Source organism: Streptococcus mitis subsp. hohhotensis, from assembly GCF_000722775.1.
Classification (GTDB): domain Bacteria; phylum Bacillota; class Bacilli; order Lactobacillales; family Streptococcaceae; genus Streptococcus; species Streptococcus carlssonii.
On sequence record NZ_JPFZ01000007.1, the window covers coordinates 2,501 to 55,792 of the forward strand.

Sequence of the window (53,292 nt, forward strand, 5' to 3'; positions counted from 1 at the left end):
TTAAAGAAAATCCTAAATTGTTTATTGGAGTTGAGCTGGAATATCCTGTTGCAAATTTAGAAGGGGATGCTACAAATGTTGAAGTTATTAAGAACTTATTCAGATACTTAGTTTCCACTTTGGATTTCACTGTAGAAAAGGTAGATTATTTTGGATGTCCTATCCAGTTAGTGGATCAGATAAGTCAGGATGCTATTTTATTTGAAGTTTCCTATACAACGATTGAGTTTGCATTTGGTAAGGCCGAAACAATTCAGGAGGTCGAAAATCGTTTTAATAATTATATGGATGTAATTCAGAGAAAATTAGGCGAATCCAATCATGCTATCGTTGGCTGCGGTATTCATCCTGACTGGGATAAAAATGAGAATTGTCCAGTGGCTTATCCACGCTATCAGATGTTGATGGATTATTTGAATTTGAGTAGAAATGTTACTAAATCAGATTTACATCATTTCCCTGAATACGGAGCGTTTATTTGTGGGAGTCAGGTTCAGTTGGATGTTTCAAAGTCTAACTACTTACGAGTGATTAATGCTTTTACCCAAATTGAAGGGGCTAAGGCTTATTTATTTGCAAACTCTGAGTTTACAGGTGCGGATTGGGATACAAAAATCTCAAGAGATATTTTCTGGGAAGAATCGATGCATGGTATCTATCCAGAGAATGTTGGTGTCAATGCTAGCCTCTTTAAAGATGAGGATGATTTTTTTGATTATCTAGATCATTCTGCAATTTTTACTGCGGGACGTGATGGACAAACCTATTATTTTTATCCGATTCAGGCTAGGGACTATTTGGCTACACCTGAAATCCAAGCATTTTCTCTTAATGGGGATGATATTCTTATTTCCCCTCAAGAGAAAGATTTTGAAACTCATCGTAGTTATCAGTACCAAGACTTAACGACTCGCGGAACAGTTGAGTTTCGTAGTGTGTGTACTCAATCTCTAGATAGAACCTTCGCTTCAGCAGCTTTTCACTTAGGATTGTTGGTTAATTTAGATAAGTTAGAAGATTACTTAGAAACAGCACCTTTCTTTGAAGCATTTGGGAGAAATTATAAGTCTTTAAGACGACAATTTTCTAAGAAAAAGCTTACAGATCAGGAAGAAACTGCGATTATAGAGTTTTCAAAAAACTTACTTCTGTTAGCTGAGGAAGGATTGAAGATGAGAAATAAGCAAGAAATGACCTATTTACAGCCTTTGAAAGAAGAATTGGGACTATAATTTCTATTATAAAAGGAGAATTTTCTGAAAAATCATGATATAATGGATGAGACTATAGATAAAGGATAGAGAGTAATGACATTAGTTTATCAATCAACGCGTGATGCCAACAATACAGTAACTGCTAGTCAAGCAATTTTGCAAGGTTTGGCAACGGATGGTGGTTTGTTTACCCCGCTTACTTACCCAAAGGTAGATTTGGACTTTGACAAATTGAAAGATGCTTCTTACCAAGAAGTGGCTAAGTTAGTTTTGTCAGCATTTTTAGATGACTTTACAGCCGAGGAGTTGGACTACTGTATCAACAATGCCTATGATAGCAAATTTGATACTTCAGCTATCGCGCCATTAGTGAAATTAGACGGTCAATACAACCTGGAACTTTTCCATGGTTCAACGATTGCTTTTAAAGATATGGCCTTGTCTATCTTGCCATACTTTATGATAACAGCTGCTAAGAAACATGGTTTGGAAAATAAGATTGTCATCTTGACAGCGACATCTGGTGATACAGGGAAAGCTGCTATGGCAGGATTTGCGGATGTGCCTGGTACTGAGATTATCGTCTTTTATCCAAAGGATGGTGTCAGCAAGGTACAAGAGTTGCAAATGACTACTCAGACTGGCGACAATACTCATGTTATCGCCATTGATGGTAACTTTGATGATGCCCAAACAAATGTGAAGCACATGTTTAACGATGTGGCTCTTCGTGAAAAATTGGCGGCAAACAAGTTACAATTTTCATCTGCTAACTCTATGAATATTGGTCGTTTGGTGCCACAAATTGTCTACTATGTTTATGCTTACGCTCAGTTGGTTAAGACTGGTGAGATTGTGGCTGGCGATAAGGTCAACTTCACAGTGCCGACTGGAAACTTTGGAAATATCTTGGCTGCCTTTTATGCTAAGCAAATTGGCCTACCAGTTGGTAAATTGATCTGTGCTTCAAATGATAACAATGTTTTGACAGACTTCTTCAAGACACGTGTTTATGACAAGAAACGTGAGTTTAAGGTAACAACTAGTCCATCTATGGATATTTTGGTATCTTCAAACTTGGAGCGTTTGATTTTCCATCTTTTGGGAAATAATGCTGAAAAGACAGCTGAACTTATGAATGCCTTGAACAGGCAAGGACAATATGAGTTGACAGACTTTGATGCAGAGATTTTGGACCTCTTTGCAGCTGAATATGCGACTGAGGAAGAAACGGCAGCAGAAATCAAGCGTGTTTATGAGTCAGATTCTTATATCGAGGATCCACATACGGCGGTTGCCTCAGCAGTTTATAAAAAATACCAAGCTGCTACTGGTGATGCGACTAAGACAGTGATTGCTTCAACAGCTAGTCCATACAAGTTCCCAGTAGTTGCTGTAGAAGCGGTAACAGGGGAATCAGGCTTGACAGACTTTGAAGCCTTGGCTCAATTACATGAAATCTCAGGAGTGGCTGTGCCACCTGCAGTTGATGGGCTTGAGACAGCTCCTGTTCGTCACAAGACAACAGTAGCAGCTGCTGACATGCAAGCAGCGGTTGAGGCTTATCTAGGACTTTAAGACAGAGGGAGTAAACTCGGTTGGGAAACCAACTGAGTTTCTTTTCATCAGGAGGAAGGATTGTTTAAGAAAAATAAAGACATTCTTAATATTGCCTTGCCAGCTATGGGCGAAAACTTTTTGCAGATGCTCATGGGGATGGTGGACAGTTATTTGGTTGCTCATTTAGGATTGATAGCCATTTCAGGCGTATCAGTAGCAAGTAATATTATCACGATTTATCAGGCGATTTTTATTGCTCTGGGAGCTGCTATTTCCAGTGTTATTTCAAAAAGTTTAGGGCAGAAGGATCAGTCTAAGTTAGCCTATCATGTGACTGAAGCGTTGAAGATTACATTATTATTAAGTTTCCTTTTAGGAGCTTTGTCCATCTTCGCTGGGCAAGAGATGATTGGACTTTTGGGGACGGAGAGAGATGTAGCTGAGAGTGGAGGACTGTATCTATCTTTGGTAGGCGGATCGATTGTTCTTTTGGGCTTGATGACCAGTCTTGGTTCCTTGATTCGTGCAACGCATAATCCACGTTTGCCTCTCTATGTGAGTCTTTTATCCAATGCCTTGAATATTCTTTTTTCCAGTCTAGCTATTTTTATTCTGGACATGGGGATAGCTGGTGTTGCTTGGGGGACTATTCTGTCTCGTTTGGTTGGTCTTGTGATTTTATGGTCGCAATTAAAGTTGCCTTTTGAGAAACCGACTTTTGCCTTAGATAAGGAACTATTGACCTTAGCTTTGCCAGCAGCTGGAGAGCGGCTTATGATGCGAGCTGGTGATGTCGTTATTATTGCCTTGGTCGTCTCTTTTGGAACGGAGGCAGTGGCTGGAAATGCAATCGGAGAAGTCTTGACCCAGTTTAACTATATGCCTGCCTTTGGTGTCGCTACGGCAACGGTCATGCTGGTGGCCCGAGCAGTTGGAGAGGATAATTGGAAAAGAGTAGCTAGTTTGAGCAAGCAAACTTTTTGGCTTTCTCTGCTTCTCATGTTGCCCTTGACGCTTAGTGTCTATGCCTTGGGCATACCACTGACTCATCTCTATACGAATGATTCTCTAGCGGTGGAGGCTAGTGTGCTAGTGACACTTTTTTCACTACTTGGTACTCCTATGACGATAGGAACAGTTATCTATACAGCAGTCTGGCAGGGTTTGGGCAATGCCCGGCTTCCCTTTTATGCGACAAGTATAGGAATGTGGTGTATTCGCATTGGAACAGGATATCTGATGGGGATTGTGCTTGGTTGGGGCTTGCCCGGTATTTGGGCCGGAACCCTTTTGGATAATGGTTTTCGTTGGTTATTTCTACGTTACCGTTACCAGCATTATATGAGCTTGAAAGGATAGGAAATGCAAAAAACAGCTTTTATTTGGGATTTAGACGGGACTTTATTGGACTCTTACGAAGCGATTTTGTCAGGGATTGAGGAAACTTTTACTCAGTTTTCTATTCCTTATGATAAGGAGCAGGTGAGAGAGTTTATACTCAAGTATTCTGTGCAGGATTTGCTTGTGCAGGTGGCGGAAGAGAGAAAGCTGGATGTGGAAATGCTAAATCAGGTGCGTGCACAGAGTCTGGCTGAGAAGAATGCTCAGGTAGTTTTGATGCCAGGTGCGCGTGAGGTGTTGAATTGGGCGGACGAATCAAGAATTCAGCAGTTTGTTTACACTCATAAGGGAGACAATGCTCGTACCATTCTCAGAGACTTGGGTTTGGAATCTTATTTTACAGAGACTTTAACCAGTCAGAGTGGCTTTGCGCGTAAACCTAGTTCAGAAGCGGCTACCTATCTGTTAGACAAGTATCAGTTGGATTCTGAGGAGACCTACTATATAGGGGATCGGACTCTGGATGTGGAATTTGCCCAGAATAGTGGGATTCAAAGTATCAACTTTTTAGAGTCGACTTATGAAGGAAATCACAGGATTCAAGCGTTAGCAGATATTCCCCGTTTTTTTAAGGCTGAGCGATAAAAAGATTGTGTCAGTTTTGTGACAGAGATCTAACAAACTATTTCAAGTAACCGAGTTTGTTACAAGGAATAGACAGTTCTGTTAAATAGGCCCGAGAGGGCTTTTTTTCTACATTTTTTGTGTTATGATAGACAGGTACTCATTTGAAAGGAATTTGAAAGAATGAAGAAAAGAATATTATTAGCCTCAACAGTAGCCTTGTCATTTGCCCCAGTATTGGCAACCCAAGCAGAAGAAGTTCTTTGGACTGCACGTAGTGTTGAGCAAATCCAAAACGATTTGACTAAAACGGATAACAAAACAAGTTATACCGTTCAGTATGGTGATACCTTGAGCACAATTGCAGAAGCCTTGGGTGTAGATGTCACAGTTCTTGCGAATTTGAATAAAATCACTAATATGGACCTGATTTTTCCTGAAACTGTTTTGACAACGACCGTCAATGAAGCAGAAGAGGTAACGGAAGTTGAAATCCAAACTCCTCAAGCAGACTCTAGTGAAGAAGTGACAACTGCGACAGCAGATTTGACAACCAATCAAGTGACGGTTGATGATCAAACTGTTCAGGTTGCAGACCTCTCTCAACCGATTGCAGAAGCTCCAAAAGCGGTAGAAACTACAAGTACAAAAGAAGTAGCAACAAGTTCAGAAGTTACAGAGACAGTGACTGCTGCAGAAGAAGTCGCGCCTTCTACAGGAACTTCTGTCCCAGCGGAACAAACAGCCGAAACAAGTAGTGCAGTTGAAGAAGCATCTCCTCAGGCAATGACTCTAGCTGAGAAGCAGGAAACACAAGCAAGCCCTCAAGCTGAATCAGCAGTGGAAGCAACTACAACGCCAGTAGAAGAAACAGCAATCGAAACAACTGCAACAAGTGCAGAAGAAGAAAAAGAAGCTACACCAACAGTTTCTACTTATCAACTAGAAGAGAAGAAAACAGTTTCAACAACTTACGCAGCTCCAGCTGCGCCTGATTATGCTGGACTTGCAGTAGTGAAATCTGAAAATGCAGGCCTTCAACCACAAACAGCTGCCTTTAAAGAAGAAATTGCTAACTTGTTTGGCATCACATCCTTTAGTGGTTACCGTCCAGGAGACAGTGGAGATCACGGAAAAGGTTTGGCTATCGACTTCATGGTACCAGAAAGCTCAGAACTAGGGGATAAGATTGCGGAATACGCTATTCAAAACATGGCCAGCCGTGGAATTAGTTACATTATCTGGAAACAACGTTTCTATGCTCCATTCGATAGTAAATATGGACCAGCTAATATTTGGAACCCAATACCAGACCGTGGTAGCGTGACAGAAAATCACTATGACCACGTTCACGTTTCAATGAATGGATAAACCAGGATTGGTAATATCATTTTGACGAATGAGATCTAGCTTTCGTTATAGGAAGCGAGTCTCGTTCGTTTTTTTATCAATTTGAATGGAAAATTTTTGCAATGTTTGAAGCATAATTATTGCAATTTATTTTACTTTGCACTATAATTGATTGGTCAACTATTGATAAATCAATGAAAAAGAGGAAGAAATGATAGAGATTCAAGATTTACTGTATCAACTCCGCTTGTCTGAGCAAGCGAGTACGCAATTGTTTGAAAAAAGGCTTGGGATTAGTTTGACACGGTATCAGATTTTACTGTTTTTGCTGGAGAATTCTCCTTGTAATCAAATGGGAGTTCAGGAGCGTTTGAAGATTGATCAGGCTGCTTTGACCCGACATTTCAAGATTTTGGAAAAGGAAGGTTTGGTGGAGCGTCATCGTAATCCTGAAAATCAGCGAGAAGTGTTGGTAGAGGCTACGAAGTATGCCAAGGAGCAGTTAGTGATGAATCCACCTCTGCAGCATATCAAGGTTAAGCAAGAGATGGAAAGTATCTTAACAGAGTCTGAAAGAACAGAACTCAGCCGTTTATTAAATAAATTGGTTTTGGGTATTGAGAATATAGAGATCTAAGGAGAAAAATATGTCAATTATGACAATCATTTTAGCAACAATCGTTGCTTTCGAACATTTTTACATTTTTTATTTGGAAAGTATTGCAACGCAATCAGAAGCGACTAGCCGTGTCTTTAACATGGACAAGGAAGAACTGGCTCGTCCGTCAGTAAGTTCATTGTTTAAAAATCAAGGGATATATAATGCTCTGCTAGGAGTCTTTCTCTTGTATGGGATTTATTTCTCACAGAATTTAGAAATTGTGACTATTTTTGTTTTATTTGTGATTGGAGCTGCGGCTTATGGCTCTCTCACAGCAGATAAGAAAATTATTTTGAAGCAAGGTGGACCAGCTATTCTAGCCTTGATTAGTATTTTCCTCTTTAAATAAATTTGAAGGTCGATTCTAATCTCGCTAATCCTTTTCACTCCAGAATAAGAGAAATATGTTATACTTGTTTTTAAGAAAAAAGTCTCACTGAATTAGTTTTGAGGAGTTAGAGATGAAAGTATTAGTGACAGGTTTTGAGCCCTTTGGAGGGGAAAAGGTCAATCCAGCTTTGGAGGCCATTAAAGGTTTGCCCTCTGAAATCCATGGCGCTGAGGTCAGCTGGCTAGAAGTACCAACAGTCTTTCACAAATCGGCCCAAGTATTGGAAGAAGAGATGAGTCGTTATCAACCTGACTTTGTCCTTTGTATCGGCCAAGCTGGTGGAAGATCTAGCTTGACGCCTGAACGAGTGGCCATTAACCAAGACGATGCACGCATTCCTGATAATGATGGTAACCAACCGATTGACCTTCCTATTCGCCCGGATGGTGCTTCGGCCTACTTTAGTAATTTGCCGATTAAAGCGATGGTTCAAGCTATAAAAAAAGAGGGATTGCCGGCCTCTGTTTCCAATACGGCAGGGACTTTTGTCTGCAATCATTTGATGTATCAGGCCCTCTATTTGGTAGAAAAGAAATTTCCACATGTTAAGGCAGGTTTTATGCATATTCCTTATATGATGGAACAGGTGGTGAATCGACCGACTACCCCAGCTATGAGTTTAGTGGATATTAGGCGAGGGATAGAAGCGGCAATCGGCGCCATTATCGAACATGGAGATCAGGACCTCAAGTTGGTAGGCGGAGAAACTCATTGATAGAAAAAAGCTTGAGGGAACAACCTTCAAGCTTTTGGACGTTTTCGAGCCAGTACTGCTCGGTAGAAAATTATTTTATTGATTTGAATGTAGGGTAGGAGTGAAAAACTAGCAATTCCAAAGGTAATCCAATTGAGGAAATACCAAGGAAGGAGTTGTAGGTCTAGAATAAAGCGCTGAATTTTGTAACCTTTCATTAAGAAACGGCTGGTTTTAAGGATTTGTCCTGGTTTGGCTTGTCCTAAGTCTAGGGTGTCACAGAGGAGAAATTCTACCTGCGAATAGGCATAGTATTGTGGAATATAGAGACTATTTCCGACAATCATCAAGAGGATACTTGCTAGAAAATAGAGACCAAAGGTCATGAGGAAACGCTCCGTTTCAACTGACGAGAGATCCAGATTGGGAAATTCAGGATGGATTGCAACGAATTTCTTTGCTAGAAAGCTACTGTAAAAAAGGAGGTAAATCCCAAGCAAACTAGGAATGCTCCATAAGAAGAGATAGAAACGTTTGAGAAGTAGAGTCAAAAAGGTTTGTGAAAAGTGTACTTCGTTAAAGAGAGTAAGACTATTTTTGACGGATAGTTCTGTATCTGGATTCTTGATGAGTTTTAGGGTTGTATAGACTGAACTGGTTAGAAGAATAGCTCCGATAAAGGAGACTAATAGTGGAAAAAGGTAGGCTTGGAATACATGGCCAAACACGCTTACAAAGGGTTGTTCTAAAACACTCTCGTTGATGCGCTCTAAGGGATTGAGGAAGCCAGACAAGATGACCAGTATACTAGGTAAGAGATAGACGAGAAAGAGGCGGGGATTTTCAGATTGAAATTGTCTAGCCTGCAGACGAACGGTTTTTAAATCAATTTTTGGGTATTTCATTCTCTCATTATACCATAAATAGTACATAGCTTGCTAATCGTTTGAAATCAGTGGGTTTCTAGCGTGTTAAGTAAAAGTGAATACGAAATTGAATACGACACTACTTTTAGCTGGAGCGGATGAAATCCATGAGCTGATTAACGACTTCAACACGTTGATTATCGTTGATGTGGGTATACATATCAAGGGTAGTTTGAACATTATTATGACCTAATCTGTCCGAAATAATTTTGGCTGTAATACCAGCTTCAAATAGGAGAGAAGCGTGCGTATGTCTAAACCCGTGAGGCGAAATTTTTTTAAGATTATTGTGTTTACGAAAGAATCTTAAAAGTTTCACTTTCATAGTTGCAGCTAAAAGCCATCCCCCGCCATTGTTCGTAAAAATATAATTCGAATCATGTTTATAAGGCACACCAGCCTGGAAATATTCTTTTATTTGCTGTCGTTTCCAGAGTTTTAATACATTCAGAGTTTCATCATCTAAGGTGATAACCCTCTTACTCCTTTTGGTTTTAGGATCCTGAACAGTTTGTTTTTTACCAATCACGACAGCCGTGCGAGAAATGCTTAACAACTTATTTTCAAAGTCAACATCTGACCACATGAGGCCAATTGCTTCTCCAGTTCTCAATCCAGAAAAAGCGAGTAAGTGGAAAAAAGTGTAGTCTACTGGTTTACAATTTGCTTTGTAAACTTTAAGAAACTCGGTTAGTTCCTGTTTTGTATAGTAGTTTTCTTTGCCCTTTAATGGCCTATTTTTAGGCTTGATAATCTTGTCTAAAGGATTTGACTTAATGATGTCAATAGAAGTGGCATACTTGAAAATACGGCTGATTACAGAGTAGTAATTGGCATATAGGATATAGCGATTACTTAATTTGATAGCAACCTTCTGACAATAAGCTACACTGATCTGCTGAATCTTCATATCTGTAAAATATGAGTCAATCATAACATCAAGTTTCTTCTTAGTATTCTGATAAGTTGTTGGTTTTACAGTGCTCTTATAGCTATCAAGCCATAACTCAGCGACTTCAGCAAAAGTAGGGTTCTGGAAATCTTCATTGTTTGAAAAACCATTTTCTTCAACATCTAAGAGAAGGTCACGTTCGGCTGCTTTAGCTTCTTTAATGGTTTTAAACCCACGGCGTGTTGTACGCTTTTCTTTTCCAGTAGCAGGGTCTATGCCCAGGTATGTTTGAAAGAGATATCTAGTCTCTCCTTTTTTTGTAATATATTTTTTTATCATAAAAAAGTCCTTTCTTTTCGATTGCTTGCCCGCATAGTTGAAAAGGTGTAGAACTTATGATAAACTATAGTTGTATTTTTTTATCATCCTTTCCATTGCTTGCTTGATGGAAAGTTTAATCCTCACACTCAGAGTCGCCAAACTTTGCGAGTGTGGGGATTTTTTGTTGTCTTTTTTACTCTAGACCTGAGCTGACTTTAGAAGTCAACAAGAAAGAACCGTCGTCTTGTTTTGAAAACGAAAGAATAACGCTCTTGTATTTGCTACCAGTAGAAGTATATGATACTGTCTTGCTGTCGTGGTCATTTACTGAACTAGTTGTTACATTGTTAGGTTCTCCGTGAACGCTAGCAACGTCATCGTAGTTAGTTCCACCAGCTCCATAGTTGATAATATCGCCAACTTGAAGCGCATCAAACTGTTCTTTTGTCCAGTTAAATTTAGCATCTTCCTCTTTTTGAGATGATTCGATAGAAGAACTTACAGAGCTAACAGTCTCTTCAACGTTTTTACCTAGTTCTTTCAATGATTTAGCGTACATTGCTTGAGTTACTAATACAATAGCAATAGACACGACTGCTAGAACCGTCCCAATAATAGCTAGTGTTTTTGGTCTTTTTCGATTTACTGCAAAACCAATTAAACCGAAGATAAGAGCTAAAATAGCCAAAATGAATGAAAAATTATTGATGATAGGCATCCATGAGCCAAGTAGAGCCAGCGCTCCAAAAATAATAGCTAAAATACCTAAAACCTTGCGTTCTTGTTTCATAATGAAACCTCTCTATCAGCTTTTAGTGTGGATCAGTTGTTGCACATATTTATTTCCGTTTTACGCAACTATTTCCAAAATGGAAACAGTTGATTTTTACTATTGTTCGTTGGAAATTAGTATAAATCTAACCCAAGAACTTCTTTTATCTTGTCTAATAGTTTTTTATGGTCGTTTGTATCTAGCTTGTAAGCTGGTCTGTAAACTTTATCATATAACTCTTTTCCTGCTGCATCTAGCATTACTTGTCCATCACTATCAGTCTTTTTCTTTGTTTTATAGACGATTTTCCGTTTGTCTATTTCTTGGATTTTTCGGACATAAGCATAGGCTTTGGGCTTGGACGGAGTGTTTTGATATTTACTATTTTCAATCGTGATACCACCACGATATTTCTTTCCTGATTTTTTACCAGTTAAAGGTGCTACTAGTAGTGTTCCATCGGCTTTGTCAGGAGTTGTTAAGATGATAGCGTAGTGTTTTCCGTAAAATTCATTCCCACCTTTTTGTGGGAAGTTGATTAGATAAACTTCGCCTTGTTGAAATTTCATATAATGCTCCAGATAATAAAATAAGGTGTACCTCTTAGAAGTACACCAGACCGTTTTGTCCTTGACGAACAAGGCTTTATAAGTAAATATCGTATCCTTGACGAACAAGGCTTTTGACATTATTAGTGTACTTCTTTTTTTATTTTTTGTCAAGTAATTGTTTCCAAAATGGAAACAGTTGGTTTTATTCCCCTCTATACACCCCGACAACTGCATAGATTTTGATGTGTGTGTCTTCGGCTGGTGGGAAGTCAAGGATGATATCTTCATACTTGTCATTGAGTGACACTAGGCGTAAGCGTCCGTTTTCGGTATATATCTTCTTGAAGTAAGAACGGTCTCCGTATGCGATAACTGCTAGGTTTCCGTTGTAGGTAGTCAGTCCTTTGTCTACTAAATAGAGAATATCTCCGTCTTGGTAGTCAGGTTGCATGGAGTCTCCGCTTACCCTGGTCGCAATATCGTGGCGTGGTGGTTGCTCGTCAACCTCTATAGTCTCTCTGTCTGTATCGTCGTAACCGAATCCATAGTTGAATCCGCTAGCTGCAGCCGTCTCAGATACAACCTCAACTTGGTACAAGTCGATAACTTTCTCCGATACTTCGTTTATCTTCGCTTTTCTTCGTTTCTCTTGTTCGTCACGTAATTTTTCAGCGTATGTGATAACTTTTCTTTGTCCAGGTGGTTCTAGTTTGTCGTAGATGGATTGGATGGGGGAAGTGGTAGGAGTGGTTTCAATAGATGAAGGTTTGGCTAGGTCAAATAGATATTGAGGAGAAACTTCTAAAGCCTGAGCGTATATTCTAATATCCTTTTCATCTAACTGTCTATTTCCGTTTTCATGGTTAGAAATTGTATTTTGCTTAAAACCTGTCAGCTCGGCAAGTTTTTTTTGAGTTAATTTCTTGGATTTTCTTACTTCTTTAATTGAGCTACCTAGTATATTCATATTAAACAACTCCTTTCATTTCTTATTATATACTAACGTGACAAAAAAATAAATAAAAAAATCTCAAAAAGTGATAAAAAATTATTGACAAATATCTCAAGATGAGATATAATTAAATCAAGCTTAAGGAAATAACAAAAACAAAGCGGAGGGAAACACAATGAATAAAGGACTTACAACACAAGAACAAATCGCACTAGCAAAAGAAATCTTACAAGTTAAGAACCGCAGAGAACGCTCACTTAAATTAGGAGAAATCCTAGATCGTGAAAAACTATCGTCAGATGATATGTACGAATTGTATAACACACTATTGACAACAATTAGAGTTTACGGCGATGTTATCGGATTTGATGATAAAGATTTTCAAGAAATGGCTCTTACAATCTTAGTTCTTGAAAAGGTTGAAGAAGCCAAACAAGCTAGGGTAGCGTAGAGAGGTGCGATTCCTCTCCTAGCTATTGCTCCAAGAGCAAAATAAAAAAAGGAGGTAAGGCAAATGATGGAACACATCATAAAAAGCCTAGCAACCAAGGACACTGCAACCGTCATCTTGGTACTAGGCTTAATCAGAGAAGCACGTTTGTGGCACAAACAAATCTTAGAACACAAACGTAAGCTTCAAAACAAAAAGTAGAGAAAGGGGCAGAAGCTCCAACCTCTACTTGATAGTGTACCATCATTTGCCGTGAAAAGCAATGGATGAAAATGTTGGATTGATAATCCTAGCAGGATTTGTGATTGTGTCTTTTACTATCCGTCAGATAGTGAAGTACCGATGTTATAAAAAAGATAAGGAGTAGGAAGGAGATATCATGGAATCATTGATAATTTCAATTTTAACATCTTTGATTGTGACATCTACTATGATGCATTACCACATTTATAAAGTAAATGAACTATACAAAAAATATATGGATTTTGAAAAATCAAGTGTAGAAGAATTTGCTAAATCAATTACAAGCAGACTTCCAAAAAATTCTTCCCAAGAGGAGTAGAAAATATGAACGAACTACGAACCTTTGCCAGAAATGGCGGAATTTATACGAGTTAGGAGGGGAAATAAAATGATTCACCATTATATTACAAAGTATGAAGAAAAAGGGCGATATTATGCTGAAGCATGGCTTCAAATTGATATTTTAGGAAAAAGTTTTTGTTTATCAAAAAAACGCATCCGTTTAGATGCGTAGAGTGATCAGATTATTGTTTAACCCAACCATTACCTGGTTTTTGAGTTGGTGGTAATCTGTCACCTTTATCGATATGAACGACACGGCCACCAGGTACATTACCGCCACGAGGACCTTTTTCGATATAAGTTCCTGCAGGTTGATTATCTGTTCCAGGTTTTATTGGAGTATTTGCCATACTATCTTCTCCTTTCTATTGGAATTTTGACTAAAACGGGGAGAGGTCTTAGTCAAGAATGATTATAGCACAATCTAAATTAAATAACAATATGTAGTGTTTTTATATGTTTAAAACACAATATATTGGGAAAGGAGCAATGTGTGTGGAAGAAGTTTAAGCATTTATTGATTGAAAAAGGGATGACACAGAAGGCATTAGCTGAAAAAGCTGGTATCAGTCCAAATACAATCAGAAATATCAAAACCGAGCGTATTTCTTTTAAGAATATGTGCAAAATCGCTGATGCACTGGAAGTCAGCTTAGACGAATTAAGATAAGGGGGTGAGGGCGTGCAGGAACTTACAAAAAAGCAAAAGTTAAAAAAGCAAGAATTGAAGCCGAAAATAAAGCTTAGAAAAGAGAGAAAAAAACATGAACTTACGACAGTTTTTATGGCAGATTTAATTGGTTTGAAAAATCGCAGACAATATGAATTAAAAGAAAATGGCAAAGCTCCATTTCATGATTATGAGATATCTATTATTTCTAATTATTTTCACAAATCAGAGAGTGAATTATTTTTTTAAAATAAAATATCTCAATTTGAGATTAAAAAGAAAGGAGAACTTATGACAGATTTTAAAAACTTGAATCTTCAATTAATCTTTCAGAAATGCGACGGATGATTACACTGCAGTCAAAAATGATTTTCTGAGAGATCCAAAGCTTGAGCCGGCAACAATTGGGATATTGATGGTTGTTCTCAGTAATAAAGAGAATTGGCTTGTCTATCCAGAGGAAATAGCTAGACGGTTGAATATTAGCCGCGAAATGGTTTTAAGGCATTTCAAAAAGATTGAAAAAGCTGGATATTTACGGACTGTCAAAAAAAGCCTCGGCAGAGGGAGAGGAGTTCAGACTTTCAGATTCTTCTCAGATACAAAAATAACTGATTTTCAATTTGAAATTATGTTGCAACGCCTTGATGAAGCGATAGCTATGAAGAAGTCTGAGTTATCCACAATTACTTAATACAAAGTTGCGTTTTACAACATTGTATTTTGCAACATTGCATTTTACAACGTTGTAAAATAAGGCACTAATAAATATTAACTAACAACAAGTATTAAATAACAATAAATATTAAAAGACAACAAGTCCTACTTATCTAAATAAATAAAAGAGAGGGTAGAAAAATAAATACAAAGGAGAAAGAAATGAGACCAAGACGATATCCGTATAGTGGGGAAATAAAAAAGCCTATCAATTTTCAGATAGACTTAGAAAAATTCAAGCGTCTTAGCTATGAAGCCATTCATGATACTTCTCAAGTAACTCAATAGTAGTTATTGCAGAAGTTAAACTACTGACCATCCCAAGTTGCAATCCGTCTGTATGGTCAATCTGTTTAGTAGCTTCATTAGCTTTAGCAGCAATATCTTGCATATCTTCAGCTGTTAAAGATTCTCGAAATTCTTTAAAGGATTTCATAACATTACCTCCTTTCTGACTATATTATAGCAGAAATGGAGATTAGAGACAGAAAGGAGCAGGATGAAAGAAAAACTAAACGAATTTTTAAAATTCAGAAGTCAATTTACAAAACGAGAATGGATTGAAATTAACCAAGTTGTTGAAGCTCGTTTAAATGAAAAAGCCGACCAGTTGAAACTGGACGACTCAGATGTAGAAATCATTTCTAAAAGACTAGAAAGAGTTATCTAGAAACGATTTGAATAAAGATTGGATGGATACGATAGTCAGCACCACGATAGTGAATGTAGATATAATCCTGATGGTACATCGAGTTTGCTTCAGGTTTAGAAATTGGTGAGTAGAGTTCTGCATTTTCTTCCCACCAAATGTAAGGACTAGCCATATTTGGTCCCATTACACAATCGTCGTCGGCTGATAGGTTCACCCAATTTCCGCAAAGACATGCGTGAATTTCAGTCATAATATTACCTCCTTTCTGCTTACATTATAGCAGAAAAAGAGGGAAGGATAAGAAGATTGAGTAGAATAAAAAAGCACCTAACAGGAGTCAGGCGCTTACTAAAACAATTTAGACCATTATATCACAAAAATGCTTGCCCGCATAGTTGAGAGGATGTAAAAAAATGGAAGGTATAACCCTACAATTACGATTGGATGGCGAAAGTGCTGAATTGTTCACAAACCAATTACTGGCCTTTGCTGAAAAGCAAGTCAAGGAGCAGTTAGAGAATGATCGCATGCCAATCAATCAACAAGCCTTGATGAAGAAGTTCGGCTTTACTCATGGCTATGTAAAGAAGTTAGAACGCAAAGGATTAAGATTTCGTAAGCAAGGGAAAGATATTATGTACGATGTCAATGATGTTTATGAGATTTTGGAATTAGAGAAAGAAGTACGAAAATTAAGAGGGTAAGGAGAGAGAAGAAATGTTTGAACCACCGATTTTAGACCAGCTGATGGGTGTTGGAGCATTGCTGCTTGGATTTGCAGGGCTTTGCTGTCATATCAAACTACAAGAGGAGCGCAAGGAAGAAGAGAGACAAAAAGAGCAAGAATTTGCGTCTATGTTTATCAAAGGCTACAATCACGCATTCGAACGTGGTAGAGAGGACAAATGGCAAGAGGTTCGCAAGAATATTCGCCGTGAGTTCAAAGGCTTCACATTTGACAACGAACCGCCTGTAGGCTTGCGTCCTGAACCATTAGCATTACCAGAACCACGAAGAACACGCTATACAAAGCGTTTGGGATAGAGCAAAGGAGACGCAAATGACTAGAATTGAACTTGAAAACCGTGTGTGGCTTTTGGCCAATCATGAAGAAAAAACGAATTGCTGGAACTTGGAAAGGTGTATGCTCATGTTTGATTATGACAGAGATATAATGCAACCGCCTGAGCCACGAGAAGAACTCGACCCAAGCCAGTACATCTATGTTGGATGTGGGCAGTATCGATATGTGGGTGATGAAATATGATTGAGGAACTACTTGCAGAAATCGACAACTGGCGAGCTGAGTATATGCATCTTGGCCGAGAACTCGGAGAAATCATCAATGACCAACAGGATATTATTTTGAAATTACAAAACGAAAATAGACGTATAAAACGTGAAAATTGGAATTTGAAGAAGACGAAAGGAAGAAAGAAATGAAAAAACGATTATATTACAAAAAATGGAAACAAGAACTTAGAGAGGCAATGAGAGAAGAAATTGATGGCGATTATCTAACCGAGAAAATGGTTAGAAAAATGAGTATTAGCGATATGTCACACTATTTGAACCGATTAGCATTAGAAGAAGCTGGATACTGTGGGACAATGTTTAATTAATAAAAGAAAGATGGGAATAAAATGAGTTACGAGCAAATATCAGAATCAACATACTTTCAAAACATGAGCTACTGGAACCAAGTTGCACAAAATTATAGAGCGTTAGGCGGTCTAGGAATTTGTGATGATGAAACAGGCGAAGAGCTTTACACAATTTAAGGAGAAGAACAAAATGACAAACGAACTAACACAGAAGCAAGTTACATCAAATGTTGCAACACGAATCGAAGCAATGAAGGGCGAAGGACTCTTAATCGCACCGAATTATAGCGTTAGCAATGCACTGAGTTCAGCATATTATGCTCTAAAAAACTCCAACAGTGGGAATTTGCTCCAGCAATGCACTCAAGACAGCGTTTATAACGCGTTATTAGAAATGGTAACCCAAGGACTAAGCCCGGCTAAAAAGCAATGTTACTTTATCAAATATGGCTCTGACGTCCAATTGAGAATGTCTTATTTTGGGACCATTAAAGTTACTAAAGATTTGCAAGAGGTGAAAGACGTTACTGCTAATGTTGTCTACGAAGGGGATACGCTAGAGGTATCAGTTGAGAACGGGCGTAAGAAGTTAGTCAAACATGAGACAGATTGGCAGAACGCAGATAATCCAATAATCGCTGCTTATTGCATCATCACTCGAACTGACGGAGAAGAGTTCTTTGAAGTCATGACTAAAAAACAAATTGACAAGTCATGGTCTAAGGCGAAAACGAAAAATGTCCAAATCGACTTCCCTGACCAGATGGCTATGAGAACGGTTATCAATCGTGCGGCTAAAATGTTTATCAACACAAGCAATGACAGCGACTTGTTCGCTGGAGCAATCAATAACACAATTGCTGACGAGTATGACAATGGTCGTCAAATGAAAGAAGCTGAGCCAGTGAGAGAAGAGGCTGAAACATTAGATAGTATCCTTGGAGCTTCTGAAGAAGTGACTGAAAAATCAAAAAAAGAGGTTATCAACCAGGAATTGACGACCACAGATACAAGCTACCCAGCAGATGAAGTTCCAGATTTTGATAAAGAAACGGGCGAAGTAATTGATAAGGAGCCAGAAAATGGTCAAATAGACATGCTAGAAGGGGAGGATTTCTAAAATGGTTGAAGAATTAAAAGATGTGACAGATAGCTTAGAACTTGTTCCAGTAACAGATTTAGAGATTGGTTTTACTCTAAAAGCCGCTGAAATCGAAATCCAAGGTAAAGAAGTTCTGGAGCAAGCTTTAGAGTCTTACAAAAAGAAATACGCTGGCTATATTGTTACAGAAGAAACTTTATCAGATGACATTAAAGTCAAAGACGAGTTGGGACGAGTACAGCGTCAAATTGAACAAGAACTTAAAAACCAGCTTTCAGAATACTCTAAACCTCTTGACGAAGCAAAGGCGTGGGTTGAAAGCATATTAGACCCTATCAAAACTTTGCAGACAGACATTAAAAATCAAATCAGGGAGTTTGAGGAGAGAGAAACAGAAGCCCGAAAGGAAACGGTCAGAGAAGCTTTTGAATCTGCAATCGCAGAAAGTGGTACAGAACTTGACATCAAATTATTTGCTATTTACTTTGACGATTTCAGCAAGAAGAAGTGTTTTATGGCCGACAATGTGCGAATCAATCAAGCTACCTCTAAGATGATCGTCGGATTGGTTGCAGAAGAAGCTACTAAGAAGCAACAACGTGAAGCTGGACTTATCCAGATTACAGAAGCGGCAGCTAAAGCTGGTCTCGGACCTACTGTCTACATTCGTAGTTATGACAAGGGAGCGAAACTTGCTGATGTTTTGCAAGCAATTCTTGATGATAAGGCATTAGCTGAAAAAACTAAAGCGGAAACCGAACTAAAAAAGCGTATTGATGAAATGACTGCTATCGCGGTAGCTAAAGGTTTGAACCCTGAAAAGTACGTTGATTTGCTAAGAGAGGGTCGCTCTGCTTTGGATACTATCGATATCTTACATGCAGACGCAGATGAGCTTAGACGGACCAAAGCAGAAGCAGAACAAGAAGCTCAGAGTCGATTCTGCGCCCAAAATCAGCCTGAATTTAGGTCAGAAAGCAGTTCAGGGGGTAATCATACCCTAGAGCAAGAAACAGGCCGAAAATCGCAAAATATGGCTTCTGAGGATGGCGTTAAAAAATATGGTTACAAATTTACTGTAGATTTAATTTTTCCGGCAGAAAATGCAAAGGAAATAAAGGAGCAATTCAAAGAATGGCTTAACGCTAACGGTGTTCAATTTGAGCCACGAACAAAATCAGTAAAGGTGGAAATGGAATGACAATGGATTTACTTGGAGAAGATTACTACTCAGCAGCTTCCGCACGTCAATACTGGTCTATCTCGCAATACAAGCGATTTAGAGAGTGCGAAGCACGGGCATTGGCAGAGCTAGAGGGAGAGTGGGAAGACCAACGAGATAACACAGCTCTTTTGGTTGGTAACATGGTTCACAGCTATTTTGAAAGCCCAGAAGCACACAAGAAGTTTATGGATGAAAATGCGGATGCCATGATTTCGAAAGCTGGGAAAACCAAAGGTCAGTTAAAAGCTGACTTCTTAGTCGGCCAGCGAATGATTGAGCGACTGGAAGCTGACAAACAGTTCATGGACTATTATGTTGGCCAAAAAGAGGTTGCTGTCACAGGCAAAATCGAAGGGGTGGAATTTAAAGGCAAGATTGACTGCCTCAATGTCGAAAAGGGCTATTTTGTAGACATTAAGACTACAAAATCAGACATTGACAGCATGGTATGGGTTCAGGATGAAGCAAGCGGACGAAATATTCAAGTCCGCTGGTTCGAAGCTTGGGGATATATATTGCAGATGGCAGTGTATAAGAAAATGCTAGAAGAGAAGTATGGCAAGAAGTTTACCCCTGTTATCTATGCCGTGACTAAAGAATCTACTCCTGATACCCGAGCGATTGTTTTTCAATCTCAGGAAAAACTTGATTACGAGTTATCTGAGTTATCTATGCTTATTAAGCGTCTTGACGATGTTAAAAAAGGTAAAGAATGGGTAACACCATGTGGTCATTGTGAATACTGCAAAACAAAAGCTTTGAGTCAACGTGTGGAGGTAATCTGATGATCTATCTCTACGAAAATCATCTCGGTGGCTGGTACACGCTAGATCAATATGAAGAGCCAGATTACTGCGAAACACGCAGGGAATGTGATGAGTACATCGGCTCATTTCGTAGCATGGAAGGTGTTGCTCTGAAGCTATTGAAAGAGGATGCTTCAGACGAGGAAATTCATCGAGTCACTGGATTGAAAGTGATTATTAAGTTTGAAAAAGTGAGGAAATAAAATGATTAAAACAGTATTTCTATCATCCGACTACCCATCTGACGAGGCGATTGATAATCAAATAAATAGCTGGTTTGAAGAGAATCCAGACATTAAGTTGATTGACATCAAATTTCAATCAAACGTATCTGCTGTTGCTGACAGTGGATTCAGCGCTGAATATTGGCATACGTCAGCATTGATTATTTACAAAGTTCCCTCAGAGAACAATATAAAAAGTATCAAATCAAAAGAAAAGATAAAAAAATAACCAAAACCAACTATTTCCATTTTGGAAACAACTCAAAAACCAACAAGCCGTGCATTCTTGTAAAACTGCGAACTAGAAAACGTCAGTAAAGGTCATGTGACCTTGGACGAGCGACTGCCCGTATTTAGCCAATTCTCACAAAGGCAGTCGCATTTTTTAGATAAACAGATGAAATTTTTGGATTTATTCGCTGGCATCGGCGGTTTTCGTCTTGGTATGGAGTCCGCCGGGCATGAATGCGTTGGATTTTGTGAAATAGACAAATACGCTAGAGCCAGTTATAAAGCGATACACAATACAGAGGGAGAAATTGAATTACATGACATTACAAGAGTCACAGATGAGTCTATTCGAAGATTCGGAAGTGTGGACGTTATCTGTGGGGGCTTTCCGTGCCAGGCTTTCAGCATTGCGGGACACAGACGAGGTTTTGAAGATACACGAGGAACTTTGTTCTTTGAAATCTGTAGGTTCGCATCTGTTCTCAGACCTAAATATTTATTCCTTGAGAACGTCAGAGGACTCCTCAACCATGACGGAGGGGCTACATTTGAAACCATCATCCGAACCTTGGACGAATTGGGGTATGATGTGGAATGGCAAGTGCTTAATAGCAAGAATTTTGGTGTCCCCCAAAATCGGGAGCGTGTGTTCATTATCGGACATCTTAGAGGAGAACGTACCAGAAACGTTTTTCCTATCAGCGGAGAAAGTGAACAATCTGATCATCAACCACCAAAAATAGAAATTATAGGCAATACTAGAAATCCGAATGGCACAAGTAAAGGAACTAAAAGCGTGGTCTACGGTTCAGGTGGTGTAGTGGGAACTTTAACCGCAACAGATTACAAAGAGCCTAAGCAGGTCGCTATAAAACAGTTCGGAATCCTGCAACCCAATTTTAATCAATGTGGAGTGGTTTACGAAACAGACGGCATCGCACCAACAATCCGAGCCTATCAAGGTGGAGGTCTTGAACCTAAAATCATCCAACGTGGTCATGGGTATAATAAAGGCGGAGAATATGACATCGCTCCTACTTTAACTAGCAATGGCTATCACGAAAACAATCATTTATCAGATGGATTTAGAATTAGAAAACTAACGCCACGAGAGTGCTGGAGATTGCAAGGATTCCCAGACTGGGCTTTTGATAAAGCGCAAGAGGTCAACTCAAACAGTCAATTATACAAGCAAGCAGGAAACAGTGTGACAGTCAATGTCATTGCTGAAATAGCAAAGGAGTTACAATGAAAAATCTGACCTTATCGTTAGACATTTCAACTACTGCGACAGGCTGGGCCGTATTTCACGGCTCTGACCTTGTCCAGAGTGGTGTCTTAAAACATAAAAGCAAATCGTTCTTTGAACGTGGGCGGTTCATGGCTAGTGAATTGCGAGCGATTCAATCGAGAGCGCTCCAGAAGTACGACTGCCATTTTGAATCGATTGTGGTCGAGAAGAATTCAGTCATGGGACCAAATCAGCAGTCTATGATCAGCATCGGAATTGTGACAGGTATCATCCTTGGCCGACTGATTGCTGACAATGTGTACTTCGTGAACGTGTCGACCTGGCGCAAGTACTGGAAGTTTAGTTACAAGGACCGAAGTAAAAAGTCGATGAAGCTGCAGGCCGTTGCTAAGGTTGCGGATGAATTCGACCTGAACGTCAAAGACGATGAAGCTGACGCTATCCTGATTGGTTCATATTTTGTAAACCATGGCCAAGAATTTGGAAATTTGGAAAGCCACAAGGTGAGTTGAGGAGTTAGAAGATGAATAAAGATAAAATTTATATCGAAGGGTATGAAGTTGGATTTTCAGTAGACACAACGGGGGCTAGGGAAAAGAAAATTCAAGTCGCCAGTGGAGAAATCGTGAGCATAGACGAGAGATTCATTTACAAATCAATTGAACCAGAAAAAGTCAAAGTTCCGCAGTGTGTGGCGGATTGGTATGAGAAGAAAAAACATGATTTAAACCATTATATTTGGGATTACATCTATAATTGGAATCATCAAGAGGAATCGGAATTTAAAAGATGGATGAACTGTTCAATAATCTCATTTCAAACCCTCGTCAACATGCACCAGTTCGGCTACGAGGTCGAGAAAGAGAAACGGTATTTTGTGAAGATTAGAGCGACAAAACACTACATTGCTAAAGATGGAACTGGGAAAATATTTTTTCTTTAGCATACAAAGAAAGTTTTACAAAAAAAGAACTAGAAGAAGCTGGCTTCGGCTGGGTATTCGATTGCCCAGGAATTGAGATTGAGGAGGTGGAGTGATGATACAACTATTCTGCCCAAATTGTAATTCAACGTCTTCAGTACATCACCATACTGATTGGCGACATTTCGATAATTCGACCGGTCGATTGAAACCGGTCAGCGTTGTGCTATGCTTAGACTGTAAAACGCTATTTATAGACGATAGATCTTGGTAAAATAAATATCTAAAAAGGGAGGTCACAGAATGAAACGATTCATTACAGTATGTATCCTCGTCTCTGCTGGACTAAACATCTGGCAGATGGACAGGATTCGAGATTTGGAAGAGAAGAAGCCTATGATTATCTACAAGACGGATAATCAAGGCGCTGAGATATTTGGCAAGGTTGTCGAGAAAGGACGACATGGGAAGCTATACACACTTACGATTCGTGACTATGGTGTGTTTGTGGTTACGAAGGACGTGTATGACAAGGTGAAGATAGGAGATGAGGTTTTATTATAATGGACGATGTTTTACAAGCTTTAGCAAAAATGCTGAATATGACAGTTGACGAAGTAAGTTCTTTGCTTACAACATTTAAAGGAAATGCACCACAGATTTACGAACAGCTTATGAGAGAATGGACTTTGTACAATGTACTTGATAACACCTCTATAGCTATGATTTTGCTTAGTGCTATCCTAACAGGAGTTCTTGTGTATGTAGTAGTTCGAATCAAGGTAGATTCCGATAGTTTGAGTTATAGGTATATTCCAGAAGGTTTTACTAAGCTTGAATATGCAGAGAAACTTACAAAGGAGAACCTTAAAAACTCTAAAGGAACTATAAAAAAGCTAATTGTTGGTATTACACTAGCATTGATATTGGCTTTTGCTTCCAATATTGGTCGGTATCTTGTAGCACCAAACTACTTATTTATCGTAAATGAAATTGTACCAAAACTGACAAATAGATAGGAGTTATCATGAACACAATAGACAAAGTGAAACAATGGTTTATAGACCGTGACCTTGAAAACGGTGGACGACTAGACAAGCAATCTTTGAAACTCAGCGAAGAGTTCGGTGAGTTATGCGCCGGCTATCTCAAGAAGAATGAGCAACTGACCAAGGATAGCATAGGAGATTGTGCAGTCGTGATTGTCGGATTAGCCTTGCTGATAAAAGAGGATGTGCATAAGATTTTTGAGGAAGTAAGTTTCATTGAACATGAAGATGTGATGGATTCCTTTAAATGGTTAAGTGCTAACATTAGTAGTTTTCAATTGAATCAGGATATAGTCGGCAAGAAAATGTGTCGATATAATCTAGCGCATTCAATCGGTTATCTAAAATCAATCAGCAAGTCGCTAGGTTATGATTTTGAAGAATGTTTCGAACTGGCTTACCAAGAAATCAAAGACCGCAAGGGTCGTTGGATTGACGGTACGTTTGTCAAAGAGGAGGATTTGCCGAATGAAACTAAAATTTAGAGCGTGGCTAAAGAAAAAGCAAAAAATGGACAATTATATTGACCACATCAGTTGGCTTGAAGATGAGCTATATTGTATTGGAGATGGAATTACTTATATGGTTTCAGCGGAAGATTTAGTCCTCATGCAATCAACAGGACTCAAAGACAAGAACGGGGTGGAGATTTTCGAGGGGGATGTTGTCAGAATGCGAAATCCTAGAGATAGGAGACAGATTGGGATGTTCCAAGTGGTGAGGGTTGCAAACTCACCTATGCTAGGTTTACTTGATAAGAAGCTTACCACAGAAATCTTTAATCTTTATGAGCACATGAGCAATTACTATGAGGTCAAAGGCAACATCTACGAGAACCCAGAGCTTTTGGAGGATAAGGAATGAGACCAAAAAGATACCCTTTCAGTTGGAGGTAATAGATGAAAAACGAAAATAAATACTCCTTACCACAAGTGTTAGGCGGTTGCCTAGGTATGATACTAACCTTATTTATCACTCTATGGCTCGCAGGAGTAGTCATTCAGTATGGTTGGAACAACATCATTGCAGCAACATTTGAAATCCAGAGAATAACATTCTGGCAGGCTGTCGGAATCGACTTGCTCATTACTGCGATTACTGGAAATCCGAAAGGTGATACAGAAAAATCTTGGTTTGAGATTCTGGGGAAAGTTATTTACTGGTATCTTGTTCTTTGGGCTCTAATGTGGATTGTAGTGATCGTTTTGTAAAATAAAAAAAGCCAAGACACGCTCTGCCTCAGCTATAATCTCAATAATATTATTATATCACAAAGGAGACAGAGAGTGAACAAGGCTAAAGAGCTATTGAAAGAATTACAAGACCTTGACATGGACATCCAAAGCCGTATAGATGAAATCAATGAGCTTGAGGCAGGTTTGCTCTCAAGTCCTAAGTGGTCAGGTGTCAAAGTCCAAGGTGGACAGACTAGAAAAGTTGATGATGTCTATACTCAGCTTGTCGTGATGAAAGAGGCTATAGAGCAGGATACTAAAGAGGTTATCAACAGAAAACTTGAATTAGGTAGAATGATCAACAGGCTTAAAAATCCAAAAAGTAGGTCTGTCCTTAGAATGACTTACATTACTAAGACTTACATTGAGGATATTTGCGACAATTTGAGAATTAGCAAGGCAACTTATTACAGATTGCGCAAACAGGCTGAATCCGAACTAGAGGAGATAATCATAGACAAAGTGAGCTAAAGTGAATGCGCATGAAGTCTAAAATCTGTTAGAATGGTAGTGTCAAGAATTGAAAAGAGAGGTCTCAGAATTGGTAGATGGTTACCTGTAATCAGGGTGTCGTAAAGGCGTTGAGGGTTCGAGTCCCTCCCTCTATTTCGTTCATTGACGTCTCCTTTATCTTTATTATATTTTTTCGAGGCTTCGGTCTCGTTTTGGCGGTGACAGGTAAGTGGTTTCTATCCTATGTTTCCTTCGGTTCGATTCCGGGCATCGCCGTTAATGACTACAAAAAATAAATCAGAAAATTTATTTCTAATTAACACGCAAGGTAGTAGTCGCCTTGCAGTTGGAACGTAGCTCAGTTGGTGGAGCGATATGACTATAAAGGGTCTGAAACGTAGGCAGGTTCGAGTCCTGTCGTTCCAATTGTATCTCTGTGAGTAGCTATCACAATAGGGGTACAGGGCGGTAATTAGATTTAGGCTGATTAACCTGTAGGACAGAGATAAAGTAGCGCTATATAAGGCTCTGGTGGGGGAGGCACCCACTTACCGCATACAGTCACTCTTTGAGTGGCTTTTTTGATTTACAAAACGGACAAATAGGAGGTAATAGGTTGGGCAGAGCACGAGACCCAAACCGAGATAAAGCTTTTGAGATTTATAAGCAGAATAACGGAAACATCACTAACCGCAAGATTGGTGACATGTTGGGTGTGCCTGAAAAAACTATCTCAGTTTGGAAGTTAAGAGATAAATGGAGCGAATGTAGTACTTCAAAAGATGAATGTAGTACTACAAAAAGGAAACGGGGAGCGCAGAAAGGCAATAAGAACAGCAAAGGCGGAAGTATAGGTAATCAAAACGCCCTTAAACACGGCCTGTTTGCTAAGTATCTACCGCAAGGAGTGCATGAGATATACGAGCAACTGGCAGATAAGCAACCAATTGATATTCTTTGGGAGAACATTCAGCTAACCTATGCTAATCTTTTGCATGCCCAGCGCATTCTGTACGTTCAGGACGTTGATGATACAACCACTATGCTTATTGCAAGCACAGCAAAAGGCGGAGAAAGCTATGAAGTTCACACCGCTTGGGATAAGCAGGGTAAGGCGTTAGCTGCAATTGCAAGAATACAGTCAGAACTTAGAAATATGATTAAAACATATGATGAATTGACTCGCTCAAGCCTTGCTACAGAGGAGCAGAGATTGAGAATTGAGATTCTGAAATCTAAACTGCCTGACAATGAACCTGAGAACGTTCATGATGATGGTTTTATCAAAGCATTAGAAGGGATAGTCGAAGAAACGTGGCGAGAAGAAAAATAAAGACCAGTACATTCGAATTCCAACCTTTTAGCAGAAAGCAGAATAAGGTGCTAAGTTGGTGGCTTTGGAACTCTCCAGTTCATGAGTCAGAAGGCATTATTGCTGATGGCGCTATCCGTTCTGGCAAGACTGTTTCTATGAGCCTAGCTTTCGTTATCTGGGCGATGACATCATTCAATCATCAGAACTTTGCGATGTGCGGAAAGACAATCGGCTCTTTCAATCGTAACGTCCTGAAGCTATTACTGGTCATGATACAGTCAAGAGGTTTTAGCTACGTCTATCATCGGACTGATAACCTGATAGAAATCACAAAAGGCGACGTGTCGAATGATTTTTATATCTTTGGTGGTAAGGACGAAAGTTCGCAGGATCTTATTCAAGGTTTAACGCTGGCAGGTATCTTTTTCGATGAAGTGGCGCTTATGCCTGAGTCCTTTGTTAACCAGGGCACAGGGCGGTGCTCTGTGACAGGCTCTAAGTGGTGGTTCAACTGCAACCCAGACGGGCCTTATCATTGGTTTAAAGTTAACTGGATAGACAAAGCAGAAACAAAGAATATGCTTTATCTGCATTTTGATATGGACGACAACCTTTCTCTTTCAGAGAACATCAAGAAGCGTTATAGAAGTCAATATCAAGGTGTTTTCTACCAACGATATATACAAGGTCTTTGGACGGTGGCAGAAGGTATTGTCTACGATATGTTCAGTAAAGATAAGCATGTTGTATCAACTTTGCCAGAAATGAACAAACTGGGCAAATATGTTTCGGTCGACTACGGTACGCAAAATGCGACCGTTTTTCTTTTGTGGGAAAAAGATATCAATGGCAAGTATTACTTGACAAGGGAATACTATTACTCAGGTCGTGACGAGAACGTACAGAAGACCAATGCTGAGTACGCTGATGATCTAACTGCTTGGCTAGGAGATACGAACATCGAACGTATTATTATTGACCCGTCTGCTGCATCATTCATTGCTGAATTGAAGAAGCGAGGATATAAAATCAAAAAAGCTAGAAATAATGTCCTTGAAGGCATTCGTTTTGTTGGGTCTATGCTAGGCCAAGAGAAAATAGCAGTGCATGAGAGCTGTGTGAATACGTTGAAAGAGTTCCACGCTTATGTCTGGGACGAGAAAGCCTCTGCGAATGGCGAGGACAAGCCTATCAAGCAATTTGACCACGCAATGGACGCCCTGCGTTATTTCTGCTATACAGTATTATTCAAGTCAGGAGGTATGACTGTTTGGAAATAGAAGTAATTAAAAAAATAATCACGTCGCAGATGGTTAAGCACGGAAAGTTTGTCTCACAAGCAGCTGAAGCTGAGAAATACTATCGCAACGAGAATGATATTAAACGAAAGCGTAAGCCTGCCGATAAAAAAGGCGCTGAGAATGAAGCGAAAGCAGAAGATAACGCCTTTCGTAATGCTGATAACCGTATTAGTCACAACTGGCACCAGTTATTGCTTGACCAGAAAAAGGCTTATGTGTTGACCTATCCTCCTACATTCGACGTGGACGATAAAAAGGTAAATGATATGATCGTGGATGTCTTAGGAGACGATTATGAACGTATCAGCAAACAGCTTTGTGTGAATGCAGGAAATGCTGGAATCGCTTGGCTTCATGTTTGGAAAGACGCTAGTGATAAATCGTTTAGATATGCTTGCGTTGACTCAAAAGAAGTGATACCAATTTATTCAAAGTCCTTGGATAAGAAGTTGATTGGGGTACTGCGAGTATACTCTAGCATTGATGAAACAGATGGTAAGAATTACACTGTTTACGAATATTGGAACGATAAAGAGTGTTCTTTCTATCGTCATGAAAAAGAAAAGCCACTGGAAGAATTAGAGCCATTCCAAGCAATCTTTTTGGTTGATGCCATGAATGGAGACCAGTATAGTGATAATAGTTTTGAACATGATTTTGGTCTTGTTCCTTTTATTCCGTTTAGAAATAACGAAATAGAAACTAATGACTTAAAACCAATCAAAGACCTGGTCGACGTGTACGATAAGGTGTTTAGTGGGTTCGTCAATGATACAGACGATGTCCAAGAGGTTATCTTTGTCCTTACAAACTACGGTGGGCAGGACAAGCAAGAGTTTCTTGAGGATTTGAAACGCTACAAGATGATTAAGATGGACAACGACGGCATGGGAGACCAATCAGGAGTTACAACCATTGCTATTGACATTCCAACCGAAGCCAGAAATCTGATTTTAGAGCGGACTAAGAAACAAATCTTTATCAGCGGCCAAGGGGTTAACCCTGAAACAGATAAACTAGGGAACAGTTCAGGCGTTGCTTTGAAGTTCCTTTACTCTCTTTTAGAGTTAAAAGCTGGGAATATGGAAACTCAGTTCAGAAGTGGATATGCCACACTCGTTAAGATGATCTTGAAACATCTAGGGTTATCCGATAAACTCAAAATCAAGCAAACATGGACACGGAACTCAATCAATAACGATACAGAAATGGCTCAAGTAGTTTCTACTCTTGCAACTATCACATCAAGAGAGAACGTAGCTAAATCGAATCCAATTGTAGAAGATTGGCAGGATGAACTACGCTTGCAGAAAGCTGACCAAGAGGAACGCCCTGAAAAAGCCTACGATATGGAAGAGTTAGAGCATGAGTCGGAAGCTGAATAAAGAAGAGAAAATTGCCTTTATCGAATCACTTGACGACCTCAGCCGAGAAGAGAAAGACAGATTGCTATACGAGCTGGCTCAGATTGACGACCTCGGCGAGATAATAGACTACATCGATAATTTATACCACAGAACACTAAAACGCATTACAGGGCGTTTAGAGGCGTTTGAGAGGGTATCTAAAAATCGTAGCGACTCATTACCATTTTATCTGTTATCCCTGACTAAGGCTGACCAATTAAAAACTAAGCAAGAGATTGCTGGTTTTGTTAAGAAACATCCTGATTTAACAGAGTGGTCAAGGTCAATAAAAGTCAAAACAAATGCAGATGCCTTGTTTGCTGGTGTTGAGATGGATATCGCTGAAATGACTGGCAAAATCAACAAGCGAATAGAAACACATCTCAAACAAACCTACCAAGAAACCTACTTAAATCGTGCTTACAACTACCATAAGCAGACCAAAAGAGAACCGAATTTCAAGCCTGAGCGTCTAGAAGAAGAGTATCTTCAAAAGGCAATCAACGAAAACTTCAAAGGTAAGCGGTTCTCTGAGCGTGTTTGGGGCAGCAATATGGATGAATTGGTTAGTAGAGTAGAATCGCTTGTAACCAATGATTTAAACCGAGGCTATCCGATAGACCAGTCTAGTAAGCTTCTAGCAATTGAGTTCGAACGTGCTCGTAATCGTGCAGTGACTGTTTTGCAGACGGAAACGAACGGAATTCAGGCTCAGGCAACATTAGATGAATACCAAGACGACAATATCAAGAAGTACAGGTATCTAGCGACCTTAGAAGTTCACACATGCCCTATTTGTGGAGAGTTAGACGGCAAGGTATTTCCTGTTAAGGATGCAGAAAAGGGTGTGAATTATCCTACTATGCACCCTCACTGTCGATGTACGACGGTTCCTGCCTTAGAAAAAGGTGGGAAACGCTATGCAAGAGATATTGAAACAGGTAAAGGCTATGAGGTGGAAAGTGGTCAGACCTTCAAGGATTGGCGAAAGCAGCAGCTTGATAAGTATGGTCAGACTGCCATCAAAGACAAGCTACAAGCTGAACGATTGGAAAGGGACAGAGTCCGCAGAACCAAGGAGCAGTTCATCGCTTATAGGCAGGTTTTAGGCTCTCAAAATATGCCCAAAACATTTGCAGGCTTCTATAATTTGAAGTATAATGATGTTGAGGGATACAAGGAACTAAAAGACCGCATCAGATGGGCAAAGTCCAAGTTTCCTACTGAGAAATCTTTAAATGGACATTTCAAAAGTCATGGGAAAGAGTTCGGAGCGGAAAGCCCTGAAGAATATCAACAATTGGCTAGAAATTTATTATCTTCTGTTGTCTCTAAAAATATTATAGGTTATGATACTGGAGAAAGAAGAGTTCGATTTAATCGAGAAACGGGGACAATTGCGATTGGAAAAAGAAATGCCTCAGGAAAAGCGAGAATAACAACTATGTTTAAGCCAGATGATGGAGAGGAATATTACCATGACGACTATAAAAAAGAATATAATAATGATTGACGGATGGGAACATGTGCATTGCCCCGTATGTGGAAATTTAGTAGAAACTTATGATATTTGTGATGTTTGTCATTGGCAAAATACGGGAGCATTTAATATCGATGGCGGTCCAAATAAAATGACGCTTGCAGAGGCTAAAGAAGCTTACGCAAAAGGTTTACCGATTAGATAAATAAGCACCTAGAGAAATCTAAGTGCTTTTCTTATTTTTAATTTTTTTCAAAAAACCTCTTGACTTTGTTGCTACAAAGTTATATACTGACATTGTAGCAACAAAAAGGAGGTGAGCAAATTGCTTGCACGAAAAGAACAATTCAAAGATAAGCCTAAAAATACTATGTTGCGAGTTCGAGTTGATGACGAAACGGTTGATAAACTTGAAGAAATTGCAAAAAAAACGGATAGCACGAAATCTAGTGTTATCCGAAAGGGTATTGACAAGTTATATCAAGAATTAAATAAACAAAAATAGCCTAGAACCCACTAACGCCAATCAGACGGTTCTAAGCTATCACCACAGAAGTGTTTCTGCATGAAATATTATATCATGCTGAGACGCTCTTTTCAAGGTACACGAAGGAGTGTTTTTATTATGGCAAAAATTGAACTTTTAGACAGTTACGAAGATTTACTAAACTATGTTGAAGAAATCCGTGAGAGTATGGATTTGATTCACAATTGGCTAGCAAAAGAGCCAGATTGGGATAGTCAGTGTGACTTATATGAATTTATTGCTCAACATAGCTCACAATTCGCTGTATTGAATCTTATCATGTACAGGCTGGATAGTCTTAAAGATGAGCATCGTACCATTATTGATAATTATATTAAAGGAGCATAAAAATGGAACTACAAATTTTTAAAAATGAACAATTCGGAGAAGTAAGAACGACAGAAGTTAATCAAGAAGTTTATTTTAATTTGAAAGATTGCTGTCAGGTTTTGGAAATTAAAAATCACAACGACGCACTAAAACGGCTAAATAAGGATGGGGTCGTTACTACCGACCTCACCGACAGTCTAGGACGAACTCAACAAGCCAACTTCATCAACGAAGCTAATTTCTATAAGCTTGTTTTTCAATCTCGTAAACCAGAAGCAGAGAAATTTGCTGATTGGGTCACTAGTGAAGTTCTCCCCTCTATTCGTAAGCATGGCGCTTATATGACCGACCAAGTGGCTTATAATATCACGCACAACAAACAAGCCTTAGCAGACTTGCTCCTTATGGCTGGTAATCAACTGAAAGAAAAAGAAGCAGTCATTAAACACTTGGAAGCTGAAAAAGCTGTACTTTCCGTTGAAAATACCATAATGAAGCCGAAAGCAGACTATTTCGATGAACTAGTAGATAGAAACTTACTGACCAGCTTCAGAGAAACGGCAAAACAATTAAAAATCAAAGAACGTAAGTTTATTGACTTCTTGATGGAGAAAAAATACATCTACCGAGATAAGAAAGGTAAGCTCCAACCAACAGCCAATAAAAACGATGGTTTGTTTGAAGTCAAGGAAACACTCAACGAAAAAACACAATGGTCTGGTACACAGACTCTCATCACCCCTAAAGGCCGTGAAACCTTTAGACTACTTTTTATCTAATTATGCTTTAACCGCATCGAAATCGAGGCGGTTTTCTTATGCTCTAACCGTATGGAATCCCGTACGGTTTTCTTTTCGCCCTGGGCATGGCGTTAAAAGGTTCAAACATTGGACAAGTCCGTAGTCCTAACAAAAGCGGAGCGACTGGTGATGGAGAACACCTAAAAAGCCTAGCGTAGAGGAAAGGATTTTCAAAATGAAAAAAGAACAACTAGCAAACATCGGCTTAACTGAAGACCAAATTTCTCAAGTCTTCGCTTTGCATGGTGCGGATATCCAAAAGTTAAAGGATGATGTGGCAAGTAAAGAAAGCGAATTAGAGAGCGTTCGTGGACAGCTGACACAACGTGACAAAGACTTGAATGATTTGAAGAAAAAAGGCGCAGATGTTGAAGATATTCAGCAAAAGCTAGCAGACTTACAAGCTAAGTACAAACAAGATACAGAAGCGCTTGAGACGAAACTAGCAGACGAGAATAAATCTCGCTTAATCGATGCTGAATTGACAAAAGCTGGCGTTCGAGACGCAGAAATTTTTGGAAAAATCTTAAACAAAGACGAAATCTCTGTAAAAGATGGCAAATTGATTGGCTTGACTGAGCAAATCGAGGCTCAGCGTGCTAAGAGTCCATATCTCTTTAACGGGGAGAAACAAGCCCAATACACGCCAAATCAAGGCGATGGGCAAGGTGCTAATTTAGGGAATTGGGAAACTGCTATGAGCAATCTTGACTTTAACCTAACTCAATTTTTAGAACAACAAGGAGAAAATAACTAATGGCTAATGAACTTACAAAAATTCTAGACACGATTACACCTCAACAGTACAATGCCTACATGCAACAGTACACTGCTGCTAAATCTGCTTTCGTTCAAAGTGGTATCGCAGTATCAGACGAACGTGTCTCTAAAAACATTACATCTGGTGGTCTGTTGGTCAACATGCCTTTTTGGAATGACCTTACTGGCGATTCTGAGGTTCTCGGAAATGGCGACAAAGCCCTAGAAACTGGAAAAATTACTGCTGGAGCAGACATTGCCTGCGTTCTTTATCGTGGACGTGGTTGGGCTGCCAACGAATTGACTGGTATTGTAGCTGGTTCTGACCCAGTACGTGCTATCTTGAACCGTATCGGTGCTTATTGGCTACGTGAAGACCAAAAAGCCTTGATTGCTACCTTGAATGGTATCTTTGCTACTGGAACAGGTGGTGAGAAAGGTGCGCTTGAAGAAACTCACGTATCAGACCAATCAAAAGCGTCTAGTGGTATCGATGCAGGTATGGTGCTTGACGCCAAACAATTGCTTGGGGATTCTGCTGATCAAGTTACTGCGATTGCTATGCACTCAGCGGTTTATACAAAACTACAAAAAGATAACTTGATTCAATACATCCAGCCAACAACTGCGACTATCAACATTCCAACCTACCTTGGTTACCGTGTCATTATTGATGATGGTATTGCACCAACAGGAGATGTATATACATCATATCTTTTCCGCACAGGTTCAATCGGTCTTAACACAGGAAATCCATCAGGATTGACTACGTTTGAAACTTCTCGTGAAGCAGCTAAAGGTAACGACATGATTTACACTCGTCGTGCCCTTGTGATGCACCCTTACGGTGTGAAATGGACTGGCGCAGAAGTGGCTGAAGGAAACATCACTCCATCAAACGCTGACTTGGCTAAATTCAAAAACTGGCAACGTGTTTACGAGCCTAAGAACATCGGTATTATCGCTCTGAAACACAAAATTGGCAAATAGATTGGGTAACAGAATATGATTCAAGAATTGAAACAAGACAACACAATGTACTTGATCTCATGCGTTCGGAAAATGCGTCAGGATAATTATTTCAAAGACATGGAAGTTCTCCATTACGCTTTAACCCAAGCAGAAAACGAGATTTTGAATTATATTCACCAAGACAGTGTGCCTGGACGTTTAGAGAACGTATGGATAGACATGACCAACGACTTACTGGACAAGGTCAAGGAGCAAAGTGTGCTTGCTGAAAAAGCAGACGCAGACGACTTTTCGGTCAAGAGTATCAAAATGGGTGATACGACAATCGAAAAGGTTAGTCCTTATGAAATGATTCAACGAATGAAACAAGTGCCGTCATCACTTGAGCGCTACAAGCGTCAGTTGAATCGTTTTAGGAAGCTACTATGACCGAATATGCTAAGACGGTCTTTGATTGCTTGTATGACTGTAAAATGACGGTTAAAGGTTATACAGAGCAAGAGATAGACGGTTTGACCAGTATGTCAGAAAGCGTGCTATTAGAGGGCATTCCTTGCAGGATTTCGCAAATGAGCAATAGTTCAACGAACGGGAGCGACTATCAAGCTAACGGCTATGATATGAAACTCTTTTGCTCCGTTGTCTATGATATTCCTGCAGGTTGCAAGATTGAGGTGACTGATAGAAATGGGCACGTTAAAGTGTTTACACGGTCTAATGTGCCTATTGATCAGTATTGGTCACATCAAGAAATTGCTATAAAGTTAGAGGGCAAGTCATGAGTGGCAGTTTTGATTATCGCAGTTTCGCTAAGTTTGCTAACAACTTCAACAGGAATGCGAATCATGCGAGAGTAGACCGATTTATGAGACAGACCTTGAATTACGAAGGTACAGAATTGAAATCTAAAGTGAAAGAGAGAACACCCGTCGGTGTTTATACGGATCATTGGGTGGAGTTCACAACCAAAGATGGCAAACACGTCAAATTTTGGGCAAGTGCTCATGGTAAACAAGGCGGAACCTTGCAAAAAAGCTGGTCTAAAAGCCATATTGATGTATCTGGGCGGACTTATAAGCAGAAAGTTTATAACAAGGTCTACTATGCCCCACACGTTGAGTACGGGCATAAGACAGTCAATGGTGGCTTTGTTCCAGGGCAGTTTTTTCTTCATAAAACGGTTGAAGATACTAAAAGCGATATGGAAAAGCGTGTCCGTGATAAGTATGATGGCTTTATGAGAAAGGTAGTGTTAGGAAATGGCAAATAAAGGCTTTCGGTTGGTTGAGGAGTTAGTTAGTCATATCAAGGGCTTATATCCTGACATCAGGATTTATCTGGATGAAGTAGAGCAAGGTTTTAAAGAACCTTGTTTTTTTATCCATGTGGTTGATACTAAGTACACTCCAGAAGCCAATAAGCATGTGAAAGTACGTTCTAAAGTGGATTTGTCTTATTTTCCTCCTAAGAAAAAGCGTAGCGAGTGTTTAGCAATGCAGGAAGAATTGAGTTATAAACTCTTACACTTACCGACGATTCATTTATTTGACCGTCAGTATGAAGTGGTTGACAACGTTCTGCATTGTATTTTTAACGCAAGCACACGCTTGAAGTTAGAAGAGGAAGATATCAAACAACGTGAATTGAAAGTGAAAGAAGAGGTAAAAGATGGATAATGTAGATGGAATTGTGTTCCCTACTGCGGACATTTTGGAAAGTAGCGCTTTTACCAACGGAGAAAAAGACATCTTGGGGGCTATTTTAGACCCAGAAGAGTCTTATAGCTTGGAAGAAGCAAGAGCAAAACTAGAATACGAACTAGGAAGGAAGATTAACTAATGGCAGGTGGAATTTGGAAACGCCAAAATAAAGTAAGACCAGGTGCTTACATCAACGTCAAATCAAAAGACATCGCAATGACTCGCCTAGGTGGCGATGGTGTCGTAACAGTACCGTTGGCACTCAGTTTCGGTCAATCAAAGAAATTGATGAAAATCCGACGTGGTGAAGACCTATTTAAGAAGCTAGGTTATGAGCAAGAAAGCCCACAACTCTTGTTGCTAAATGAAGCATTCAAGCGTGTGAGTGAAGTCTTGCTTTATCGTCTGAATACGGGAGAAAAGGCAAACGTAAGCCTTTCAGACAACGTAACGGCTCAAGCTAAATATAGCGGTGTCCGTGGGAATGACATTACAGTAACGGTCAAAACAAACGTAGACGACCCAAGTTCATTTGATGTTGTCACATTCCTTGATACTGTTGTTATGGACTCGCAAACTGTAAAAGTCTTGGCTGATTTGAAAAACAATGATCTAGTTGAGTTTTCAGGAACAGGCGAACTGCAAGCGGTGGCTGGTGCTAAATTGACTGGTGGTACTGACGGAACAGTCTCAACTCAAGACTACTCAGAATACTTCAAAGCGCTTGAAACAGTTGAATTTAACTATATGGCTTTGCCAGTAGAAGACGCTTCTATCAAGAAGGCGGCTATCAACTTCATCAAACGTATGCGTGAAGATGAAGGACTTGGAGCCCAATTGGTTGTTGCGGACTCTGACGCAGACAGTGAAGCAGTAATCAACGTTAAAAATGGCGTTATCTTGTCCGATAAGACAGTTATTGATAAGACGAAAGCGACTGTATGGGTTGCAGCAGCAAGCGCAAATGCTGGTGTTGAAAAATCATTGACTTATGAGAAGTACGAAGATTCTGTTGATGTTGTGGGTCGTTTGAGCCATACAGAGACAGAAGATGCGCTCTTGAAAGGACAGTTTGTCTTCACCGCTCGTCGTGGTCGTGCGGTGGTTGAACAAGATATCAACTCACACGTCAGCTTCACGATTGAGAAGAACCAAGACTTCCGTAAGAACCGTATCTTGCGTACCTTGGACGATATCGTGAACGATACTCGTTATGCTTTCTCTGAGTATTTCCTTGGAAAGGTAAGCAACAACGAAGATGGACGTCAAGCGTTCAAAGCGAACCGTATTCGCTACTTCAAAGACCTTGAGGCTCGTGGTGCTATTGAAGACTTCAAAGTGGAAGACATCGAGGTGCTTCGTGGTGAGTTGAAAGAGTCTGTAGTGGTTAACGTCAAAGTGAAACCAGTAGACAGCATGGAAAAACTGTACATGACAGTTACAGTAGAGTAGGAAAGGAGATAGTATGGCTTTTTTAAAAGGTCGTGACGTAATCAGCGGTCAGGAAGGTACCGCTTTTATTCACATCGACGGTAGAAATGAGTTCATGTTCTATGTAAAGGAACTTGAAGCGACAGTTAAGAAAAACAAAGAAGAAGTCCGCACCCTTAACAAACGTGGTACGCAATCAAAATCGACTGGTTTCAAGGGAGAAGGTAAGATGACCATCTACGGTGTCACTTCAACATTCAAGGAAATGATGTTGGACTACATGAAGAATGGTCGTGATACATTCTTTGATATCCAAGTGACTAATGATGATGCGACAAGTTCAATCGGTCGCCAAACAACTATCTTGCGTGAATGTAACCTTGATGAAGTTGTGATGGCTCAACTAAAAGTTGAGGACGATTTCTTGGAAGAAGAAGTCAACTTTACTTTTGAAGATGTGGATATCTTAGAAAAATTTAATGCGCCTAAATTAGGTTAGAAAGAGGATAAATAAATGGCAATTTCAGACTTTTTACTAGAAAACGTTCAGCAGGAGGAAACAAAGGAAGTACACCTTAAGCGTTTCAAATCTCCTTTTGTCATTCGCAGTATTGACGAAAGTCTAAATGATACGTTGAAAAAACGTGCGACAATCAAGAAGAAAAACCGTCAAGGTGTGGCTATTCCTGAGTTCAACAACGATAAGTACATTGACTCTTTGATGTCTGCCTGCGTTGTTACGCCGGACTTGAAAGATGCTCAACTACAAGAGTCTTATCGCACAGTTGGGGATGAAGCAGCAACCTTGAAAGCTATGTTGAAGATTGGGGAATATGCTACCCTAATGCAAGAAATTCAGTCTCTTAATGGCTTTGATGAAGATATCAATGATCTTGTCGAAGAAGCAAAAAACGACTAGAGGACGGGGATGCAGAGTTGAGTTATGCTTACTACTGTTTGCATCAATTCAACTGGACTCCGTCCTTTTTGGATAGTTTATCTAAACGTGAAAAAGCCCTGATTTTTGCCTTTATCGATATCCGAGTAGAGGCAGAAGAAAAGGAACACAAAGAAATGGAAAGAAAAAGCAGAGGAAGGAGGAGACGGTAGAAGATGACTACATTAATGCAAACACTGGCGCTTAGAGATAATTTCTCAAGCCCTTTAAATCGAATTAACAGTACGATTAACAGGACTATTGCTAAGTTCGGCGAGTTGGATAGACGTGTCAAGAAGATGACGCAAACTGCAACGATTAAAGTCAAAGCAGATATGCCTAAGAATTTAACTGCGCCCAAAGCTACTAGCCCTGTAGCTCCTAAAATGGCGACACCTATCTCTCCTAAACTTCCTTCGACTGGGCCTCTTGTTGGTGGCTTAGGCGTTGCTACATCCATGCTTGGTCGAATGACTTCTATTTCTCGCGCTTTAAATTTCATGGTTGCTATTCAAGCCTTGAGGCAAATGGCTAATTTAATGAGTGGTCTGATTAAGTCAGGCGATGATTATATTCAGACTATGGCAAGGCTTAAGACGATAGAAGACGGATCTAAGACAGGCCAAGAACTCCAAGACGGTATCATGGCGGCAGCACAACGCTCAAGGACTGGCTTCGGTATCATGGCAGACTCAGTGGCTAAACTACGCTCACAAGCTGGAGAAGCCTTTAAAAGCAATGATGAAGCTATTGCATTCGCTGAACAGTTGAACAAGCTGTATAAAATTGGTGGTGCAAGTTTAGAGCAACAAAAAGCAGGGACGCTTCAAATCACACAGGCGCTTGCTTCAGGGGTTCTTCGTGGTGATGAGTTTAACTCTATGATGGAGAACGCTCCGCTTGTTGCCCAAAAACTAGCTAGACACCTTGGTGTCAGCGTTGGTCAACTGAGGGGAATGGCTAAAGATGGCCAATTAACAGGAGATACTCTTAAGAACGCTTTGCTTGGTTCAGCAGTTGAAACAAACGCTGAATTTGCGAAAATGCCGATGACCTTTGCTGATATGATGACTCAGATTGGCAACGTTGCTTCATACGCATTTCAGCCTTTGATTCAAGCATGGCAAGAGTTCATTAATAGTACCGCTGGACAAAACTTCATGGCAGGTTTAGAAACCGCTATGTTTGCGATCGGCCAGATAGCTCTGTGGCTCTTTAATCTCTTTGTTGAAGGCTGGGACTGGGTGACAGAGAACATCAATATAGTTATGACTGCATTAATACTTCTTGCAGCAGTTGCTCTTATAGCAGGTGTAGCAATGTTTGTAGCAGGTTTGATGGCAGGAGCTCCTTGGGCTTGGCTAATGCTGATACTGATAGGTGTAATTGGGATCGCGCTCTTAATCGCTACAGCTCTAAACGCTATGGGGATTTCATTCTTAGACGTTGCAGCTGCTATCGTTGCAGCCTTTGTCTTTGTCGGAACGGTAGTTTATGACATTATTATGTTCGTTATTAATCTTGTTATGTATATGATTGCACCGATTGTAAACATCTTCATAGGTATTTACAACATTGGTGTAGCAATTGCAGAGTTTTTGAGAAATGTTTTTAAGCACCCGATATATTCCATCAGAAAGTTATTTTATAATCTTGTTCGAACTGTATTAGATTATTTTGCTTCGTTTGTTGATGGGGTAGTAAATGTAGCACAATCTATCGGTAATGCTTTTATAGCTGGTGCAAACATGGCTATTAAGGCTATTAACTGGATTATAAAAGCAATAAATAAAATCCCAGGTGCTCCTAAAATAGGAGAGGTTGGTGAAATGGGCTACATGTCTAATGACGGTAGTTTTGCCAATGGTATTCGTGCGATGTTTACTCCAGGAGAGGCTCCTGATGATTATGAATCTTTTGACGGCATGCGCGCTAACATGATGACTCCAGGCAGTTTGTGGGATGGAATGAAAAATCCTTTCTCAACTGCTGGCAATGCTTTTAGTGGTACTAAGGCTTTTGGTCAAGGCGTTGGTGATGCTATGCAAGGCTTCGCTGATAAGATGAAAGGTCAAGATGAACTTGCTTCTAAATTTGACCAAATGAACCAAACGCCGGCAGGGGCTGGTGCTCCTTCTGGTGGTGCTGGTGGTCTTGGCGACAAGCTAGGCAAAGGCAAAAACATTGGTAACGTCGGTAAGATTGAAGATGAAGTCAAGTTGAAAGATGAAGATATCAAGATGATGCGTGATGTTGCAGAACGAAAATACATCATTGATTACCAAGTCCTAACACCTCAAGTTAGTGTTAAATATGAGTCTAAAAATAGCGCTACTGAGCAGGATATCGACGATTTGGTCGGTAAGATTGAAGATAAGATTATCGGACTGGTCGATAGCGACCTAGGAATTGCGTAGGAGGTAGAAAGAAATGGCGATTGGTATTTTTGTAGAGTACAAAGGTCAAGTCACACAACTTCCTGTCAATCCAGAAGAACTGAAAACGAAGAATAGCGCAAATAACGAGTCAACAACGAGTATTGCACTAGGAGAAATAACCCAGATGAGTTTTCCTAAACTCTCTGAGGTTACTTTCACTTCATTCTTCCCTAGAGACACTTTCCGCTCTTATGTCCTGAATAAATCAGGAACGCCTGAAACCTATGTTCGACTCCTAAAAAGAATCATGGACGGGAAAGAACCTTGTCGCTTGATTATCTCTGGAGTGGGTATCAATATGCTTGCGACAGTTGAGAGTTTCGAGCAACAAAGAAAAGCTGGTATTCATGAGGATGTTTACTACGACATCACTTTCAAAGAGTACAAGATGGCCAAGGCTCGGTTTGTAAAAATCGAAAAGAAGGTATCAGAAGAGAAGAAAGCTAGTCAGCCTCAGAAAGAGCAAGCCCCTTCGACTAAGAAAGAAGTGACTATCGGTGCAAAGGTGCTCGTCAATGGGCAGCTGCATAGAGATAGCTACGGAGAAGGGCCTGGTCAAACTGAGTCAAACGCAACTAGACTTGTCAATTATATCAATATGAAAGGGTCGCATCCTTATCACGTTACCATGTTGGATGGTGGTTGGCGTGGTTGGGTTACTGCTGATTCGGTACAAGTCCTATGATGGAATTTCTGATTCAAGATGTGAATGACGGTAAAGTCTTTGATATCACTGAGTTGGTCGGAGGTGTCAAATGGGAAACCAGTATTGATTTTCAGCCGGGAAAACTTGAGTTTGATATGATTATAGACTCGCAGGTTGCTTGTAACTTTGGGGATGTTATTCGCTTTAAGGTAGATGATAAGGGCATTTTTTACGGCAAAGTTTTTAAGAAAAAGCGGAAATCAGCCAAGAAATGGTCGGTTACTGCTTATGACAGAATGAGGTACCTGAAAAACACTGACACAATCGTGTTTGAAGCCTCTAAAAGTCATGAAATCTTTAGTAAGATTTGCGAAATCTCAGAACTTGAGTACAAGGTTGTCGATGAGGGAAACTGGACGTGCCCGGAGAAAATCGAAGATAAGAAAACCTATTTTGCGATGATCCAAAACGCTTTGGACTTAACTTTGATTCATGGCGGCATGTGGTACATCATCAGAGATAACTTTGGGACAGTCGAGCATATAGCCTTAAATTCGCTGATTACTGACTTAGTGATTGGTGATGATAGCGTAGCTAAAGACTTTGACTATGAAGGCTCTATCGATGATAGTTTCAACTATGTGAAGCTGACTAAAGACAACAAGCAGAGTAAGAAGCGTGAAGTGTACGTCGTGAAAGACTCTAAGAATGTTGCTCTTTGGGGCAAGTTGCAGTACCACGAAAAAGTGGATGAAAAGATGAATGAGAGTCAGATTCAACAAAAGGCTGAACTCTTATTAAAAGCTAAGAATCATCCTAAAAAGACTTTTAAAGTCCCTTGCCTTGGACATCTTGGAATCAGTGCAGGCAACAGTGTTGTGCTGGATTTTGCAGATTTAGAGTCTGAAGGGATTAAGAAGAACAGTCTTGGCATCATCTCTAAATGTACCCACAAGTGGGACAAGGTGCATACAATGGATTTAGAATTGAGGACGCTGGAATAATGGCAGGAGAGTTATTAGCACGCCTTTTGGCGCAAGGAGTAGATGATGGGACAGACAGAACAGATATTGTTTTTGGCTCTGTCACATCTGTTTCTCCTTTAACAATCAAGGTTAATAATAAACTTGAAATCCCTGAGTCCTTTTTAGTTCTAAGTCCGATGGTTAAAGAACTGCGTACTGGAGATACTGAAGGGGACAACAAGAGATGGATTGTTTTTCGTGATCTTGAAGCAGGAGACAAAGTCTTAATGATTAAAGCCCAGAACGGGCAATTATACTACGTTTTACAAAGGATGGAGTGAAGATGGTAGATATACGAAACATTGAAGAAGTTGTTTTGCCATCCTACACTTATCAAGTGAAAAATGGCAGAATACACGGATATATTGATGGCTTAGAAGCCATGAGGCAAGCTGTTGAAAAGATTTTACTTACAGAACGGTTTGAGTGGGTTATTTACTCTTCGAACTACGGAGTAGAATTGGATCGCTTGATTGGAAAGCCTTATGATTTTGTAAAAGCAGACCTTGAGAGAACAATTTCTCAAGCCTTGTTAGTTGATACAAGAATTAAAAGTGTTCAAAATTTCTTCATCGAGCAGCAAACCAAGGACAGCTTGCTTTGTATCTTTGAAGTTCATACTATATCCGGTTTATTTAAAGTTGAAAAGGAGGTGACGCTGATTAATGATAGGTGATTTCTTAGAAAAATACACGTTTGATTATCTGATGAATGACGCTCTTTCTCGCGTCAATGAAAATATTGATACACGGGAAGGCTCTATCATCTATGACGCATTGGCGCCTGCTTGTTACGAGTTAGCTGGTTTTTATTTGCGGTTGAAAAATCTACTGCTAGATACATTTCCACAGACTGCTATTGGCCAATACCTAGACTACAAAGTGGAAGAGTTCGGTCTACATCGTTATCCGTCAAAAAAAGCGGTACGCTTTGCGGAGTTTAAAAACGAGAGAAAAGAAGGCGTACAAATCGCTTTAGGTTCTCGTTTTGCGACAATTGACGATGCTGCACTCATCTACAAGGTAGTTCGTGCAACTAATGTAGCTGGCAAGTATGAAGTAGAGTGTGAGACGACTGGTGTTGTCGGAAATCGCTACTATGGTAATATCTTGCCCTTGGAAAACTACAGAAACCTAGCTACTGCAGTCTTAGGGGAAATCGTCACATCTGGGCAAGATGAAGAAACTGACGATGAATTGCGGAAGCGTTTCTTGATTTACGTCAATGAGAAACCTTTTGGCGGTAACTTCATTGAGTACGTTCAGCGTGTCCGGGAAATTGACGGTGTTGGCGCAGTTCAGGTCTATCCAGTTTGGAATGGCTCAGGAACGGTTAAAGTCGTTGTTTTAGACAACGACTTAAACTTGGCATCTACCGAGACAATCAAGAAGGTGCAAAATGTTCTGGATCCACTAGAATATACTGGAAAAGGCGTTGGACTTGCTCCTATCAATCATCGTGTGACGGTTACGACTGCGACACGCTTCCCAATTGATATTGAGTTTAAACTTGAGTTGATGACAGGATATCAGCTAAATCAAGTAAAAGAACTGGTAGACAAGGCTCTAGACCAGTATTTCTTGGATTTGAGAAAGAACTGGGCGCAATACTCAGATGTCAATACCTACAGTATGAAAATCTATCGCTCGCAGTTAATGGCCAGACTACTGACCATAAACGGTGTTGCAAACGTTGATAAGATGAAATTGAATAACCGCGAGGCTGATTTAGCGCTTGTTTTTACAGGACAATTACAACAATTGCCGTATAAAGGAACAGTGAGGACGGTTTAATGGTAAAAGAAGTAAACTTATCTGAATACGTTCCAGATTACTACGAGGGCGTCAAAGATATGAAAGAACTGGTTCGGGTTGAAAATGCTCTGTTTAAAGACGGTACTATCTCATTAGAACAGTTCATCAAGAATCAGTTCATTATGCTCTGTGATATCCCTACCTTAACGAAATTTGAGGAAGTCTATGGCATTGTTGCACACGCTGACGATACGTTGGAGTGGAGAAGAGAGCGTGTTTTGTTGCGGATCAATATGAGACCACCATTTTCATGGTGGTTTTTAATTCGCAAATTAGACGAGCTTTTCGGAAAAGGAAAGTACAAGGCTTCAGTAGATTTCGCTAATCAGGTCTTACTGATTGAGTCTGGAGCAGAAACGAGTGGACTTTTTAGAGAGTCAGTTATCTTTGTCAATGCAATCAAACCAGCAAATATGGGGTATACACATATCCCGACAGTGACAGAACGAGTCAAGATGAAAGAACGGTTATTCAAGACATCAGTAGATTTCGCTAGAGCAGGTTATGCAGTTGTAGGTGTGACACCTTTTGAGTATGAAGGACCATAAGAGGAGGTTTTATTCAATGATTAAAGAAGCGTTACTAAATACAGTTACAGAAACCGTACTAGCTAAAATAAACAAAGCAAGGTTGAACAATAATCAAATTGTGACGATACAGAAGCGACGAGAGCAGCGTTTTGTGTTGATTGATTTCTTGATCCCAGACTCAATCAGAGAAATCAATAAGATTGAGTTGCTAGACAGTTCAAACGTACCTCAGTCTGTCATTGATGTATACGTTCCTATTGAAACAACAACACGATTCAAATATAGACTGGAGGTGCTAACAGATGGCTAAAATCTGGAGGTCAAGAGATATCATCGGCGTTGAAGATGCGCAACGATGGGAAAACAAAGCTGATTCAAGTCACAGGCACAAGGTTGCAGACATCGACGGTCTTCCCGAAAAGATCGACGAGGTCACTAGAAGCAAGGCTGAGAAGGTTGACCTAACTGGTCACATCAACAACCGAAACAACCCACACGGTGTCACTAAACAACAAGTGGGGCTAGGGAATGTTACGAATGTTGAGCAAGCAAGTAAGCAAGATTTTCAAAATCACTTAAACAATCACAACAATCCGCATAATGTGACTAAGCAACAGGTTGGGTTAGGTAACGTAGACAACGTCAGACAAGCAAGTTATGAGTCAGTAGAGGCTTTGAAGCTTGAGTTCCAGGAACACGAAGATAGACTAAATGCTATCGAGTATATGTTCTTGCAGAACGACTTCACTGCTCCAATCCGTACAGAAGACGGTACAGAACATACCTTGCTTGCTGATGAAAACGGTCATGTGATTGTTGCAGATTGGAAATACATTATGGAGGTATAATATGGCAGTAATTAGTACACAGACGCGAAAAGTAACTGATTTGCCACAGGCTAGTCAGGTTAACAACTCGGACAACATCATGATTCATGATGGCCGTGGGTTGAAAAAAGTGTCTGTGCAGACATTAAAGAATGGAATCAGTAGCAATGTATCAGTAGCTACGTCGAGTTCGAACGGGATTGTCAGGCCAGATAATCAGACAACAGAGGTTTCAAATGGTGTGATGAAAGCCAAGACTGCGACTAGTGGGCAGGCTGGTGTGGTGCGACCTGATAACTCAACGATTACAGTCGATAGTTCGGGTGTTTTGCGAGTAAACAGGTTAGCTTTAAATATCCCAAGCTTACCGTCTGAAAACGTAGCCCACAAACTGATTAACCAGAACGGAAATCAGCAAATGAAGTACTGGTATGGGTCTAAAACACAATATAATGCAATCAGCACAAAAGACCCCAACACAATCTATGATGTGTATGAGTAGGTGATGCTATGGCTACAAGAGAAGGAATCTATGTCGGAGGACATGAGATTGTAGAACGATATGTTGGTTCAAGATTGGTTTGGGAGAAGTCGATGTTTGTAAAACAAATAGACGTCTCAGAAGAAATTTCGATTAGTGGTGGCGGAGAACTGACTGTTTCTTTGGTAGTGGAACGGAATGAATATAGAAATACAGGTCGTTGGGGCAATGGTAAGTTAATCACTGCAGGTCGAACAATATTAATCAAGTCAGCGACAGCGGAAATTTATACCGACAGCTGGAACAGCAGGTCTTACTACAAAGTTACTTTAGAGTTTTACAATCAGGCAGATAAAAATTATTTTTTGTCTAATCGTAATAATCGTTTTCAATTTTATTCTAAAAAGGGAAAGAGGTAATTAAACATGGAATTTGTATTAGTAAATAAATTTTTTAGAGTTGGCAAGACGGAAGTCTCTATTCAATGTGACAAGCCGTTTACTTTCTTCACTCGTGAGTTGGAGGGTGACCACTTGGGTGATACGGACGAAACGCTCATTGAAGCAGTCAAAGAGATTCTACGAACTGAACTTGACCCAACTAGTGCTATCGTTAAGAACCAAGAACAATTGGCTAAAACGACTGCAGCACTTGAACAAGCCAACCAGCTTATGGAAGGTATGCAGAAGGTCAGCTTGCATAATACTGATGATATCGAGGAAATCTTTGCACGCTTGGAAGTGCTTGAGAAACACAATGGTATCGATCATGAGCATGAGGATGAAGCAGAGGGACATGAAGAAACACCTCATGTTGCCGAGCCAGAAACACACTCTGTTGAACCTGCTCCAGTAACTCCACCGGTTCAACCAGAACCCCAACCAGCTACAGAAGTGGCTACAAACGGAGTTCCCAACGTGGTCGTATCTGAACCAGCACCAGTTCCAGCGCAACCAACTACTGAACAACCAGCAGCAGAACCACGTATCCAACCTGCACCAGCAGTAGAACAACCAACAGAAAGCGAGACAGAACATGAAATTCCTACACCGACAAGCGAAGCGAGCACTAGTGAAAACAATGGAGGTAGCAACAATGAGTAAAATTACATTAGACCAAGCTAAAATCGATATGTACATCAATCTATTGAAACGTGGAGCGATTGACTTTTCATTTGTCAACAAACGTTTCCGAGATCGTGTGCGTAAAGAATTGGAACGCCTTGGCTTGAGCAATTTGGCGAACTAGCGAGGTGTTTATGGATGTCTTTGAGAAAATAGAACACTTTTTCACTAGCGTAATGCCAGTGCTAACTCCAACAATCATTGCTTGGATAAGCTATCGGTTACCGAAAAAAGCCAAAGAAGAAACAGATAAAATTGTCTCGGAACTAACCGATGTCAAGAAACAGATTGAAGATGTCCAGACTACCGCTAAAGATAGCAATTCCAAAATCGACGAAGTGCAAGAAAAATTAAAAATTCACGATGAGGCGCATCTAAATACGATGAAGTTGCGCCTTGGTCGTGATATGCGACAGGCTATTAACAGAGGATATACCTCTAGAGATGAATTTTCCCTAGTAGAAAGTATGCATAAAAGCTATAAAACTCTAGGAGGTAATGGCTACATAGACCGTTTATTCAGCGATTTTGAAAAATTGGATATCAAAGAAGGCATCTTAATAGATGATTAGAAAGGGGCGCAGAATGGTCTGTAATCTCAATACGACCAATCTCGCACAAGTGGATGGCGGTTACCTCATAAAACAAGGTGATGTGGCTTCTACCTTTGGATTTGTCCTCCTAGACGAAGATTATCGAGCCGTCCCCTCTCTAGAAGGGGAGGTGGCGGTCGTTAGTCTGACAATGGGCAAGTACCAATGGAAGAAGAGCGTAACTGTCACAAACTCAGGCGTGATTTTTAACCTGGACACTATCTTACCAATCGGGAAATACCGCTTAGAGATTAGCGCTGGTGGGTATATTTTCCCAAGTGACAAAGAAACCCACATCAAGATAGTGGCTTCAGATAAAGAATTGGTCACAGAGGAAGTCCATGCTCTTAAGGAGCTGGATATCGCAAAGGAAGTTGAGAAACAACTTTCAGAAAAAACAGTAACAGATGGTGGAGTATGTCCGGAATTCCCAGATCTACTCTTTTTTTACAACTTGGGGAAGGTATAGAAAAAAATGGAAACTACAAAATTAACAGAATTTGCCCGCACATTGGGAGAGGATAACAAACGAGTTAACGAAGAATTAAAAACCAAGGTTAGTACTACAGCAATGACGCAAGCTATCTCTCAGGCAGTCACTCAAGCTAAAACGGAAGTTAAGGCTGAAATCTTGGGTGAAGGAACGCCTGAGAATCTTGATACGCTGAAAGAAATTGCGGACAAAATCACAAATATGGGGCAAGACGAAAATGGTGCTCTTCTCGGCAAAGTAACCGAAGTCAGCGGACGTGTAGACCAGATTGCCAATGTTGACTTGGTAGCAACTTACAACGCAGCGAAAGCGTGATATCTATGAATAACCTTGAAAATCTAGCAACGGAAATCGGTAAGGATATCAAGGATATCAAGACGCGTTACGCAACTAAAGAAGAGCTTCATGAGGCAACTGAGATAGATTATTCTCAGATTGTCACACATGAAGAATTAGACGGCAAGCATTATCTGACAGAACATCAATCGCTTGAAGAGTATGCTAAGAAATCTGAAACGCCAGTTTTTCGGTTTGCTAAAGGGGATATCCCAAGTGGCGGTGTAGGTGCAACTGCAACGATTACTACCGCAGACCTAATGAATCCTGACAGTGTTAAGGTCGGAGATATCATTGAAGATTACTGGAGTGGAGCTACAGGTGCTAACCGAGGAATTTGGAAGGTGACAGCAGTTAATGGGACTAATGTCTCTGTTCAAGGAATTGGTGCGAGATTTTTACCAACACCTTACAACGACACTGAATTGAAACAAAGGATTTCAACTCTTGAAAGCCGTCCAAGCTCAGGAAGTGGTGGTCTCGGTACTGAAGAAATAGCTACTTATAGCAATACAGTCATCTATATTCCGAACGGGAATATCGTATACAACAAGAGCTTAAAGAAATTATCTTTCCCAAAATGCAATGTAAAAATCGGGAAGTCCAATTATTGGTGTGAGGCTCAAGAGGTTTCTATTAATGGTAGTGCAGGATTTATCGTGTTTAACAAGGCTCAAAAACGAATTGTTGGAGGCGAGGTTAACACGACTAATGATGTATTACTTGGATATTACGACAACAATGCTGGTAATTACTACATCAATACTTTTAGTAAAACGACAAAGACCAAAAAAATTGCTTGTTTGGGTGATTCGATTACTGAAGGTGTTAACGCTGGAGGTTGGCAATGGCACCGCTACATTGACACTTGGTGCAAAAGCAACGGTATTAATAGCATCGTCACGAATTTAGGAATTGGCGGAACATCTGTCTGTACTTCAAGTTATGTGACAGATAGATTGAAGCCGTTTGTAAACAGACTCGATACAATACCAGCTGATGCGGACATTGTAGTTATCTTTGGAGGAACGAATGACTGGGGGAATAATGCAACTTTAGGAAGCATTATAGATACAGGGACAAGTTCGTTTTATGGAGCATACAAGTACATTCTTGAATGGCTTGCTGTCAATCGTCCAAATGCGAAAGTGATGACAATGACACCTCTGAAACGATATTTTAGAGGTGGTGGTACGACTTGGGTGAATGCTCAGACAACACCAAATAACAAAGGAAACCTGTTGCAAGACTATGTTCGAGCGGTAAAAGAAGTATCTGAAATGTACGCTATCCCTTGCGTTGATCTGCATAATAAGTCAGGTTTAAATCCTGTCTTAGAGAGTGTCAGAAATCGTTTCATTGGAGACGGTCTACATCCTACCGCAGAAGGAAATAAGAAGATGTATCCGGTCATTTTGGACAAGATGCGTCCATTCTTAGAATATGATTAGAGAGGAAAATAATATGATTAACTGGAAATTACGACTAAAAAATAAATTCTTTTGGCTGACTGCAATCCCAGCCTTCTTGCTTGTCTTGCAAGCTGGTGCAGCAGTCTTTGGATATCACCTAGATTTGGGTGATATCGGTAACAAGCTGATTTTGCTTGTCAATGCAGTATTCGTGTTCTTGACTGCTATCGGTCTGGTCAATGACCCGACGACTAGCGGAATCACAGACAGCACACGAGCGCTAGAATACAAGAAACCAAGTGAGGAGTAGGTATGTCTAAAAAACAAGAAATGATTCAATTCTTCATCGACAAGGTCAACGCTGACGATGGAGTGGACAATGATGGAGCTTATGGCTTTCAGTGCGCTGACGTACCTTGTTATGGGTTACGTCATTGGTACGGTGTGACGCTTTGGGGCAACGCTTATGACTTACTTGAGTCAGCACGTTCTCAAGGCCTGAAAGTCGTGTATGACGCTGACTATCCAAAGGCTGGTTGGTTCTTCGTGAAATCCTACGTAGCTGGTGACGGCGTCAACTACGGGCATACTGGCCTTGTCTATGAAGACTCAGACGGATATACCATTAAGACGATTGAGCAGAATATCGATGGCAATTGGGACTATTTAGAAGTAGGTGGCCCTTGTCGTTATAACGAGCGTTCTGTAAGTGAAATCGTTGGGTATATCGTGCCGCCTGAAGAGGTTGAAACTGGCTGGCAACAGAACCAATATGGTTGGTGGTGGGTTCGCGAAGACGGCTCATACCCAACCGATAAATGGGAGAAGATCAATGACGCTTGGTACTATTTCGACGAAAAAGGATTCATGAAACGTAGTACCTGGTTGAACTACAAGGACGCTTGGTACTGGTTCACGGATTTAGGATCTATGGCCACTGGCTGGGCTCGTATCAATAATGCTTGGTATTACTTCGATGAAGACGGTAAGATGGTTACTGGCTGGATTAAGCACAAGCTGACTTGGTACTACCTTGATAGTAAGAATGGAAACATGGTATCTAACTCATTTGTCCAATCAGCTGATAAGACAGGCTGGTACTACCTCAAGGCAGACGGAACACTGGCAGATAAGCCAGAATTTAAAATTGAGCCAGACGGCTTGATTACGACTAAATAATTTTAAAAAATAAATAGAAAGGAAACTTTTCTAAAATGTTTATCTACCGCAGGCTGTTTGGCTTGCGGTTTTTTTGTTTGCTCTGAAATACGCTTGATAATCGCTTGAAATTCCTGAAAAACATTTATAGATATAGGGTTAGGAGTGTTCTTTTTCGCTTGAATATTCTTTATTTTGCTCTGAAATTGTCTTGTTGACATCAACAAATAGCTTTATAAAGAGCTTGGTTGCCAATTTTGTTGACGTTAACAAAATTAGAGTTTGTATTTCTATTTTGCAAAAACACGCAATTTGAACGATTAGAAACAGAAATTACAATCCTATCGTTCAAAAAATTGCTTTCTTGAAGAATAGAGAGGAGAATGGCAGGGTATTATTGTCAAAAACGCCATTTTGTTAATAATAGATCCTTTTTATTTTTTGATTATTGTCAAAAACGGTGTTTTGTCAAAAATAAAAACAGTGAAATTAGTCACTGATCCTTTTGTAAACTATTAGAATTAAATTGCAACCTTCTCAACTATACGGGCAAATATGAGTGTGAAAATGAATACGAAGATGAATACGATTTAAAAAAACGATAGAAATTAATGAAAATGATTTAAAAGAGAAAATAAGCAAAAAATAAACTATCAACAAGCAATGGAAAGTACTTGTAAACACAAATTCTTTATACCATAGTTCGTGACAGTTCCAGCTTTTTTTGATAAAATCATACAGTATGCCCTTGGGCACAAAGTATGAACTGGGACTGTCTTTCCCAGCTTCGGAGGTAAAAAATGTCAGATTCACCAATCAAATATCGTTTGATTAAGAAAGAAAAACACACAGGAGCTCGTCTGGGAGAAATCATCACTCCCCACGGTACCTTCCCGACGCCTATGTTTATGCCAGTTGGAACTCAAGCCACTGTCAAAACTCAGTCGCCTGAAGAATTGAAGGAGATGGGTTCGGGAATTATCCTATCAAACACCTATCACTTGTGGCTTCGTCCTGGAGATGAACTCATTGCACGCGCTGGTGGTCTCCACAAGTTCATGAATTGGGACCAGCCTATTTTGACAGATAGTGGTGGTTTCCAGGTTTATTCTCTAGCAGATAGCCGCAATATCACAGAAGAAGGAGTAACCTTTAAAAATCATCTCAATGGTTCTAAGATGTTCCTATCACCAGAAAAAGCCATTTCTATTCAGAACAATCTGGGCTCAGACATCATGATGTCCTTTGACGAATGTCCCCAGTTTTATCAACCTTATGACTACGTTAAGAAATCGATCGAGCGTACCAGCCGTTGGGCTGAGCGTGGTTTGAAGGCTCACCGTCGTCCACATGACCAAGGGTTATTTGGGATTGTGCAGGGGGCAGGATTTGAAGACCTGCGTCGCCAATCGGCTCATGATCTTGTCAGCATGGACTTCCCAGGCTACTCTATCGGTGGTTTGGCGGTGGGAGAAACCCACGAAGAGATGAATGCGGTCTTGGACTTCACAACCCAACTGCTACCTGAAAATAAACCTCGCTATTTGATGGGGGTGGGAGCGCCAGATAGCTTGATTGATGGAGTGATTCGTGGTGTAGATATGTTTGACTGTGTCTTGCCGACTCGTATCGCTCGTAATGGTACTTGTATGACCAGTCAGGGACGTTTGGTTGTCAAAAATGCCCAGTTTGCTGAGGACTTTACACCACTGGATCCTGAATGTGATTGCTACACATGTAAGAACTATACACGCGCCTACCTTCGTCACCTCCTCAAGGCTGATGAAACCTTTGGTATTCGCTTGACTAGCTACCACAATCTTTACTTCTTGCTTAACTTGATGAAGCAAGTGCGACAAGCCATCATGGATGACAATCTCTTAGAATTCCGTGAGTATTTTGTTGAAAAATATGGCTATAATAAGTCAGGACGTAATTTCTAAAACGGAATAGATATAAGCTAAAAATCCTAAGTTTTCTCTTAGGATTTTTCTTCTTTTTTTGATAGAATAAAGTGTACAATGAAAGGAA

Annotated in this window: 82 protein-coding genes, 1 tRNA gene and 1 pseudogene (1 of these 84 running past the window's edge); 75 read left to right on the forward strand and 9 right to left on the reverse strand. The window is 40.1% G+C overall.

Translation table 11 applies throughout. The features are described from left to right. The 8 genes from SK608_RS00945 to pcp all read left to right on the forward strand — a co-directional run. Positions 1-1,232, forward strand: partial view of a glutamate-cysteine ligase family protein gene (locus SK608_RS00945; RefSeq protein ID WP_033675844.1) — the 3' portion only. Its footprint begins 46 nt before the window's first position; 1,232 of the gene's 1,278 nt are visible here — the last part of the coding sequence; its start codon lies off the left edge, out of view; its stop codon occupies positions 1,230-1,232. A gap of 75 nt (positions 1,233-1,307) precedes the next feature. Beyond that, on the forward strand, positions 1,308-2,792 hold the full coding sequence (gene thrC, locus SK608_RS00950) for a threonine synthase (protein WP_033675846.1): 1,485 nt from the start codon (positions 1,308-1,310) through the stop codon (positions 2,790-2,792). 60 nt (positions 2,793-2,852) lie between these two features. Continuing rightward, positions 2,853-4,133 carry an MATE family efflux transporter gene (locus SK608_RS00955; protein ID WP_033675849.1) on the forward strand — a complete coding sequence of 427 codons (1,281 nt, stop codon included), beginning with the start codon at positions 2,853-2,855 and terminating at the stop codon, positions 4,131-4,133. 3 nt (positions 4,134-4,136) lie between these two features. Next, entirely contained in the window at positions 4,137-4,760 is a 624-nt protein-coding gene (locus tag SK608_RS00960; protein ID WP_033675851.1) for an HAD family hydrolase, read from the forward strand. 162 nt (positions 4,761-4,922) lie between these two features. Beyond that, complete coding sequence (locus SK608_RS00965) at positions 4,923-6,110, forward strand: LysM peptidoglycan-binding domain-containing protein (RefSeq protein WP_033675852.1); 1,188 nt, start codon at positions 4,923-4,925, stop codon at positions 6,108-6,110. A gap of 190 nt (positions 6,111-6,300) precedes the next feature. Beyond that, positions 6,301-6,726 carry a MarR family winged helix-turn-helix transcriptional regulator gene (locus tag SK608_RS00970; protein WP_023945697.1) on the forward strand — a complete coding sequence of 142 codons (426 nt, stop codon included), beginning with the start codon at positions 6,301-6,303 and terminating at the stop codon, positions 6,724-6,726. A 10-nt stretch (positions 6,727-6,736) separates the two neighbouring features. Then, a complete protein-coding gene (locus SK608_RS00975) occupies positions 6,737-7,099 on the forward strand; it encodes a DUF1304 domain-containing protein (RefSeq protein ID WP_023945696.1) in 363 nt (120 codons plus the stop codon). 112 nt (positions 7,100-7,211) lie between these two features. Further along, on the forward strand, positions 7,212-7,856 hold the full coding sequence (pcp, locus tag SK608_RS00980; RefSeq protein ID WP_023945695.1) for a pyroglutamyl-peptidase I: 645 nt from the start codon (positions 7,212-7,214) through the stop codon (positions 7,854-7,856). A gap of 26 nt (positions 7,857-7,882) precedes the next feature. Here pcp and SK608_RS00985 read toward each other — a convergent pair whose 3' ends face one another. From SK608_RS00985 to SK608_RS01005, 5 genes are all read right to left on the reverse strand, one after another. Next, positions 7,883-8,740, reverse strand: coding sequence for a DUF975 family protein (locus SK608_RS00985; protein WP_033675856.1), 858 nt, complete (start codon positions 8,738-8,740; stop codon positions 7,883-7,885). Positions 8,741-8,846: 106 nt separating this feature from the next. Continuing rightward, positions 8,847-9,992: a site-specific integrase gene (locus SK608_RS00990; RefSeq protein WP_033675859.1), complete on the reverse strand. Its 1,146-nt coding sequence runs from the start codon at positions 9,990-9,992 to the stop codon at positions 8,847-8,849. Positions 9,993-10,167: 175 nt separating this feature from the next. Continuing rightward, positions 10,168-10,764, reverse strand: coding sequence for a CD20-like domain-containing protein (locus SK608_RS00995; protein ID WP_016397645.1), 597 nt, complete (start codon positions 10,762-10,764; stop codon positions 10,168-10,170). 116 nt (positions 10,765-10,880) lie between these two features. After that, positions 10,881-11,315: a type II toxin-antitoxin system PemK/MazF family toxin gene (locus SK608_RS01000; RefSeq protein ID WP_033676018.1), complete on the reverse strand. Its 435-nt coding sequence runs from the start codon at positions 11,313-11,315 to the stop codon at positions 10,881-10,883. A 184-nt stretch (positions 11,316-11,499) separates the two neighbouring features. Beyond that, complete coding sequence (locus SK608_RS01005; protein WP_033675864.1) at positions 11,500-12,264, reverse strand: XRE family transcriptional regulator; 765 nt, start codon at positions 12,262-12,264, stop codon at positions 11,500-11,502. Between the two features lie 160 nt (positions 12,265-12,424). On the opposite strand from SK608_RS01005, the gene SK608_RS01010 reads away from it, so the two are divergent. The 4 genes from SK608_RS01010 to SK608_RS11875 all read left to right on the forward strand — a co-directional run bounded on the left by SK608_RS01010 (position 12,425) and on the right by SK608_RS11875 (position 13,457). Then, entirely contained in the window at positions 12,425-12,700 is a 276-nt protein-coding gene (locus SK608_RS01010; protein ID WP_001032557.1) for a hypothetical protein, read from the forward strand. Between the two features lie 63 nt (positions 12,701-12,763). After that, entirely contained in the window at positions 12,764-12,901 is a 138-nt protein-coding gene (locus SK608_RS10480) for a hypothetical protein (protein WP_082242379.1), read from the forward strand. Positions 12,902-13,079: 178 nt separating this feature from the next. Further along, positions 13,080-13,262, forward strand: coding sequence for a hypothetical protein (locus tag SK608_RS01015; RefSeq protein ID WP_033675867.1), 183 nt, complete (start codon positions 13,080-13,082; stop codon positions 13,260-13,262). A 69-nt stretch (positions 13,263-13,331) separates the two neighbouring features. Beyond that, positions 13,332-13,457, forward strand: a complete 126-nt coding sequence (locus SK608_RS11875) for a hypothetical protein (protein ID WP_265182484.1) — start codon at positions 13,332-13,334, stop codon at positions 13,455-13,457. A 10-nt stretch (positions 13,458-13,467) separates the two neighbouring features. Here the strand turns inward: SK608_RS11875 and SK608_RS10485 are convergent, their stop codons facing one another. Continuing rightward, positions 13,468-13,635 (reverse strand): YjzC family protein, encoded by a 168-nt coding sequence (locus SK608_RS10485; RefSeq protein ID WP_082242380.1) that lies wholly within the window; start codon positions 13,633-13,635, stop codon positions 13,468-13,470. Between the two features lie 143 nt (positions 13,636-13,778). Here SK608_RS10485 and SK608_RS01020 point away from each other — a divergent pair, with 143 nt between their 5' ends. From SK608_RS01020 to SK608_RS01030, 3 genes are all read left to right on the forward strand, one after another. Then, positions 13,779-13,955, forward strand: coding sequence for a helix-turn-helix domain-containing protein (locus SK608_RS01020; protein ID WP_033675869.1), 177 nt, complete (start codon positions 13,779-13,781; stop codon positions 13,953-13,955). 12 nt (positions 13,956-13,967) lie between these two features. After that, positions 13,968-14,204, forward strand: a complete 237-nt coding sequence (locus SK608_RS01025) for a hypothetical protein (protein WP_001157069.1) — start codon at positions 13,968-13,970, stop codon at positions 14,202-14,204. A gap of 166 nt (positions 14,205-14,370) precedes the next feature. After that, entirely contained in the window at positions 14,371-14,649 is a 279-nt protein-coding gene (locus SK608_RS01030) for a helix-turn-helix domain-containing protein (RefSeq protein ID WP_000261154.1), read from the forward strand. A gap of 267 nt (positions 14,650-14,916) precedes the next feature. Here the strand turns inward: SK608_RS01030 and SK608_RS01035 are convergent, their stop codons facing one another. After that, positions 14,917-15,108: a hypothetical protein gene (locus tag SK608_RS01035; RefSeq protein ID WP_033675874.1), complete on the reverse strand. Its 192-nt coding sequence runs from the start codon at positions 15,106-15,108 to the stop codon at positions 14,917-14,919. A 63-nt stretch (positions 15,109-15,171) separates the two neighbouring features. Between SK608_RS01035 and SK608_RS11385 the strand changes: the two genes are divergently transcribed. Continuing rightward, positions 15,172-15,342 carry a hypothetical protein gene (locus SK608_RS11385; protein ID WP_200872038.1) on the forward strand — a complete coding sequence of 57 codons (171 nt, stop codon included), beginning with the start codon at positions 15,172-15,174 and terminating at the stop codon, positions 15,340-15,342. Here the strand turns inward: SK608_RS11385 and SK608_RS01040 are convergent. Next, entirely contained in the window at positions 15,335-15,574 is a 240-nt protein-coding gene (locus tag SK608_RS01040) for a hypothetical protein (RefSeq protein ID WP_033675876.1), read from the reverse strand. The two genes, SK608_RS11385 and SK608_RS01040, sit on opposite strands and share 8 nt — an antisense overlap. 163 nt (positions 15,575-15,737) lie before the next feature. Between SK608_RS01040 and SK608_RS01045 the strand changes: the two genes are divergently transcribed. The 58 genes and pseudogenes from SK608_RS01045 to SK608_RS11965 all read left to right on the forward strand — a co-directional run bounded on the left by SK608_RS01045 (position 15,738) and on the right by SK608_RS11965 (position 51,282). Next, positions 15,738-16,028, forward strand: coding sequence for a hypothetical protein (locus SK608_RS01045; protein WP_033675878.1), 291 nt, complete (start codon positions 15,738-15,740; stop codon positions 16,026-16,028). A gap of 13 nt (positions 16,029-16,041) precedes the next feature. Next, on the forward strand, positions 16,042-16,368 hold the full coding sequence (locus SK608_RS01050; protein ID WP_033675880.1) for a hypothetical protein: 327 nt from the start codon (positions 16,042-16,044) through the stop codon (positions 16,366-16,368). A gap of 16 nt (positions 16,369-16,384) precedes the next feature. Then, positions 16,385-16,591 (forward strand): hypothetical protein, encoded by a 207-nt coding sequence (locus SK608_RS01055; protein ID WP_033675882.1) that lies wholly within the window; start codon positions 16,385-16,387, stop codon positions 16,589-16,591. Further along, entirely contained in the window at positions 16,588-16,767 is a 180-nt protein-coding gene (locus SK608_RS01060) for a hypothetical protein (RefSeq protein ID WP_033675884.1), read from the forward strand. The genes SK608_RS01055 and SK608_RS01060 overlap by 4 nt, the downstream gene beginning before the upstream one ends. Further along, a complete protein-coding gene (locus tag SK608_RS01065; protein ID WP_033675886.1) occupies positions 16,764-16,946 on the forward strand; it encodes a hypothetical protein in 183 nt (60 codons plus the stop codon). The genes SK608_RS01060 and SK608_RS01065 overlap by 4 nt, the downstream gene beginning before the upstream one ends. A 172-nt stretch (positions 16,947-17,118) precedes the next feature. Further along, complete coding sequence (locus SK608_RS01070) at positions 17,119-18,048, forward strand: recombinase RecT (RefSeq protein ID WP_050489907.1); 930 nt, start codon at positions 17,119-17,121, stop codon at positions 18,046-18,048. 1 nt (position 18,049) lies between these two features. Beyond that, positions 18,050-19,231, forward strand: a complete 1,182-nt coding sequence (locus SK608_RS01075) for a DUF1351 domain-containing protein (RefSeq protein ID WP_033675888.1) — start codon at positions 18,050-18,052, stop codon at positions 19,229-19,231. After that, positions 19,228-20,040, forward strand: coding sequence for a PD-(D/E)XK nuclease-like domain-containing protein (locus SK608_RS01080; RefSeq protein ID WP_033675890.1), 813 nt, complete (start codon positions 19,228-19,230; stop codon positions 20,038-20,040). The genes SK608_RS01075 and SK608_RS01080 overlap by 4 nt, the downstream gene beginning before the upstream one ends. Then, on the forward strand, positions 20,040-20,264 hold the full coding sequence (locus SK608_RS01085; protein WP_033675892.1) for a hypothetical protein: 225 nt from the start codon (positions 20,040-20,042) through the stop codon (positions 20,262-20,264). The genes SK608_RS01080 and SK608_RS01085 overlap by 1 nt, the downstream gene beginning before the upstream one ends. Position 20,265: 1 nt before the next feature. After that, positions 20,266-20,514 carry a sporulation protein Cse60 gene (locus tag SK608_RS01090; RefSeq protein ID WP_050489901.1) on the forward strand — a complete coding sequence of 83 codons (249 nt, stop codon included), beginning with the start codon at positions 20,266-20,268 and terminating at the stop codon, positions 20,512-20,514. Between the two features lie 168 nt (positions 20,515-20,682). Beyond that, positions 20,683-21,768 carry a DNA cytosine methyltransferase gene (locus SK608_RS01095; protein ID WP_033676024.1) on the forward strand — a complete coding sequence of 362 codons (1,086 nt, stop codon included), beginning with the start codon at positions 20,683-20,685 and terminating at the stop codon, positions 21,766-21,768. Further along, positions 21,765-22,280: a RuvC family protein gene (locus SK608_RS01100; RefSeq protein ID WP_033675893.1), complete on the forward strand. Its 516-nt coding sequence runs from the start codon at positions 21,765-21,767 to the stop codon at positions 22,278-22,280. The genes SK608_RS01095 and SK608_RS01100 overlap by 4 nt, the downstream gene beginning before the upstream one ends. An 11-nt stretch (positions 22,281-22,291) precedes the next feature. After that, positions 22,292-22,711: a DUF1642 domain-containing protein gene (locus tag SK608_RS10285; protein WP_235202140.1), complete on the forward strand. Its 420-nt coding sequence runs from the start codon at positions 22,292-22,294 to the stop codon at positions 22,709-22,711. A 14-nt stretch (positions 22,712-22,725) separates the two neighbouring features. Next, a pseudogene (locus tag SK608_RS12025) lies at positions 22,726-22,806 on the forward strand (DUF1642 domain-containing protein); the annotation flags it as partial. Between the two features lie 187 nt (positions 22,807-22,993). Then, entirely contained in the window at positions 22,994-23,254 is a 261-nt protein-coding gene (locus SK608_RS01110; protein ID WP_033675895.1) for a DUF1372 family protein, read from the forward strand. Then, entirely contained in the window at positions 23,254-23,709 is a 456-nt protein-coding gene (locus tag SK608_RS01115) for a hypothetical protein (RefSeq protein WP_033675897.1), read from the forward strand. The genes SK608_RS01110 and SK608_RS01115 overlap by 1 nt, the downstream gene beginning before the upstream one ends. Before the next feature lie 8 nt (positions 23,710-23,717). Further along, entirely contained in the window at positions 23,718-24,224 is a 507-nt protein-coding gene (locus SK608_RS01120) for a MazG-like family protein (RefSeq protein WP_033675899.1), read from the forward strand. Then, positions 24,208-24,603 carry a YopX family protein gene (locus SK608_RS01125; RefSeq protein ID WP_033675901.1) on the forward strand — a complete coding sequence of 132 codons (396 nt, stop codon included), beginning with the start codon at positions 24,208-24,210 and terminating at the stop codon, positions 24,601-24,603. Before SK608_RS01120 ends, SK608_RS01125 begins: the two co-directional genes overlap by 17 nt. 89 nt (positions 24,604-24,692) lie before the next feature. After that, positions 24,693-24,950: a hypothetical protein gene (locus tag SK608_RS01130; RefSeq protein ID WP_152548840.1), complete on the forward strand. Its 258-nt coding sequence runs from the start codon at positions 24,693-24,695 to the stop codon at positions 24,948-24,950. A 75-nt stretch (positions 24,951-25,025) separates the two neighbouring features. Next, complete coding sequence (locus tag SK608_RS01135; RefSeq protein ID WP_033675906.1) at positions 25,026-25,445, forward strand: DUF1492 domain-containing protein; 420 nt, start codon at positions 25,026-25,028, stop codon at positions 25,443-25,445. Positions 25,446-25,774: 329 nt separating this feature from the next. After that, positions 25,775-25,853: transfer RNA gene (locus tag SK608_RS01140), tRNA-OTHER, on the forward strand. 190 nt (positions 25,854-26,043) lie between these two features. Next, the gene (terS, locus tag SK608_RS01145) at positions 26,044-26,760 is read left to right on the forward strand and encodes a phage terminase small subunit (protein ID WP_033675908.1); all 717 of its coding nucleotides are present in this window, start codon (positions 26,044-26,046) and stop codon (positions 26,758-26,760) included. A gap of 47 nt (positions 26,761-26,807) precedes the next feature. Then, the gene (locus tag SK608_RS01150) at positions 26,808-28,022 is read left to right on the forward strand and encodes a PBSX family phage terminase large subunit (RefSeq protein WP_350353731.1); all 1,215 of its coding nucleotides are present in this window, start codon (positions 26,808-26,810) and stop codon (positions 28,020-28,022) included. Beyond that, positions 28,013-29,428 (forward strand): phage portal protein, encoded by a 1,416-nt coding sequence (locus tag SK608_RS01155; RefSeq protein WP_033675912.1) that lies wholly within the window; start codon positions 28,013-28,015, stop codon positions 29,426-29,428. Before SK608_RS01150 ends, SK608_RS01155 begins: the two co-directional genes overlap by 10 nt. Then, positions 29,409-30,962, forward strand: a complete 1,554-nt coding sequence (locus tag SK608_RS01160; RefSeq protein WP_033675915.1) for a minor capsid protein — start codon at positions 29,409-29,411, stop codon at positions 30,960-30,962. The genes SK608_RS01155 and SK608_RS01160 overlap by 20 nt, the downstream gene beginning before the upstream one ends. Next, complete coding sequence (locus SK608_RS01165; RefSeq protein WP_223335869.1) at positions 30,955-31,134, forward strand: CPCC family cysteine-rich protein; 180 nt, start codon at positions 30,955-30,957, stop codon at positions 31,132-31,134. Before SK608_RS01160 ends, SK608_RS01165 begins: the two co-directional genes overlap by 8 nt. 120 nt (positions 31,135-31,254) lie before the next feature. Beyond that, positions 31,255-31,434, forward strand: a complete 180-nt coding sequence (locus SK608_RS01170) for a ribbon-helix-helix protein, CopG family (RefSeq protein WP_033675919.1) — start codon at positions 31,255-31,257, stop codon at positions 31,432-31,434. 120 nt (positions 31,435-31,554) lie between these two features. Further along, positions 31,555-31,803 (forward strand): hypothetical protein, encoded by a 249-nt coding sequence (locus SK608_RS01175; RefSeq protein ID WP_033675921.1) that lies wholly within the window; start codon positions 31,555-31,557, stop codon positions 31,801-31,803. A gap of 2 nt (positions 31,804-31,805) precedes the next feature. After that, entirely contained in the window at positions 31,806-32,564 is a 759-nt protein-coding gene (locus SK608_RS01180; protein ID WP_033675923.1) for a phage antirepressor KilAC domain-containing protein, read from the forward strand. Between the two features lie 196 nt (positions 32,565-32,760). Then, positions 32,761-33,342 carry a phage scaffolding protein gene (locus SK608_RS01185; protein ID WP_033675926.1) on the forward strand — a complete coding sequence of 194 codons (582 nt, stop codon included), beginning with the start codon at positions 32,761-32,763 and terminating at the stop codon, positions 33,340-33,342. Next, entirely contained in the window at positions 33,342-34,334 is a 993-nt protein-coding gene (locus SK608_RS01190; protein ID WP_033675927.1) for a major capsid protein, read from the forward strand. The genes SK608_RS01185 and SK608_RS01190 overlap by 1 nt, the downstream gene beginning before the upstream one ends. A gap of 15 nt (positions 34,335-34,349) precedes the next feature. Next, positions 34,350-34,745, forward strand: a complete 396-nt coding sequence (locus tag SK608_RS01195; protein ID WP_033675929.1) for a head-tail connector protein — start codon at positions 34,350-34,352, stop codon at positions 34,743-34,745. Continuing rightward, positions 34,742-35,098, forward strand: coding sequence for a hypothetical protein (locus tag SK608_RS01200; protein WP_033675931.1), 357 nt, complete (start codon positions 34,742-34,744; stop codon positions 35,096-35,098). Before SK608_RS01195 ends, SK608_RS01200 begins: the two co-directional genes overlap by 4 nt. Then, positions 35,095-35,586, forward strand: a complete 492-nt coding sequence (locus tag SK608_RS01205; RefSeq protein WP_033675932.1) for an HK97 gp10 family phage protein — start codon at positions 35,095-35,097, stop codon at positions 35,584-35,586. Before SK608_RS01200 ends, SK608_RS01205 begins: the two co-directional genes overlap by 4 nt. Then, entirely contained in the window at positions 35,576-35,992 is a 417-nt protein-coding gene (locus tag SK608_RS01210) for a phage tail terminator family protein (protein WP_033675935.1), read from the forward strand. Before SK608_RS01205 ends, SK608_RS01210 begins: the two co-directional genes overlap by 11 nt. After that, positions 35,985-36,155 carry a hypothetical protein gene (locus SK608_RS11390; RefSeq protein WP_023948067.1) on the forward strand — a complete coding sequence of 57 codons (171 nt, stop codon included), beginning with the start codon at positions 35,985-35,987 and terminating at the stop codon, positions 36,153-36,155. The genes SK608_RS01210 and SK608_RS11390 overlap by 8 nt, the downstream gene beginning before the upstream one ends. Further along, entirely contained in the window at positions 36,155-37,468 is a 1,314-nt protein-coding gene (locus SK608_RS01215) for a phage tail sheath family protein (protein WP_033675937.1), read from the forward strand. The genes SK608_RS11390 and SK608_RS01215 overlap by 1 nt, the downstream gene beginning before the upstream one ends. A gap of 13 nt (positions 37,469-37,481) precedes the next feature. Further along, on the forward strand, positions 37,482-37,946 hold the full coding sequence (locus SK608_RS01220) for a phage tail tube protein (RefSeq protein ID WP_033675938.1): 465 nt from the start codon (positions 37,482-37,484) through the stop codon (positions 37,944-37,946). 15 nt (positions 37,947-37,961) lie between these two features. Further along, entirely contained in the window at positions 37,962-38,366 is a 405-nt protein-coding gene (locus SK608_RS01225; RefSeq protein ID WP_023948071.1) for a phage tail assembly chaperone, read from the forward strand. 194 nt (positions 38,367-38,560) lie between these two features. Next, positions 38,561-40,801, forward strand: coding sequence for a tape measure protein (locus tag SK608_RS01230; protein ID WP_033675941.1), 2,241 nt, complete (start codon positions 38,561-38,563; stop codon positions 40,799-40,801). A gap of 13 nt (positions 40,802-40,814) precedes the next feature. Further along, on the forward strand, positions 40,815-41,507 hold the full coding sequence (locus SK608_RS01235) for a phage baseplate protein (RefSeq protein ID WP_033675943.1): 693 nt from the start codon (positions 40,815-40,817) through the stop codon (positions 41,505-41,507). Next, a complete protein-coding gene (locus SK608_RS01240; protein ID WP_235202141.1) occupies positions 41,507-42,472 on the forward strand; it encodes an XkdQ/YqbQ family protein in 966 nt (321 codons plus the stop codon). Before SK608_RS01235 ends, SK608_RS01240 begins: the two co-directional genes overlap by 1 nt. Then, the gene (locus SK608_RS01245; protein ID WP_015973671.1) at positions 42,472-42,774 is read left to right on the forward strand and encodes a DUF2577 domain-containing protein; all 303 of its coding nucleotides are present in this window, start codon (positions 42,472-42,474) and stop codon (positions 42,772-42,774) included. The genes SK608_RS01240 and SK608_RS01245 overlap by 1 nt, the downstream gene beginning before the upstream one ends. Before the next feature lie 2 nt (positions 42,775-42,776). Further along, on the forward strand, positions 42,777-43,169 hold the full coding sequence (locus SK608_RS01250) for a DUF2634 domain-containing protein (protein ID WP_033675948.1): 393 nt from the start codon (positions 42,777-42,779) through the stop codon (positions 43,167-43,169). Continuing rightward, complete coding sequence (locus SK608_RS01255; protein WP_033675950.1) at positions 43,159-44,286, forward strand: baseplate J/gp47 family protein; 1,128 nt, start codon at positions 43,159-43,161, stop codon at positions 44,284-44,286. The genes SK608_RS01250 and SK608_RS01255 overlap by 11 nt, the downstream gene beginning before the upstream one ends. Then, entirely contained in the window at positions 44,286-44,855 is a 570-nt protein-coding gene (locus SK608_RS01260) for a putative phage tail protein (protein ID WP_033675952.1), read from the forward strand. The genes SK608_RS01255 and SK608_RS01260 overlap by 1 nt, the downstream gene beginning before the upstream one ends. A 16-nt stretch (positions 44,856-44,871) precedes the next feature. Then, a complete protein-coding gene (locus SK608_RS01265) occupies positions 44,872-45,147 on the forward strand; it encodes a hypothetical protein (RefSeq protein ID WP_033675953.1) in 276 nt (91 codons plus the stop codon). Beyond that, on the forward strand, positions 45,140-45,685 hold the full coding sequence (locus tag SK608_RS10290) for a hypothetical protein (protein ID WP_050489903.1): 546 nt from the start codon (positions 45,140-45,142) through the stop codon (positions 45,683-45,685). The genes SK608_RS01265 and SK608_RS10290 overlap by 8 nt, the downstream gene beginning before the upstream one ends. 1 nt (position 45,686) lies before the next feature. Then, complete coding sequence (locus tag SK608_RS01275) at positions 45,687-46,166, forward strand: phage upper tail fiber protein (protein WP_033675954.1); 480 nt, start codon at positions 45,687-45,689, stop codon at positions 46,164-46,166. An 8-nt stretch (positions 46,167-46,174) separates the two neighbouring features. Beyond that, positions 46,175-46,564, forward strand: coding sequence for a hypothetical protein (locus SK608_RS01280; protein ID WP_033675955.1), 390 nt, complete (start codon positions 46,175-46,177; stop codon positions 46,562-46,564). Positions 46,565-46,570: 6 nt separating this feature from the next. Next, the gene (locus SK608_RS11395; RefSeq protein ID WP_050489904.1) at positions 46,571-47,248 is read left to right on the forward strand and encodes a hypothetical protein; all 678 of its coding nucleotides are present in this window, start codon (positions 46,571-46,573) and stop codon (positions 47,246-47,248) included. Next, the gene (locus SK608_RS11400) at positions 47,241-47,393 is read left to right on the forward strand and encodes a hypothetical protein (protein WP_162837272.1); all 153 of its coding nucleotides are present in this window, start codon (positions 47,241-47,243) and stop codon (positions 47,391-47,393) included. Before SK608_RS11395 ends, SK608_RS11400 begins: the two co-directional genes overlap by 8 nt. Positions 47,394-47,403: 10 nt before the next feature. After that, positions 47,404-47,841: a coiled-coil domain-containing protein gene (locus tag SK608_RS01290; RefSeq protein ID WP_033675956.1), complete on the forward strand. Its 438-nt coding sequence runs from the start codon at positions 47,404-47,406 to the stop codon at positions 47,839-47,841. Then, the gene (locus tag SK608_RS01295) at positions 47,834-48,331 is read left to right on the forward strand and encodes a hypothetical protein (protein ID WP_235202142.1); all 498 of its coding nucleotides are present in this window, start codon (positions 47,834-47,836) and stop codon (positions 48,329-48,331) included. Before SK608_RS01290 ends, SK608_RS01295 begins: the two co-directional genes overlap by 8 nt. A 6-nt stretch (positions 48,332-48,337) precedes the next feature. Then, the gene (locus SK608_RS01300) at positions 48,338-48,670 is read left to right on the forward strand and encodes a hypothetical protein (protein WP_033675958.1); all 333 of its coding nucleotides are present in this window, start codon (positions 48,338-48,340) and stop codon (positions 48,668-48,670) included. A 5-nt stretch (positions 48,671-48,675) separates the two neighbouring features. Next, positions 48,676-50,142 carry an SGNH/GDSL hydrolase family protein gene (locus tag SK608_RS01305; RefSeq protein ID WP_033675959.1) on the forward strand — a complete coding sequence of 489 codons (1,467 nt, stop codon included), beginning with the start codon at positions 48,676-48,678 and terminating at the stop codon, positions 50,140-50,142. A 13-nt stretch (positions 50,143-50,155) separates the two neighbouring features. Beyond that, positions 50,156-50,413, forward strand: coding sequence for a phage holin (locus tag SK608_RS01310; RefSeq protein WP_033675961.1), 258 nt, complete (start codon positions 50,156-50,158; stop codon positions 50,411-50,413). A 2-nt stretch (positions 50,414-50,415) separates the two neighbouring features. Next, positions 50,416-51,282: a CHAP domain-containing protein gene (locus tag SK608_RS11965; RefSeq protein WP_033675963.1), complete on the forward strand. Its 867-nt coding sequence runs from the start codon at positions 50,416-50,418 to the stop codon at positions 51,280-51,282. A gap of 2 nt (positions 51,283-51,284) precedes the next feature. Here the strand turns inward: SK608_RS11965 and SK608_RS01320 are convergent, their stop codons facing one another. Continuing rightward, positions 51,285-51,482: a hypothetical protein gene (locus tag SK608_RS01320; RefSeq protein WP_033675965.1), complete on the reverse strand. Its 198-nt coding sequence runs from the start codon at positions 51,480-51,482 to the stop codon at positions 51,285-51,287. Between the two features lie 579 nt (positions 51,483-52,061). Between SK608_RS01320 and tgt the strand changes: the two genes are divergently transcribed. Further along, positions 52,062-53,204, forward strand: coding sequence for a tRNA guanosine(34) transglycosylase Tgt (gene tgt / locus SK608_RS01325; protein ID WP_001285237.1), 1,143 nt, complete (start codon positions 52,062-52,064; stop codon positions 53,202-53,204). Positions 53,205-53,292: the final 88 nt, after the last annotated feature.

Coding starts and splice junctions, on each gene's coding strand:
- thrC (WP_033675846.1), top strand. CDS start 1,308: ATGACATTAGTTTATCAATCAACGCGTGATGCCAACAATACAGTAACT.
- SK608_RS00960 (WP_033675851.1), top strand. CDS start 4,137: ATGCAAAAAACAGCTTTTATTTGGGATTTAGACGGGACTTTATTGGAC.
- SK608_RS00965 (WP_033675852.1), top strand. CDS start 4,923: ATGAAGAAAAGAATATTATTAGCCTCAACAGTAGCCTTGTCATTTGCC.
- SK608_RS00970 (WP_023945697.1), top strand. CDS start 6,301: ATGATAGAGATTCAAGATTTACTGTATCAACTCCGCTTGTCTGAGCAA.
- SK608_RS00975 (WP_023945696.1), top strand. CDS start 6,737: ATGTCAATTATGACAATCATTTTAGCAACAATCGTTGCTTTCGAACAT.
- pcp (WP_023945695.1), top strand. CDS start 7,212: ATGAAAGTATTAGTGACAGGTTTTGAGCCCTTTGGAGGGGAAAAGGTC.
- SK608_RS00985 (WP_033675856.1), bottom strand. CDS start 8,740: ATGAAATACCCAAAAATTGATTTAAAAACCGTTCGTCTGCAGGCTAGA.
- SK608_RS00990 (WP_033675859.1), bottom strand. CDS start 9,992: ATGATAAAAAAATATATTACAAAAAAAGGAGAGACTAGATATCTCTTT.
- SK608_RS00995 (WP_016397645.1), bottom strand. CDS start 10,764: ATGAAACAAGAACGCAAGGTTTTAGGTATTTTAGCTATTATTTTTGGA.
- SK608_RS01000 (WP_033676018.1), bottom strand. CDS start 11,315: ATGAAATTTCAACAAGGCGAAGTTTATCTAATCAACTTCCCACAAAAA.
- SK608_RS01005 (WP_033675864.1), bottom strand. CDS start 12,264: ATGAATATACTAGGTAGCTCAATTAAAGAAGTAAGAAAATCCAAGAAA.
- SK608_RS01010 (WP_001032557.1), top strand. CDS start 12,425: ATGAATAAAGGACTTACAACACAAGAACAAATCGCACTAGCAAAAGAA.
- SK608_RS10480 (WP_082242379.1), top strand. CDS start 12,764: ATGATGGAACACATCATAAAAAGCCTAGCAACCAAGGACACTGCAACC.
- SK608_RS01015 (WP_033675867.1), top strand. CDS start 13,080: ATGGAATCATTGATAATTTCAATTTTAACATCTTTGATTGTGACATCT.
- SK608_RS11875 (WP_265182484.1), top strand. CDS start 13,332: ATGATTCACCATTATATTACAAAGTATGAAGAAAAAGGGCGATATTAT.
- SK608_RS10485 (WP_082242380.1), bottom strand. CDS start 13,635: ATGGCAAATACTCCAATAAAACCTGGAACAGATAATCAACCTGCAGGA.
- SK608_RS01030 (WP_000261154.1), top strand. CDS start 14,371: ATGGTTGTTCTCAGTAATAAAGAGAATTGGCTTGTCTATCCAGAGGAA.
- SK608_RS01035 (WP_033675874.1), bottom strand. CDS start 15,108: ATGAAATCCTTTAAAGAATTTCGAGAATCTTTAACAGCTGAAGATATG.
- SK608_RS11385 (WP_200872038.1), top strand. CDS start 15,172: ATGAAAGAAAAACTAAACGAATTTTTAAAATTCAGAAGTCAATTTACA.
- SK608_RS01040 (WP_033675876.1), bottom strand. CDS start 15,574: ATGACTGAAATTCACGCATGTCTTTGCGGAAATTGGGTGAACCTATCA.
- SK608_RS01045 (WP_033675878.1), top strand. CDS start 15,738: ATGGAAGGTATAACCCTACAATTACGATTGGATGGCGAAAGTGCTGAA.
- SK608_RS01050 (WP_033675880.1), top strand. CDS start 16,042: ATGTTTGAACCACCGATTTTAGACCAGCTGATGGGTGTTGGAGCATTG.
- SK608_RS01055 (WP_033675882.1), top strand. CDS start 16,385: ATGACTAGAATTGAACTTGAAAACCGTGTGTGGCTTTTGGCCAATCAT.
- SK608_RS01060 (WP_033675884.1), top strand. CDS start 16,588: ATGATTGAGGAACTACTTGCAGAAATCGACAACTGGCGAGCTGAGTAT.
- SK608_RS01065 (WP_033675886.1), top strand. CDS start 16,764: ATGAAAAAACGATTATATTACAAAAAATGGAAACAAGAACTTAGAGAG.
- SK608_RS01070 (WP_050489907.1), top strand. CDS start 17,119: ATGACAAACGAACTAACACAGAAGCAAGTTACATCAAATGTTGCAACA.
- SK608_RS01075 (WP_033675888.1), top strand. CDS start 18,050: ATGGTTGAAGAATTAAAAGATGTGACAGATAGCTTAGAACTTGTTCCA.
- SK608_RS01080 (WP_033675890.1), top strand. CDS start 19,228: ATGACAATGGATTTACTTGGAGAAGATTACTACTCAGCAGCTTCCGCA.
- SK608_RS01085 (WP_033675892.1), top strand. CDS start 20,040: ATGATCTATCTCTACGAAAATCATCTCGGTGGCTGGTACACGCTAGAT.
- SK608_RS01090 (WP_050489901.1), top strand. CDS start 20,266: ATGATTAAAACAGTATTTCTATCATCCGACTACCCATCTGACGAGGCG.
- SK608_RS01095 (WP_033676024.1), top strand. CDS start 20,683: ATGAAATTTTTGGATTTATTCGCTGGCATCGGCGGTTTTCGTCTTGGT.
- SK608_RS01100 (WP_033675893.1), top strand. CDS start 21,765: ATGAAAAATCTGACCTTATCGTTAGACATTTCAACTACTGCGACAGGC.
- SK608_RS10285 (WP_235202140.1), top strand. CDS start 22,292: ATGAATAAAGATAAAATTTATATCGAAGGGTATGAAGTTGGATTTTCA.
- SK608_RS01110 (WP_033675895.1), top strand. CDS start 22,994: ATGAAACGATTCATTACAGTATGTATCCTCGTCTCTGCTGGACTAAAC.
- SK608_RS01115 (WP_033675897.1), top strand. CDS start 23,254: ATGGACGATGTTTTACAAGCTTTAGCAAAAATGCTGAATATGACAGTT.
- SK608_RS01120 (WP_033675899.1), top strand. CDS start 23,718: ATGAACACAATAGACAAAGTGAAACAATGGTTTATAGACCGTGACCTT.
- SK608_RS01125 (WP_033675901.1), top strand. CDS start 24,208: ATGAAACTAAAATTTAGAGCGTGGCTAAAGAAAAAGCAAAAAATGGAC.
- SK608_RS01130 (WP_152548840.1), top strand. CDS start 24,693: ATGATACTAACCTTATTTATCACTCTATGGCTCGCAGGAGTAGTCATT.
- SK608_RS01160 (WP_033675915.1), top strand. CDS start 29,409: ATGAGTCGGAAGCTGAATAAAGAAGAGAAAATTGCCTTTATCGAATCA.
- SK608_RS01165 (WP_223335869.1), top strand. CDS start 30,955: ATGATTGACGGATGGGAACATGTGCATTGCCCCGTATGTGGAAATTTA.
- SK608_RS01175 (WP_033675921.1), top strand. CDS start 31,555: ATGGCAAAAATTGAACTTTTAGACAGTTACGAAGATTTACTAAACTAT.
- SK608_RS01180 (WP_033675923.1), top strand. CDS start 31,806: ATGGAACTACAAATTTTTAAAAATGAACAATTCGGAGAAGTAAGAACG.
- SK608_RS01185 (WP_033675926.1), top strand. CDS start 32,761: ATGAAAAAAGAACAACTAGCAAACATCGGCTTAACTGAAGACCAAATT.
- SK608_RS01190 (WP_033675927.1), top strand. CDS start 33,342: ATGGCTAATGAACTTACAAAAATTCTAGACACGATTACACCTCAACAG.
- SK608_RS01195 (WP_033675929.1), top strand. CDS start 34,350: ATGATTCAAGAATTGAAACAAGACAACACAATGTACTTGATCTCATGC.
- SK608_RS01200 (WP_033675931.1), top strand. CDS start 34,742: ATGACCGAATATGCTAAGACGGTCTTTGATTGCTTGTATGACTGTAAA.
- SK608_RS01205 (WP_033675932.1), top strand. CDS start 35,095: ATGAGTGGCAGTTTTGATTATCGCAGTTTCGCTAAGTTTGCTAACAAC.
- SK608_RS01210 (WP_033675935.1), top strand. CDS start 35,576: ATGGCAAATAAAGGCTTTCGGTTGGTTGAGGAGTTAGTTAGTCATATC.
- SK608_RS11390 (WP_023948067.1), top strand. CDS start 35,985: ATGGATAATGTAGATGGAATTGTGTTCCCTACTGCGGACATTTTGGAA.
- SK608_RS01215 (WP_033675937.1), top strand. CDS start 36,155: ATGGCAGGTGGAATTTGGAAACGCCAAAATAAAGTAAGACCAGGTGCT.
- SK608_RS01220 (WP_033675938.1), top strand. CDS start 37,482: ATGGCTTTTTTAAAAGGTCGTGACGTAATCAGCGGTCAGGAAGGTACC.
- SK608_RS01225 (WP_023948071.1), top strand. CDS start 37,962: ATGGCAATTTCAGACTTTTTACTAGAAAACGTTCAGCAGGAGGAAACA.
- SK608_RS01230 (WP_033675941.1), top strand. CDS start 38,561: ATGACTACATTAATGCAAACACTGGCGCTTAGAGATAATTTCTCAAGC.
- SK608_RS01235 (WP_033675943.1), top strand. CDS start 40,815: ATGGCGATTGGTATTTTTGTAGAGTACAAAGGTCAAGTCACACAACTT.
- SK608_RS01240 (WP_235202141.1), top strand. CDS start 41,507: ATGGAATTTCTGATTCAAGATGTGAATGACGGTAAAGTCTTTGATATC.
- SK608_RS01245 (WP_015973671.1), top strand. CDS start 42,472: ATGGCAGGAGAGTTATTAGCACGCCTTTTGGCGCAAGGAGTAGATGAT.
- SK608_RS01250 (WP_033675948.1), top strand. CDS start 42,777: ATGGTAGATATACGAAACATTGAAGAAGTTGTTTTGCCATCCTACACT.
- SK608_RS01255 (WP_033675950.1), top strand. CDS start 43,159: ATGATAGGTGATTTCTTAGAAAAATACACGTTTGATTATCTGATGAAT.
- SK608_RS01260 (WP_033675952.1), top strand. CDS start 44,286: ATGGTAAAAGAAGTAAACTTATCTGAATACGTTCCAGATTACTACGAG.
- SK608_RS01265 (WP_033675953.1), top strand. CDS start 44,872: ATGATTAAAGAAGCGTTACTAAATACAGTTACAGAAACCGTACTAGCT.
- SK608_RS10290 (WP_050489903.1), top strand. CDS start 45,140: ATGGCTAAAATCTGGAGGTCAAGAGATATCATCGGCGTTGAAGATGCG.
- SK608_RS01275 (WP_033675954.1), top strand. CDS start 45,687: ATGGCAGTAATTAGTACACAGACGCGAAAAGTAACTGATTTGCCACAG.
- SK608_RS01280 (WP_033675955.1), top strand. CDS start 46,175: ATGGCTACAAGAGAAGGAATCTATGTCGGAGGACATGAGATTGTAGAA.
- SK608_RS11395 (WP_050489904.1), top strand. CDS start 46,571: ATGGAATTTGTATTAGTAAATAAATTTTTTAGAGTTGGCAAGACGGAA.
- SK608_RS11400 (WP_162837272.1), top strand. CDS start 47,241: ATGAGTAAAATTACATTAGACCAAGCTAAAATCGATATGTACATCAAT.
- SK608_RS01290 (WP_033675956.1), top strand. CDS start 47,404: ATGGATGTCTTTGAGAAAATAGAACACTTTTTCACTAGCGTAATGCCA.
- SK608_RS01295 (WP_235202142.1), top strand. CDS start 47,834: ATGATTAGAAAGGGGCGCAGAATGGTCTGTAATCTCAATACGACCAAT.
- SK608_RS01300 (WP_033675958.1), top strand. CDS start 48,338: ATGGAAACTACAAAATTAACAGAATTTGCCCGCACATTGGGAGAGGAT.
- SK608_RS01305 (WP_033675959.1), top strand. CDS start 48,676: ATGAATAACCTTGAAAATCTAGCAACGGAAATCGGTAAGGATATCAAG.
- SK608_RS01310 (WP_033675961.1), top strand. CDS start 50,156: ATGATTAACTGGAAATTACGACTAAAAAATAAATTCTTTTGGCTGACT.
- SK608_RS11965 (WP_033675963.1), top strand. CDS start 50,416: ATGTCTAAAAAACAAGAAATGATTCAATTCTTCATCGACAAGGTCAAC.
- SK608_RS01320 (WP_033675965.1), bottom strand. CDS start 51,482: ATGTCAACAAGACAATTTCAGAGCAAAATAAAGAATATTCAAGCGAAA.
- tgt (WP_001285237.1), top strand. CDS start 52,062: ATGTCAGATTCACCAATCAAATATCGTTTGATTAAGAAAGAAAAACAC.